Below are 57671 nucleotides of genomic sequence, written 5' to 3' on the forward strand. Positions count from 1 at the left end.
TGAAGCATGACCGTACCGAGACGGTGGACAACAACGAGACCATCACGGTGCACAACGACCGCACCGAGCGGGTGGACCACAACGAGAAGATCTCGATTGGCGACAACCGCACGGAGGATGTGGGCAAGAACGAGACCATCAGCATCGGTGAAAACCGTACCGAGGATGTGGGCAAGAACGAGACCATCACCATCGGTGGCAACCGTACAGAGAACGTGGGCAAGAACGAGACCGTCACCATAGGCCAGAGCCGCAGCCAGACCATAGGCAAGAACCACACGATACAGATTGGTGCATTCAAGCGCGAAACCATCAGCCTGGCCTTTATGGAGAATGTCGGCCTCGCCAAGATGGTCAACATCGGCGCGGCGTACAACATCAACGTCGGCGCGGCCATGGTCAGCAATGTGGTGCTGGGCCGCATGGACTCGGTGGGAGTCTCGTGGAAGGCCAATGTGGGCCAGACCTATCACCTGCAGGCTGGCAAGGGCATCACGCTGGAGGCCGGGGAGTCCATTACCCTCAAGACAGGCGCCTCCACGCTGACCATGCACCAGGACGGCAGCATTAGTCTGAACGGCAAGAAGGTCAATATCGTGGGCAGCGATATTGTGGATCTGGATGGCAAGCTGATTGACGTGAACTAAGCCATGAGTGTCGAAACCATCAACACCACGCCGTTCAGCGTATTCAGCTTTGAACACATGCTGTTCAATGGCCGCCGTTATCAGATCGTCGTGCTCAAGCAGTCGTACGGCTTGCGTGATACCGGTGCGGTGGTGCAGTTGCACCAGCAGCGGCCTGTGCGGTTGGGCGATGTCCATCTGGGCGAACGGGACCGCAGCAGCGTGCTGCTGCCCACTGATCTGATACCCTACAAGCCCAAATGTGAGGTCATCGTGACCGGCACGGCGCAGATAGCCCAGCCCAGCGACAGCTGGCTGGCGGGAATCGCCATCGGCGACTGGAAAAAAGCCCTGCGCCTGTATGGCCCGCGCCGCTGGCAGAAAACCCTGCTGGGCCGCTGGAAGCTGACCGATGCCGAACCCACCACCAGCACACCGCTGCTGTATGAGCACGCCTATGGTGGACACTTTGAACTGCTGAATGAGCAGGGTGAGATGACCGTGGCGGCCTATGGCCTGAACCCCGCTGGCACTGGCTGGCTGGGCGAGCAGCCCCACATCACGCTGACCAAGGCGCAGCGCAAGGCACTGGACGAGCGAGTAGCACAGCTCGACACCCTGCAGGCACCACGTATCGAGTATCCGCAGCAGGCCATCGGTACGCCAGGCGAGGATATCGCGCCAGCCGGCCTGGGTGCCTTCCCGGCCTGGTGGCGGGGCCGTACCCAATACCTGGATGGCATGGCGCCGATCAAGCCCGAGCAGCAAGGCTATCCCAGCGATTTCGACATGGCGCACTGGCAGCAGGCACCGGCCGATCAATGGCTGCCGTTTGCGCTCAAGGGCGGCGAAACCCTGGTTCTGGCCAATCTGCTGCCCGAAGGGCGGCAGGAGTATGTGCTGCCACGCAGCCGGCCATTCCTGTTCCTGCGCAGTCCCACGGACCTGAGCATGTCGCTCGATATGGACATCGACACCGTGCTGGTCGATCTGGATGCCCGCGTGCTGGAGCTGACCTGGCGCCGCATCGTCCAGCTGGACGAGCTGGGGCCGGAACTACAGATCGAAGTCATCAGTTGATCCGCTGCTGCGCCAGCGTCTCCGCCGAATAATCCGGGGCGCTGACAAAACCTTGTGTCGCAGTTCTGGCTGGGCGAACGCACCTAGACAACACCTGGGTACGACCCATTCGCACCATCAAGCCCGACCGGTTTTGTTAGCTGCCCTAAGTAGTGAACATAGGTAGTCAAACATGGGTAATGAATACATCGCCGAGAAACGCGTCGAGCACTCGGCCATCGCCTGCGAACCGGACATGATTGCGCCGGACCCCAGCAAGCCGATGATCCTGCTGCCGTTTGTGACCTACGCCACGTTTGATACGGCGGTGGATACGGCCAGCCACGGCAACGGCAACCAGTACCCGCTCTACATCAGTACCTCGCACGTGCCCCACTGCCTGGGCGGCCCACCCGGTGGCGTAGGCAAGACCTCCAAGACCTGGAACGGCAAGTTCAAGACCACCGAGAAAAGCAGCACGGTGAAGGTGGGGCCAGGTTGGCAGATACACCACCAGCATGCCGGCACCATCAACAATGGCAATGCCAAGGCCAAGGTCTACACCGCCGTCAACGCCGGCAGCCCCTCGCAGAAATGCCTGGCCATGCTGCGGGTACAGTTCGAGCGGCTGAAGCAGGGCTCCAAAAACCAACTGAGCGAACGGCCCGGCGGTTTCGTCAAGGATATCGGCACGGGTGCACTGGATACCGTCAAGGGCTATGGCGACATGGCGGCCGATGCGGGTAGCGCCGCCGCCAGCCTGTTCTCCTGGGAGGGGCTCAAGTCTGCCGGCAGGGCCATCAAGGGCGCGGTCAACTCGGTGGCAGATGCCATCACCGGCACCGTGCGCGAAGTCGCCGAGGTGGGCAGCGCCATCGTTAATGAAGAGCTGTCCATCGACGACATCGTCAACGGCATAGAAGACCTGGCCAGCGAGCTGGGCGAGGAAGCACTGTGCGCGCTGGCCGCCCAGATGCAGGATATCGCCGACAAACCCGAAGCCATGGGCGAGGCACTGGGCGGCCTGATGACCGAAGTGGCCATACAGGTGGCGGCTGCGCTGGTATCGGGTGGCGCCGCCAATGCCGCCGCAGCCGGCGCAAAAGCCGCCAAGGCAGCCAAAGCCGGCGGTAAGGTCATGGATCTGGGCGCAGGCCTGGCCAAGAAGCTCAAGGGCTTGGGCCTGAAGGACGGTGATTCCTTCAAGGATGTGATTAAGAAACTGAAAGAACGCCGCCAGAAGGGCCAGGACAAGACCCCAGAGAAAGGACCGGCCGCACCCAAGCAGGAAGGCGACGCCCCCAGCCCACCCGCCAACAAGGACTCCCACAACAAGGGCAAGGCCGATGGCGATGGCGAGGTCTGCCCGCTGTGCCCCACGACCGGCAGCCCGGTCAACCCGGTGCTGGGTTGCAAGGTACTGGCTGGCGAAAGCGAGCTGGACTTCAGCCTGCCCGGCCCCCTGCCATTGGTATGGCAGCGCAATTACGCCAGCAATAGCCGCGAAACCGGCTGGTTTGGCCAAGGCTGGGCCGTGATGTACGGCATGCGGCTGGAAGAGAGCGACGGCGGCGAAGTGATGGAACTGGTCGAAACCACCGGCCGCCGCATCCGCTTCCCCCGCGTGGCACCGGGCCGCAGCTTCTTCTCGCGTTATGAGCAGATCACCCTGGCACGCAGCGCCGCAGGCGAATACAGCCTGGTATCGGGCGATGGCTCGCGCCTGTTCTTTGGCCAACGCCACCCGCAAAGACTGGATCAGTGGCTGTGCAGCGGCCTGGCCGATGCCAACGACAACCGCATCGGACTGGAATACCAGCCCATCGCCGCCCGCCCCAAGGACCCCAAGCCCGCCCTGCAAGCCCAGCCCTGCTACCTGATGGACAGCACCGGCGAAGCCCTGCATCTGGATTACAGCCCGGCAGGCCGCCTGCTGCGCGTCAGCCTGCTATGCGGGCTGAGCCCCAACCAGGGCGCCAGCGGTAGCGCGATAGCTGCCGAACTCCGCAGCCAGCAGATCGCCGATAGCGTGATGGCACGGCTGGAGATCGCCCAACGCGACCAGATCGCCCTGCAGGCGCAGGTGCTGGTGGCCTACCAATACAGCCCGGAAGGCGACCTGATCAGCGTGGTGCGCGACGGCAGCGAGGCCCGGCGCTACCAATGGCGCGACCACATCATGGTCGGCCATACCATACCTGGCGCACTGCAGGCCTATTATGAATACGACCGCTACGACGCCGGTGGCAAGGTCATACGCCACTGGAGCAACGTCGGCCAGCAATGGGTCTTCGAATACAGCAGCGGCCACACCAAGGTGATCGAAGCCCAGGGCAGCGCCGACGAGCGGGCCACCCTTTACCACTTCGACGACAAACGCCGCTGGACCGGCCTGACCGACGCGCTGGGCGGCCGCACCGTCTTCGAGCTCAATCAATACGGCCACCTTGTGGCCACCATCGACCCGGACGGCACCACCACCCGCTACACCCTGGACGGCAAAGGCCGCCCCCTGGCAGTGACCGACGCCCTGGGCCACAGCACCCAGGTGCTCTGGCATAGCGAACTGGAACTCCCCACCCAGCTGATTGACGCCTTGGGCCATGCTACCAGCCTGGAATACGACGCACGTGGCAACCTGATCGGCGAGATCGACCCTGCCGGCAACGCCACCCGCTTCGAGCTGGACTCACGCGGTCTGCCCATACGCATCATCGACGCCAAGGGCGGCAACAAGCGGCTGGAATGGGACCAGCGCGCCCTGCTGACCGCCTATACCGACTGCTCGCAGCAAACCACCCGCTTCGCTTATGACGAGCGTGGCCGGCTCAGCAGCCAGACCGACGCCCTGGGCGCCACCACCACCTACCACTACGACATGGCCGGCCGGGTGCAGTCCATCGACTACCCCGATGGCGGTAGCGAACGCTTTGAGTACGACCCAGCCGGCCGCCTGATCGCCCACATCGACGCCCTGGGCCATCGCACCCGCTACGAGCTGGACGCCGACAACCGACCCACCGCCCGCATCGACGCCCTGGGTGGCCGGCTGGAATACCGCTACGACACCCACCGCCGCCTGGTGGGCCTGATCAACCAGAACGGCACCCCCTGGCAGTTCCAGTACGACGCCCTGGACAGGCTGGTGGCCGAAACCAACTTCGAAGGCAAGTTCAGCGCCTACGCCTACAGCGCCGCCGGCCAGCTCATGGCCCAGCGCGAACTGCCGGCCCACCACCCGGACAGCATCCTCACCCGGTTCGAGCGCGACGCCCTGGGCCAACTGCTGGCCCGCCATACCCAGGCCAGCGGCCAGGCACTGCAACGCACCCGCTACCAGTACGACCCCGCCGGGCAACTGCACCGCACCAGCAACACCGACGCCGCCATCGACTTCGCCTACGACCCGCTGGGCAACCTGCTGCAGGAAACCCACACCACCCACTGGCGTGACGAAGAAGGCAAGCGGCAACCCCGGGTACAGCAGTTGAGCCACCAGTACGACCCCCTGGGCAACCGCATCGCCACCACCCTGCCCGATGGCCGTACCCTCAACTGGCTGATGTATGGCAGCGGCCACCTGCACCAGATCAACCTCGACGGCGAGCTGATCGCCGATATCGAGCGCGACGCCCTGCACCGCGAAGTGAGCCGCAGCCAAGGCAGCCTGCACAGCCAGTTCCAGCTCGACGCCATGGGCCGGCTGCTGGACCACCGCGTCAGCGCCCGCAAGCTGGGCCAGCAGCCCCAGGTCGGCGTCGGCGCCCAGCACGGCAGCCGCATCGCCCGCCACTGGCGCTACGACCGTGCCGGCCAGGTGCTGGAGATCAACGACGCCCGCCGTGGCCGTACCGAATACCATTACGACGCCCTCTCCCGCATCCGCTTCACCACCGGGCCCAAGCTGGCCGAACAGTTTGAGTTCGACCCCGCCCACAACCTGCTGCCGGCCAACAGCCACAGCCCGCTCAAGGACAACCGTGTCACCGTCTTTGAAGACAAGCGCTACCGCTATGACAGCCACGGCCGCCTGGTAGAAAAGCGCAGCGGCAGCAGCCAGAACAGCACCGTGCTGCAACTGGAGTGGAACGCCGAACACCAGCTGGTGAAAGCCACCACCACCCGCAGCAAGGGTCCAGGCCAAGCCAACCGGATCACCGAAACCCACTACGGCTACGACGCCCTGGGCCGCCGCATGAGCCGGCAGAGCCGCGACTGGATAGCCCCTGCGGGCGCCCCCACCGACGCCCCCACCGACGCCCCCGCCCACACCCCTCCCGGCCACAGCGCCTGGTTTGTGTGGGACGGCAACCGGCTGCTGCAGGAAATCGTGGTCAACCCGCAGGCCGCCGACCCGGCCATGCGCAGCCAGACCCACACCACCGTCTACGAACCAGACAGCTTTATCCCGCTGGCCCGGCTAAGCTGGCGTACCGCTGCCCAGGACACCGCCCTGGCGCCACCCCAGCCGGCCGACTGGATGGCGCAACGGATCGCCTTCTTCGACCAGGCCCAGGCGACCTACAGCCAGCAACACGGCCTGGCACCGGACGATGCGGACTTCCTCCAGCAGACAGCCCAAGCCCAGGCAGGCCAGCCAGCAGCACCCCTTAACCCGGTAACCATCACCTGGTACCAGTGCGACCACCTGGGCACGCCGCAGGAACTGACGGCCGCCAACGGCGATATCGTCTGGCAGGCCAGCTACAAGACCTGGGGCAATACGGCCACGGTGGAGTGGGTTGCGGCGGACGGCGCGGCACAGGCACGACAGCTAGCCGACCCGGCTACCTTCGAGCACGCCCAGGTGCAGCCTTTGCGGTTCCAGGGCCAGTACTTCGACGCGGAGACGGGGCTGCATTACAATCGGTTCCGGTACTACGATCCGGATGTGGGGCGGTTTGTATCGAATGATCCGATTGGGTTGGCGGGTGGGGAGAACGTCTACCAATACAGCGTGAATCCTATTGATTGGATAGATCCACTGGGGCTCAGTAGCTCCGTGCTCAATGCCGCACTTGGCGGCCCTGTTGGAGATCACCATCAAGCGCACCACCTGATTCCGGAAGAGATATGGGGGCAAAAGAAATCATTCTTGGATAAAATCGGCTTGCAAGGACAGCGAGACAAGGCTGCAAACGGATTGTTGGTGCCTGACAGCCAAAGCCAAGCCGCCGCAAATGGGAAAAAAGTCTACCATTGTGGTAGCCATGATAATTATTCACGGATGGTGAGGCGCAAGCTTGACGCGATTGAAGTTAGATATAACTCCGGTGCAATTACGGCTGCTGAAGCAAAGCGACAGGTTTCTTCTTTGCAAACAAGCCTACGGAAAAAGATCAATACTGGACGAATCAGCACCAAGGCTCCATGTGGGCGCCTAAGGTAAAGGAGCGGCAATGTACTATGTTTTTGAAAGAAAAGAGGGAGTCGGCTGCCCTGTTTTTGTTAATGGCATGCTGCATGAACAGTTCATGGAGAAGGGTGCAAATGTTGCCATGGAATACGACTGGGTCTTTGCCGCACCGCCCGACCTTCCGGCAAAACTCCCAGAAAAACTGGTTTTAATATCAAAAGACAGGAAATATGCTTTCGATCTTGCAAGCGCCTTCAATGGACAATTAATTTCGGCACGACTATTGTCCCTAATGACGCCCTTTGGGCTGGAAGACTGGGAAATATCAAGTCTTACGGTAGTAAATCAAAAGGGAGTATCCATCGTTGATCAAGATTACTTCTTTATTCGACTACCCAGGACGAAACGCCAGAAGGACATTGTTGACATAGAAAAATCCAAGCTGGATGTGCGAAAAAATGGCGAAATAAAGAAGATCTGGGATTTGGCCATTCAAAGCAGATCACTCCCCAGCATATTCATGTCCAATGAAGTATCATTGCGAGATGTCATCTTTATTGACGCCGAGGTTGCAGAGAAGCTGCAGACAGTGCCACTTCGCGGGTTAAATATCGTGCCTGCTTCTAAGGCAGGGGTAATCGACCCGGCCTAGTTAAATAGCCCTCGCAAAGCTTAGAAACCTTGCGGGGGGCTTGCTTTTTGCATGGCCTATAGAGCTACGTTGATACCTAGCCGCAGCGAGTCGGAGGGTACACAATTGCTAGCGTTGGCCAGGCCACCCGCTACGAGCTGGACGCCGACAACAGTTCGACCCCGCCCACAACCTGCTGTCGGCCAACAGCCACAGCCCGCTCAAGGACAACCGTGTCACCGTCTTTGAGGACAAGCGCTACCGCTATGACAGCCACGGCCGACTGGTAGAAAAGCGCAGTGGCAGCAGCCAGAACAGCACCGTGCTGCAACTGGAGTGGAACGCCGAACACCAGCTGGTAAAAGCCACCACCACCCGCAGCAAGGGTCCAGGCCAAGCCAACCGGATCACCGAAACCCACTACGGCTACGATGCCCTGGGCCGCCGCATGAGCCGGCAGAGCCGCGACTGGATAGCCCCTGCGGGCGCCCCCACCGACGCCCCTGCCCCTGCCCCTACCCCGCCAGGCCACAGCGCCTGGTTTGTGTGGGACGGCAACCGGCTGCTGCAGGAAATCGTGGTCAACCCGCAGGCCGCCGACCCGGCCCAGCGCAGCCAGACCCACACCACCGTCTACGAGCCAGACAGCTTTATCCCCCTGGCTCGGCTAAGCTGGCGTACGGCTGCCCAGGACACCGCCCTGGCGCCACCCCAACCGGCCGACTGGATGGCGCAACGGATCGCCTTCTTCGACCATGCCCAGGCGACCTACAGCCAGCAACACGGCCTGGCACCGGACGATGCAGACTTCCTCCAGCAGACAGCGCAGGCCCAGGCTGGCCCCAGCAAAGCACCGCTGAATCCGGTAACCATCACCTGGTACCAGTGTGACCACCTGGGCACGCCGCAGGAGCTGACGGCCGCCAACGGCGATATCGTCTGGCAGGCCAGCTACAAGACCTGGGGCAATACCGCCACGGTGGAGTGGGTTGCGGCGGACGGCGCGGCACAGACACGACAGCTAGCCGACCCGGCTACCTTCGAGCACGCCCAGGTGCAGCCTTTGCGGTTCCAGGGCCAGTACTTCGACGCGGAGACGGGGCTGCATTACAATCGGTTCCGGTACTACGATCCGGATGTGGGGCGGTTTGTATCGAATGATCCGATTGGGTTGGCGGGTGGGGATAATATTTATCAGTACGCGCCAAACCCTATTGCCTGGGTTGATCCGCTTGGTTTAAATAGATTTAAAAAGACGACATGGGGGCCATGTTCCAAAGGAACTGGTCTTGCATATACAGTCTATCAGCAGGATATAGATTGGGACTTGGTACACAAAGGGAAGACCAACCTACAAAGAGCACTAGAAGGTGGTGCGCCATATCTTATGAAGAACGGGGTGCCTCAGCAAATACAATTGCATCATTCCAGACAGCAATCTGTTGGACCATTGTTCGAGGTTACTACTAGCACACACAGGGCGGCGAGTGGTAAGGGTAGAGAGGCAATGCACCCTTATGGAAATCAGAAAAATCCTGACTTTCCGGTTGATCGCCAACAATTTGATAAAGACAGAGAGCAGTACTGGAAAGATCGCTCTGGTGCTGAGCAAAGAAAACGAAATGGAGTTTGTCAATGATCCCAGTGGAAGTAAAGAATTATTTGGCCAAGGACACTGGCGATGTGATTCGCTATGATCGGAACTCTGCCATGCAGAGTTTGATGCTCCTTGGCGTTAGTCCGGGAACACAATTTGGTGAATTTTATTTGGAATATCAAGGTAGCTTTATTAGTCCCAGACCTGTGGCTGAGCTGCTAGATATTGAGGGGCCAGCTATTCCTGCAATACCAGATCAAACTGAGTACGTGCGAGATAGATACCAAATTTCTGAGAAGTTTCTAGCCTTGACGTCAGATGAGAGCGAGGGGATGTATTTATATAACAAGGAAGATGCCAAGGTATATGATCTAGATCTCGTAGTCTATGAAGAATTCATGGCCGGATTAATTCCAGCAAGGTGGGAGTCTTTTAACGAATTCCTTGTGTGGTACTTTGATGAGAGTGGCGCCCACGAGGAGGTGGAGTGATTTTTTAGTGGCGGTGAGTTTGATTTTGGCGGCCGCTGTTGTAGGCCGTACTTTGCCCACAACCTGCTGCCGGCCAACATCCACAGCCCGCTCAAGGACAACCGCGTCACCGTCTTTGAGGACAAGCTCTACCGCTATGACAGCCACGGCCGACTGGTAGAAAAGCGCAGCGGCAGCAGCCAGAACAGCACCACGCTGCAAATAGAGTGGAACACCGAACACCAGCTGGTGAAAGCCACCACCACCCGCAGAAAGGGGAAAAATCTAACTGCAATTGCAAATACAGGTGATCTATGATTTCGCATAAATTAGTTGCTTATTTTAAGAGCAAAAACTGGTGGTTCGATGAGGAGACGGATGCGTACAAAGTTGCCTTGCTGGAGCTGGGTATTTCATTGGAGTCAGATATTGCCGCCTTTTTTCTCCACGCTGAAGATGGGCCTAATTTTATTGGAAGCAAGGGTGAAATCCTTCAGCTTTGCTGGCACATTATTAATACAGATTATTTGGAAAACTCCGAGTCTCTGAAAAAATCTTTAGGGCTGCCTACCTGCCTGATCCTACTTACATCTTCCGAAGGGGGCGGGGGATATTTCTATAATAAAGACACATGCGGTGTTTTATTAATTGAATTGGGCAAGCCTCCCTAATAACACAGAATGGGCTTGGGTCGTTGTATTGGGATAACTTCAATGATTTTTTGGAATTCTTCTTTGGGACAAACACCCCTGACTAGGTTTTCTTAGCTATATCGCCTTAAATGCGGGATTCGATTTTCAAGAAGGATAACTGGAAAAAATGCACCAAAGACATTCTAACAAAGAGATACAGGATTCCCTAATAAACAGGAGCAATCATGAACATCTGTGAAATTGAACTACGGCTAGGCCATTCACTTCCAAACAGCTATAAAAATCTATTGGACTCGATAGAGGATTATGCGTACATTTCATTTAATGAATACCCGCTTGACTTCCCCAATGACGAAGGGGCCTCGTGGTTTATGTGGGGCGTGGAGAGGTTGGGCAAAGCGGTTGAAATGGACTGTGCTGGAAAAGAGTTGGCTTACGCCCAATTAAAATTGCATACCGCATTGGATCGTAGGCTTAGAAATAGAGATTATGTGAAAAGCCCGCAAGGGGAAATAGCATTGGATAGAGTTGCAAGTGGTTTTGTTATCGCAGAAGACAACGGCGATCTACTTTATCTGGATTTTCAGGATGAAGGGTCGGTCTGGAGATACATGCATGACTCTGGGGATGTAAGGCGATTAGATTTAAATTTTAACGAATGGATGTCAAGGGCGACATTGTGATTGCACTAGGTGATTCTGCCTGAATTTTGGAGGGTTGCAATATACAAAATTTAGGCCAGTTGGGCACCAGCGCCTTGCTTGTGTGGGACGAAAACCAGCTGCTGTATCGAATGATCCGATTGGGTTGGCGGTGGACGTCCACTTCTACAAGTACGCGACAAAGCCATAAAACAACAACAATGCCCGGTCCAAGCCGGGCATTGGATTCCACACAAGCCCTAACAGCTACTTGAAGCTGCTGACAGCCTTCTTGTATTCCGGTGACTCGCGTGCCGCCGCCACAGCGTTCCAGAGTTCCTTGGCGAAGTCGGCGTTCTTGCCCACAAACTGCTTGGACAGCATCAGGTAATAGGGCTTCTCCACCAGCGGTGTGCTGACTTTCTCTACCTTGCCGGCGAACTCCGCCTGCTGGATGGAGTTGTCGCCTTCCAGTGTCTGTAGCGCCACTGCCTGCAAACGCCCGGCTAGCAGTTTGCGCAGGGTGTCATCAGCGCTACGGGTACCATCATCCACCCGCACGCCCATGCCCTTGAGCTGATCCACAATGGAATAGCCTTGCTGGGCACCTACCGCACTGGTCAGGTTGGCAATGGTCTTGCCATCAAAATTGATATTACTGCCCTTGGCCTTATACAGCGAATAGCCGTCCATCATCATGTATTTGGTGGCATCGGCCTTGTCGCTGGCACCGGGGTAAAAGCCTACTGCCAGGCGGTCGGTCTTGAAGCTAGCAGCAAAGGCGCCATCCATATTGCCTTTGCCCAAGTCATCCAAACAGCGTGCCCAGGGCGTACGTACAAACTCAATCTTTACACCCACCTTTTGCGCCGCTATCTTCAGCTGGACAATATTGAGCCCATCCCGCCCTTCAACTACCCAGGGATAAACCTCTACGTTGTCAAAACAGAGTTTTATCGAGGCAGGTTTGTCAGCGCCTTGTACCGCCAAGCCGGCCATCGCCAAAAACCCAGCCAGAATCAGCTTCTTGCCCATTGCTCACTCCTTATAGCTAAGCACTAGGCCACTTTTGGCCCAGCGCATTGGTGGTTATGTATTGGCTATCAGCCACCCAGGCGCTTGGCCATAATAGCGTTTACATCTATCTTCTTCAGGCCCTCGTTGAATATCTTGGCAATACGCTGGCCCTCTGCGTCTTTCTTGAAGCAGATGAACAGTCTTTTGTCCTCCAGCACTTTGGGATTCATGGCCAATTTGCCTACAAAAGGCTTGAGTTCAGGATCGGTCTTCATCAGGTAGTTAAAGACATTGCCATCCACCACAGCCAGATCCAAGCGACCGGCGCCTAGCTTGACCAGGTTCTTGCCATCGTCGATAGCCACGTCGACCTTCTGCTGCTTGGAGGCCACGCGCGCATCAAACTCCGTGGTGTTTACATAGTCCTGCACCACGCCTATTTTCTTGGCAGACAGATCGTTGACGCTGTTCCAGCTGAATGGTGCATCCACGCGCTGCGCCAAGCCCAATGGGCCGTTGCCCATGGGGTCAGACAGCGTGAATTCCTTGCGCAGGTCGGCCGAGTCGTACTCGGGAAAATACCCTGCATAACCAGGATCACTCTTGCCCAGCTGCACCGCACGGCTCCACGGAAAGAACTGTACCTTCAGCTCGTATCCCATTGCCTTGAAAGCGGCCTTGGCTACCGCCACACTGGCGCCCTGTTCAGTCAGCTTGGCGCCGGTGTACGGTGGCCATTCCAGCGATGCCAAGGTAATGGTCTTATTGTCTGCCTGCGCGGGCAACAAGGCGGCGGCGGCGAGCAATGCGCCCAGTGCCAGGGTGAACTTGCGACGTATCATGGATGTATCCCTCATTGGTCTAAACCTTGAACTGCTCCACCGTGGCCTGCAAACGCACGGCCAGGCGGGCTACCTCCTCACTGGCAATCGTTGTCTGGCGCGAGCCATTAGCAGCCTCGCTGACAACCTTCTGTATTTCGCGGATGCTATCGGTCACGCCCACCACCACCACCTCCTGCTGGCTGGAGGCCGCAGCGATTTCCTCGTTCAATTCGGCAATCTTGCGGGCGGACTCGGCCAGGTGTTGGATCACGCCCCCCGCCTCACGGGCACGTTTTAGGCCCATATCAGCCTTTTCCTTGCTGATGGACATCACGGCAACGGCACGGCTGGTACCGTTCTGCAGTTCGGTAATGACTTGTTGTATCTCCGTCGTAGAGTCGTGGGTACGGTTGGCAAGGGTACGCACCTCGTCCGCCACCACGGCAAAGCCACGGCCGGCTTCGCCTGCGCGGGCAGCCTCGATCGCGGCATTCAGCGCCAGCAGGTTGGTCTGCTTGGCAATCTCGTTGATCACTGACAGCACGCTGCCGATCTTCTCGCTATTGGTCGCCAGCTCGGCAATCACATGGGCGGCGTTCTCGACCTCATTGGTTGCTTCACTGATGGTACTGATGGCGGCGCTTACCACCGATTGGCCCTTTTCAGCCTCGATATCGGCATAGTTGGCTGCATCGGATGCCGCACTGGTGTTGACCGATATCTCATGTACCTGTCTGCTCAGCTCACCCGCAGCCACCACCACAGCCTCGCTCTCTTCCTGCTGAAGCTGTATACCTGCGCTGCTCTGCTCCATGATGCGGCTGGTTTGCTCTGCCGCTGCCGCCAACTGCGGCGCCGTATCGGACACCTGCCGCATCACCCCCTGAAGGCGCTCCACGAATACATTGAACGATTGCGAAACATCGGCAAACTCATTCTTGCCTATGATAGCCAGGCGGCGTGTCAGGTCAGCCTCGCCAGAGGCGATCTCCTTCAGTGCGTTGTTGAGCCGCTTGAGCGGGCGCAGCACCACAGCAGACAGCGCGGCAGAAAGGGCAAACAGGAGTACAAGGTCGGCAATCACGATTTGTACTGCCAGCACGATCATGCTCTGCCTCAGTGCGGCATCCACCGACCCCTGGTCTACATAGATCTTGGCCGTCGCGACGTTCTTCTTTTGGCCATTGTCGTCAAACTGCAGTTGCACCTCGCGCAGCACACCGCTGATCTTGGCATCGGCAGTCGCATTGGTGGCTTTACCGTCCGCGCCCCGGGTAAGGCCGCTAAGGTAATCCTTGCCATTCACCAGTTGTATGCCGTTAAAGGTAGGCGAAACCATCTCCGCCTCCAGCACCTGGCCTATCTGGGTCTTGTCGAAATTCCAGATGGCCGCAGGCAGGCTCAATTGAAGCCGCACCGCCAACGCATCGGCCTGTTCCTGTAGCCCTCGCTCCAGGCGTGCCTTGCTGGTGTAGTGGTTGTAAGCCCCCATCGTTACCAGAACGAGAGTCACGATCAGCACAAAGAGAGTATTCAGCGTGGCGCTGATGCTGCGGGTAGATATCATTGCCTGCTCCCAGTCATCTCGTCCCCCAGGAAAAGTGAATTGTGTGATAACCGTTCTTAATGGCGGCTACGCGCTGATAGCACTGGCCTACTGAGCTTAGTCAGCCATGGGAAAAAACCAAGGGCAATCGCATTCCAGAGAGCAGATTGACAGCCGCATCAACTCGCTTGCAGCAAGCTTAGCACGCAAATAAGCATATTCTTATTTTTGAATAGAAACAGACTAGCCAGCTGTGCGTTTTATGACTCAGCGCCCACGGTGAATTGAAAGCCGAAGCCCAGTCAATATGATGGCGAACGGCGGCTAAGTCGGGGATACCGCCAGGGATAGCCTTCCGGATCAGGCCGCGCCGAGTCCTAACACCAGGGCGGCCCTGTCCGCGATCACCGAACCACCTGCACTCATAGCGGGCTCTCCGTGCGCTGACTACGTCCGCGGAAACTACCCGGACCTTCGCCCTGCCAGCCTTTGAAGGCGTGATGGAAGGCCGCAGGATCGCGATATCCCAGCAGGTAGGCGATTTCACCTATTGGCATGGCAGAGCTGGCCAGATAGTGCCGAGCCAGCTCATGCCGGGTGGTATCGAGCAGATCCTGGAAAGCCATGCCCGCCTCAGTCAGCCGGCGTTGCAGGGTACGGGTGGAGAGATGCAGTGCCTGCGCCACATCAGCCAGCTTGAGACCGCCCTCCCCCAGGTTGTTCAGCACCACCTGACGTACCTGCCCCACGATGGCAGGCTCGGTTTGGTGGCGCTCACGCAAGAGCGCCTCTGCGTGGCCCTGCAGCAGTGGCAGCAAGCCATTGTTGGCCTGCGGTATAGGCAAGGCCAGCAGCTCAGCCGGGAACAGCACCCGGTTGATCGGGCAGCCATACGCTACCTCCACCCCAGCCAGGCTTGCCAGGCTGCTGCCACGCGGTGCGGCATGGGTAAACTCCAGGGCTATCGGCATTACCGGACGGCCCGCCAGCCACTCGGCGCACGTCTTGATGCCAGAGAACACCGACTCGGCCAAGGCGCCTGCCACCGCATGCGAGGCCATGTCATTGCGCCAGCTGTAAACCGCCACACCCTCTTGTTGCAACAGGCTAGACCGCCCCAGGTCATGCACCAGCGCCTCGAATCGCAATACCTGCTCCAGTGCCAAACCCAGGGTGGGACAGGCAAGCAGCAGGATGCCGTTGACGCCATAGGTAGTGGGTTTCACCTGCTGCCCCAGCCGCCATCCAAACAAGGGATCCGTGGCGATCAGTGCCGCCTCGAACATCGCCAGGTAATCGGCCAGTGGCATATCGGCCTCACCCTGTGGCATCGGCGCCGCAGCCAGCAAAAGCGACTCTGCCACCCCCTCATTGCGCGCAGCGTCCCACAGCGTGCGGGCATAGGGCGCCACAACGCGAGGGTTTGGCGCGATAGCACAAGCGATTGGCGGAATAGCGAAATGGCTGGGCGGCATCACTGAACTAGAGTACTGACAGATAAACAATCCGCATCGTGCGGGAGATCGGGAGCATAAGCCATGCGACGCTGGAACGGTTGGGGAGAAACCACCACCACCATGAACCTGAGCGACAAGGCCACCACCATGTTGCTGGAAAAGCTGGGCCCAGGCCGACCACAACAGGATGTCGAGCAGCAGGCCTTGCTGGCGGCCATCCCGCCCTCCCGCCTGCCAGCACATCCCTTGATCCGTACCGACCCGGTCGTACGGCTTAGTGTGGCGCTGGGCGAGAGCTATCCGGACTGGCTGCGCAAGCGCTGCGGCACCACCCCTACCGTGCCCGATGGGGTGTCCTACCCTGAGACCAGCGAGCAGGTACAGGAACTGCTGGCAATGGCACAGCTTGCAGATTGGATCGTGATCCCCTTTGCCGGCGGCACCAGTGTTGCCGGCCACCTCGATTGCCCGGTGTCGCCACGCCCGGTGTTGTCGCTAAACCTGACACGGATGAATCGGCTGCTACATCTCGATACCGTCAGCCAGCTGGCCACGTTTGGTGCCGGCACGGCCGGTCCCGTACTCGAAGCTCAGTTGCGCGCCCAAGGCTATACCCTGGGTCACTTCCCGCAATCGTTTGAATATTCCACTGTCGGTGGTTGGGTCGTCACCCGATCATCGGGGCAGCAGTCGCTTCGTTATGGGCGCATCGAACAGTTGTTTGCCGGCGGCCGCATGGAAACCCCTATCGGCACGCTCAATATGCCCACCCTGCCCGCCTCCAGCGCCGGCCCGGACCTGCGTGAGCTGGTATTGGGTTCGGAGGGCCGCTTTGGGGTGCTGACCGAGGCGGTCATGCGGGTCACACCGCTCGCCGGCCACGAGAGCTTCCATGGCCTGTTCTTCCCCGATTGGGATGCGGCAGAAGCAGCCGTACGGCAGTTGGTGCAGATGAAACTGCCGCTATCCATGCTGCGGCTCTCCAATGCCATCGAAACCGAAACCAACCTTGCCCTGGCCGGGCACGCCAACCTGATCGCCTGGCTGGAGCGCTACCTTGGCTGGCGCGGCTGCCGTAACGAAAAATGCCTGCTGATGCTGGGCCTGACCGCCACACCCGCTACCGCCAGGCACGCATTGTCCGAGGCCAGGCGGGTTACCCGCCAGCATGGCGGTGTCTACATCGGCCGCAGCCTGGGCGACCGCTGGGCGCAGAACCGCTTCAAGGGCCCGTATCTGCGCAATACCTTGTGGGAACACGGCTACAGCGCCGACACCATAGAAACCGCCGTGGACTGGCCGCGCGTCAAACCCCTGATGCTGGCCATGGAGCAAGCCGCCCGCGACGCCTTTGCTGAGGACGGCGAGCGGGTGCATGCCTTTACCCACCTCTCCCATCTCTACGCGCAGGGCAGCAGTATCTACTCCACCTTTGTCTGGCCCACGGCAGCGGGCGGCTACGACGCCAACATGGCCCGCTGGAAGCGCTACAAGGCCAAGGTCTCGGAAGCGATCGTGGCACACGGTGGCACCATCAGCCATCAGCACGGCGTGGGGCGCGATCATGCCCCTTACCTCGCCGCCGAGAAAGGCCCGCTGGGTATGGCTACGCTGGCCGAACTGTGCCGCCATTTCGACCCTAAGGGCATCATGAATCCAGGCAAGCTGTTGCAGGATGGCGGACCGTGGAACGTCTGAGCCGCCAGGACAAGCTGAGCCGGCTGGGCATCACAGACTGGGACCTGCTAGTCATCGGCGGCGGCATCAGCGGTGCCGGTGTACTGCGCGAGGCCGCCCGGCTGGGCTGGAAAGTACTGCTGATCGAGCAGCGGGACTTCGCCTGGGGCACCTCCAGCCGTTCCTCCAAGCTGGTGCATGGCGGCCTGCGCTACCTCAAGGAAGGGCAGTTCCGCACCACCTTGCATTCGGTACACGAGCGGCAACGCCTGATGCGTGAAGCACCAGAACTGATCGAGCCGCAAAGCTTTCTGTTTGCCGACTGCACTGGGCGGCAGCCGGGTCGCTGGCTGTTCCAGCTAGGCCTGACCATCTACGACCACATGGCGGGAGAAAACAGCCACGCCTATTGCAGCAGCCAGGCCGTCGCCCAACTGGCCCCAGGGCTGGCACCCGACAAGCTGCGAGGCGGCATGGTCTACCGCGACGCCAAGACCGACGATGCCAGGTTGGTCTGGCGGGTGCTGGAAGAAGCCGAGCACGATGGTGGCATCGCCATCAACTACTTGGCCGCCCGCACCCCCATCATTGCGCACGGCCAGTTGGCAGGCATGGTATTGGAAGACATCGAAACCGGGCAGCAGATCGCCGTGCAGGCCCGCACCGTGATCAATGCCACCGGTGCCTGGGCCGACCGCTTGCGCGCCACCTTAGGCCGCAAGCCCATGCTGCGCCCCTTGCGCGGCAGCCATCTTATCGTCCCGTTCTGGCGTCTGCCGGTCGCTCAGGCAGTCAGCCTGATGCATCCGCGTGATGGTCGACCGGTGTTCTTCTACCCTTGGGAAGGCGCCACCCTGATCGGCACCACCGATCTGGACCATGCCGGCGATCTCGATATCGAAGCCAGCATTACCGATGCCGAAGTGGACTACCTGCTGGAAGCAGTCAACGACCAATTCCCCGCCACCCAGCTAGGCAGGGCCGATGTCTCAGCCTGCTATGCCGGCGTGCGCCCGGTGGTGGATGAAGGCGGCAGCAGCCCATCCAGCGCCGGCCGCGACCATGTAGTGCTGGATGAGCAAGGACTGATCACCCTGACAGGTGGCAAACTCACCACCTTCCGCCTGATGGCGCAAGATGCGCTGGCACTGGCCGCCAAGCGCATGGGGCAGGCCTACCAGCCCAGCACAGCCCCGGTTTTCAGTGCTGCCAGCAGCCTGTCGCCGCAGTTGTCGGGCGCCACGATCCAGCGCTTGCGCGCGCGCTATGGCCCGCATGCTGCAGAGGTCGCCAACACCGCCACAGCCGATACCCTGGCTTTTGTGCCCGGCACCCATACCCTGTGGCAGGAACTCCAGCGCGCCGCCAGGGTGGAGTCCGTGGTCCACCTTGATGATCTGTTGCTACGGCGCACTCGGCTGGGCATCCTGCTACCCCGTGGGGGGCTGGATCACCTGGTCCGCATACGCGCCCTGTGCCAACCCGAACTGGGCTGGACCGATGCACACTGGGAGGCAGAACTGCTGCGCTATCAGCAGTTGATCGCCCGCCACTACAGCCTGCCACCTACCAGAACCGAAAGCGCACCATGAGCAACGATTACCTGCTCGCCATCGATAACGGCACACAAAGCGTACGGGCCCTGTTGTTCGACCTGCACGGCAACCTGGTCGACAAAGCCCAGGTCAGCATTGATACCTATCAATCGCCCCAACCAGGCTGGGTGGAGAACGATCCTGAAGACTTCTGGCACGCCCTTAGCCGCGCCTGCCAGCACCTGTGGGCCAATACCAGCGTGCCCAAATCCGCCATTAAGGGTGTGGTCATCACCACCCAGCGTGGCACGGTGGTCAACCTGGATGCCGACGGCAAGCCCCTGCGACCCGCTATCCTGTGGCTGGATCAGCGCCGTGCCGACAAACTGCCCAAGCTTTCCTGGTGGTGGCGGCTGCTGTTCCGCGCCATTGGCATGCACAACACCCTGCAGCACTTCCTGCACGAGGCCGAGGCCAACTGGATAGCCCAGCATCAGCCCGATATCTGGGCCCGCACCCACAAGTTCCTGTTGCTGTCGGGCTACCTCAACTACCGCTTTACTGGCCGCTATGTCGATGCGATCGGCAGCCAGGTCGGCTATGTGCCCTTCGACTACAAAAAAGGCTGCTGGGCCCCCAGGCATGACTGGAAATGGCAGGCCATGCCCATCACGCCCAGCATGCTGCCCGAGCTTGCCGCCAGTGGCACCATCATAGGCAAGGTCACGGCGCAGACCGCCGCCGATACCGGCATACCCGAGGGCCTGCCCGTCATCGCCGGGGCAGCCGACAAAGCCTGCGAAGTCCTGGGCGCCGGCTGCATCAGCCCAGAGACAGCCTGCCTCTCGTTCGGCACCGCCGCCACCATCAATACCACTACCGAGCGCTACGTCGAGGCCACGCCCTTTGTGCCCCCCTACCCTGCTGCACTGCCCGGCCACTACAACACCGAAGTACAAATTACCCGTGGCTTCTGGATGGTGAGCTGGTTCAAGGAGCAATTCGGCCTGCAGGAGCGCCTGACTGCCGAAAGCAGCGGTGTCGCCGTCGAAAGCCTGTTTGATGATCTGGTCAACGCCGTACCACCCGGCGCCCAGGGGCTGATGCTGCAACCCTTCTGGAACCCTGGCATCAAGGTGCCCGGCCCCGAGGCCAAAGGCGCCATTATCGGTTTTGGCGATGTCCACACCCGAGCCCACCTCTACCGCGCCATCCTGGAAGGCCTGGCCTACGCCCTACGTGAAGCCGGCGAGCGCATCGCCACGCGCAGCGGCGTCGCCATCAAACGTGTACGTATCTCCGGCGGCGGCTCACAAAGTGACGCCGCCATGCAGATCACCGCCGACGTCTTCAACCTGCCGTGCGAGCGCCCACATCTGTACGAAACCAGCGGCCTGGGTGCCGCCATCCTCGGTGCCGTTGCACTCGGCCTGCACCCTGATTTCGATAGCGCCATCCGCAACATGACCCGGGTAGGCAAGGTATTCGAACCCGTGGCCGAGCACGCCGCCATCTACCAGCAGCTCTACCCCAGGGTGTACAAACGCATGTACGAACGCCTGCAGCCGCTCTACCACGCCATACGCGAGATAACGGGGTATCCGCGCCGGGCTTAAGCGGCATTTTACGGTGTGTCCATCATCCAGAAAGTCGCTAGACTAACAGTCCAGGTTCGTCGCAGAGTGCAGGCCAACTGCACCCAAAGAGAGAACTCACCACTTCCACACCCATGTATACTCAGAACATTCCTTCCTCATTTATCAAGCCTGTGCGCACCCTCATTCCCATCCTTTCCTTGACGCTGACCGCATGCGCAACAGCTCCAGGAGGAGCAGGTCAATTGCAGCCAGTCGACCGTCAAGAATGTCTCGTTATTGCGGAGAAGATCTCATACAAAGACGTACACGGCCTGTTAAATGTCTCCTGGGAACAAGGCCTGTTACCAGGCACTTATCGGGCAGTGCAGGAAAATGCCGTGGGTACCTTCTATCGTGGTGAAGGACGGTCTTTTTTTCAGGCAAATGAATGGATGCGGCAAAATTCCCAGTACATGCTTCGAAAAGGTGGGGCATGGCTACCAAAGGCCTCAAGAGCAAAGCCGCGCTTGTATTGGTATTTTGAACCGGAAACATATTTGGCTTCGGGTACTGACATAGACTCACAGGTCAGTCAGCAAGCTAGTAATGCTGTTTCGGCAGGCTATCCGGCAGGGGCAAGTGTTGTAGGTAGCGCAATTGGAATCGGCATCGTGAACGCTTTCATTGAGTCAAGTCGAGGAGAAATCACCATGTGGCATGAGATTTCTGATGAGAAGTTCGCTCAGATACTGCTGCAGTCCTTGAAAACTGGACCAGAGGCAAGCATTTGCCCAACCAAGCCCTAACATCTAGCCAAGGAAGGATGGCAAGCATACTTAGAGTCTCGGGCAATCTCGGCGAGCGTCTGGCCGCAGCGGACGTAAGCTTCGATCTGGTATCGTTCTTCTTCGGTGAGGCGTTGGTGCGATGGCATCGGCTCTCTGATTTGGCGGTCGAAAGTCGGTGAAGTGCCTTCATCTCGTCCCACTTTCAACCCTTGCTTTGTCAGTTGCACTGGCGCCTTGAAACCGCCCATGGATATCCTGCCGGGCCTGGCGGCTCGTCAGTACGAATTGGTCATGGCCATAGATATCCTTGAGCATTTCGACATGCCCACCGGAGAGCGCTTCTTAGCCGAACTCAAGCGTGTGGCGTCCGGCCATGTGCTGGTCAGCACACCTAAATCCTTCATCCATCAAGAAGTCGAAGCCAATCCGCTGGAAAACCATCGATCCCTGTGGACAGCAGACGACTTGGCAAGAAATGGCTTCACCCACTTGATCCCCGATGCGGAGAGCTGGATCGCGGTCTGCAACATTTGATGCCTCGCCCAAGCTGGTGCGTTAGATCGCCCAGCTTGGCGGCGCTCAGCGCCTGCCCCGAACTTAAGTCGGTGATATGAACGAAGCCCGTCCAGAATGATGACGAGCTGCGGCGAGGGGGAATGATAGACGCTAACAGAGGAGAGCCTACAGGTTCGGCCCACGCTAACCTCTGCCGGCAGGGTTGCCCTGGTGCCAGCTCAGTCCGCCCCCCGCCAGCTACGACTTGATTTCATAACAGGCTCATATAATACGGCCACCCCTTCCACCCCTGAGGCAACCGCCATGAAGATGATCAAAACCCGCGCCGCCGTTGCCTGGGCCCCCAATCAGCCCCTGAGCATCGAAGAGGTCGATCTGATGCCGCCACAGAAAGGCGAGGTGCTGGTGCGCATCGTGGCCAGCGGTGTCTGCCACACCGATGCCTATACGCTTGAAGGCAAGGATTCTGAAGGCGTCTTTCCCGCCATCCTCGGGCACGAAGGCGCAGGCATCGTCGAGGCACTGGGCGAAGGCGTAAGTAGCGTGGCCGTGGGTGACCATGTGATTCCGCTCTACACCCCGGAGTGCCGTGAATGTAAGTTCTGCAAATCAGGCAAGACGAACCTCTGCCAGGCTATCCGAGCCACCCAGGGCAAAGGCTTGATGCCAGACGGCACCACAAGGTTCTATAAGGATGGCAAGCCCATCTACCACTACATGGGCACCTCCACTTTCTCCGAATACACCGTGGTTCCCGAGATTGCCCTCGCCAAGGTCAACCCCGAAGCACCACTGGAAGAAATCTGCCTGCTGGGTTGTGGTGTCACTACCGGCATGGGGGCTGTCATCAATACCGCCAAGGTCAAGCAAGGCGATACCGTGGCCATCTTCGGCCTGGGTGGCATCGGCCTCTCTGCCGTGATCGGCGCCCGCATGGCGGGCGCCAGCCGCATCATCGGCATAGACATCAATACCGATAAATTTGCCCTGGCCACACAGTTGGGCGCGACCGACCTGATCAACCCCAAGGATTTCGACAAGCCCATACAGGATGTCATTGTCGAGATGACCAGTGGTGGCGTCGATTTTTCGTTCGAATGCATAGGTAACGTCAACGTCATGCGCTCGGCCCTGGAGTGCTGCCACAAGGGCTGGGGAGAGTCCGTCATCATCGGCGTGGCCGAGGCAGGCGCCGAGATTGCCACCCGCCCCTTCCAGTTGGTGACCGGACGCGTCTGGCGAGGCTCCGCCTTTGGTGGCGTGCGTGGTCGCACCGAATTGCCGCAGTATGTGGAGCGCTACCTGGCCGGCGAATTCCGGCTGGACGATTTCATTACCCACACCATGCCGCTGGAGGAAATCAACTCCGCCTTCGAGCTTATGCACGCAGGCAAGTCCATCCGCTCTGTCATCCATTACGCCAAGTAAGCCCCACATGAGCCAAGCCCTGGAACAGATCGCCAGCTTTCGCGCCTTTGGCGGCTGGCACAAGCGCTTTCGCCACCACAGCGCCAGCACTGGTACCAGCATGACCTTTGCCATCTACCTGCCACCCCAGTGTGATCAGGGCACCAAGGTAGATGTGCTGTACTGGCTATCCGGCCTGACCTGCACCGACGACAACTTTGCCACCAAAGCCGGTGCGCAACGTGTGGCCGCCGAATTAGGCATGGCCATCGTGATGCCGGACACCAGCCCGCGTGGTGCCGAGGTGGCAGACGACGACAGCTACGATCTGGGCCAGGGTGCCGGTTTCTACCTGAACGCCACCCAAGCGCCCTGGGCTGCCCACTACCGCATGTACGACTACGTGGCTGAGGAATTGCCAGCCCTGATAGAACGTGAGTTCCCGGTTACGCTACGGCGCAGCATCAGCGGCCACTCCATGGGTGGCCACGGCGCCCTGATGATTGCCCTGCGCAACCCAGGCCGCTATGCCGCAGCCTCTGCCTTTGCCCCAATCTGCCAGCCGACTGCCAGCCCATGGGGGCAAAAGGCATTCACCGCCTACCTGGGCGACGATAGCGCGACCTGGCAAAACTACGACAGCTGCCACCTGCTGCAACATGCCCAGCAAGCCCTGCCACTCTTGATAGACCAGGGCGAGCAAGACAACTTCCAGCCCACCCAACTTAACCCACAGGCGCTGGCCGACATCGCCCAAGCGCGCGGCTGGCCTATCACCCTGCGGGTGCAGCCCGGCTACGACCATAGTTATTACTTTGTTGCTAGCTTTATCGAAGACCATCTGCGATTTCATGCGCACTGGCTCAGGCAGACTGCTGGGGGGTAGTTCCAGACAGTGCATTGGCCTTCCGCAGGCCCGGAGTAATCATAAAGGGCGGAACTGCTGAATTACGCGCCTCAACGTCTATTACCGAAAATTCGCTGATGCAGGCGATTTCCGATAACCCGGTAAGTATGGCTTCTTACGCTAGCATGCAAAGGGCCGGTGGCGATCTTCAGTTCAACTTTAATCTTGGGGTTCGTTTTGATGCTATCGGACAAACTAATCCTGCGGCTCGATTGATTCAGTTGTACCCCGCTGCAATTTCGGCTGAAGCGAAGCGGCTTGGTTATGCTCCATTGACATATGCAGCACGTGTGTTTACTCATGAAGTAGATCATCTAATGGACATGCATCGAGGCGTCTGGCAGAACACCCGGTATGCTGAATTTCAAGCGTACAAGATGGAATCTCTGTTCCAGAACTGGACAAGACCATCGCTTGATGCTCGCCGCATGATTTGGCATGAAGTCGGTGAAGACTATCCGCACTTGCCGGTTGGAAAGAATCCATTTGGTGGGTTGCGTGCTCAACGTTCAGCAGGTACTTTGTGCCTGCTGAACAATGACCAGCATTGAACAGAGGTAAAAATATGACTGATCAAGAAAAAACAATAACTCTAAAGAGTAACGACGATGACTTGTTGGCTCTGGTGGAGTTGGCTGCTGCTGGCTATAAGCTTCTGTGCCCAATTTGCAAAGAGGAAGTTTGGGTAATCGATACTCCCGAGAAGATGGCTAAATACCATAGCACCAGAGGGGCGAAGTGTAGCCGCAATCCGGACCACTACGGTTTCTACTTGGTAGAAAAAAGGAAGGGGGATTTCTTGAGAGATTTGCCAAAAAATAAAAATTAGCAGTCCCAAACAAATCATTCTCTATTACCCAAAGAGATGGAAATTTTAGCCGAGATGTTAGTTAGATTAATCTGGATGAAGTTATTGCGGATATGTCAAGCTCTCAAATAGGTAGCACTGTTCTAAAAGCCGACACAAACAATACAATGCGTTTGCAATTCTCTCGCAGCTATATCGCGATGGGCTACTAGGCCCAGAGCGGCCAGATATCTTTGGGATGGCAATTCTCTCCGCGAGTCTTGCAAAACTCTGACGTAGAATCCAAGGTTTTCCTGCCTGCGGCTAAGAGCAATACGATGGCGGCAGAAACTGCCATTCACGAAGGTTTTCATGCACAAGGGGTTGCTGGCTCTAAACGTGCCGAAGTTTTAGCCAGGGTGGCATCAATGCAACACAGAACAGGTGTTGATAAAATACTGTTATCCTCACCGAAAGATATGTATCGTGAAGTGTATTCACTCCCGGACTATGCGGCTCTCCCAAACAGCCTTGGCACGCAGAATCCGCAATTTCCAAACGTGAAATTCTAAAGTACGGGAAGGATTTTTTATGAATCACACCAACGAGTCTCAATCCAAGGCCGGCAGCGACGCAGCTTTGGCTGCATGGGAGATTGAAAAAGCCTACAGACTCTTTTATGGGAGTATTAATTCATCGTCTCCGACCATCGATGGGAACGGATTTTATCTTGTTATGTCTTACGAAGGCGAGAGTTATGTTAGAGCATACAATGCTGCCATAAAGGAGATGCTAGAAAAGTATGGCTTACCTGCATGGGCACCAAAGAGCAGAGCCGTGGCAGCTGATCTTTTACCTGAATTTCGCGCGCAAGCAACAAATGGAATTGAGCTGGACTTGCCTGTAAAGCAGCATCGAATTGTTGCAAGAAGATGCATTAGAATGTTGGAAGGCAAAAACGGAGTCATTCCAATTGCTTATTTACACATTCCCGAGAGAGAAGTAGTTTTAATTTTTTCTGAAATGAAAGATAGTACACGTCGATGTGACGTGGTTGATCTACATTACCAATGCTGGATGCAATCGCTTTCATTCTAAAGCATCCATGAGGACGTTAAGTTCCAAACACTAGCGTTGCGGATGAGATTGTGGCCCTCCAGCGTATTGGTGCGGGATCTATTCTGGATGAGGAATTTACAAAGATCACTTCTAGTGGCAGCGGGCTCGACTATTTTCTTACAAAAAATATGCGTACAGTATTCAGGAGTGGCCTTGTTTATACTCAGTTCCCCACTTTGAGGTGATGCAGATGAAGACGGTTAATCCATATCTCGTTGGTGCAGTTTTGGAGCCATTCCTTCTTCTTGAAGAAGATAAGGCGGCGTCATTCGCATCAATTTGTTCCAATGATGAGGCCGAGGTTCGTGCTTGCATTAACGACTTGCTGGTCCCGTACTTCTTAAAGTTCGATGAGAGAAGCAAGTCCAATATCAAGGATGCGCTTGGGTATATGCTATTACACGGTAGTGATAAATGGGAGGCATTGCTCGCAATGAATCAATGCCCTATTCCATTCCCTGAGCCACCCGTTAAATTTTTTGAAATGTTGTGGGACGAAATTTTTCATCAGGAAGTTTTCCTTGATGGCGATTTAAAAGATTATGTGATCAAGGAGGACATACATGCGCCGAATTTTATCAGTAGGGGCGGATAACTTGTTCCAAACAACGCGTCCGCAACAACGGGTGTTCTTGCAAAAACTCACCATGGAGCGCGCTCCGCGGAAGATCAGCTGAATGTCAATGGTCGGTACACAGCCAGTGCTATCGACGAAGTTGCGGGGTATCTTGCTGAGGACGATCGTCGAGAATTCTGGTGCAGCCAGGACAAGTGTGCAAACGGTTCAACTGGTAGAATCAGACCTATTAAGCATGGATACGCTTCAGAGAAACCAACGTAGCGCTTCCGTTGCGACGTCCCTTACTGTCAAACCGCCCCTAGCGCACCATACCGCGCCGCGATCATGCTGGCCTGTATGTAATTCCCCGCCCCGATTTTCTCGGTGGCAGCCTGTAGCAATTGCCGTGCTGCAAGGTGCGAGATATTCAATTTCTCTGCAATCTCAATCGCAGAATAACCAAAACCAAACACCCATTTAAGCGCTTCCAATTCGGTCTTGCTTAGATCGGCTTCGATCTGGTCTTGCGTATCGAACAGAGTAATGACAGCGCCTGCCAGCATGTCAGTAAAATAAGCCAGCTGTTTGGCCTGGGTGATCTGCTGTTCCAGCGTACCATCGAAAGCCGCATCGCGATCCATGCTCAGCATCATGCGCCGCCGGCCACCGGGGCGTGCGGCATGCACCACGCCATTGTGTATACCTATCGAGTTACCCAACTCCCATAAATCCGCCGCGCCCGCCGAAGCATAGGTCTCCGCTGTCCAGATAATGGTTTTAGGTGCCGTGGTGGCTACAACTTCAGTCGACACCGGATCCCTTGCCACTACAGTACCGGCATCCCAGGTACGGCTTGGCATGCGGTCTATCCAGAACGGCGCATTGGACAGTGTCGGGTTGACGTAACCCAACATGAAATTACGAAAGCCCAGCGCGTTCGCCATGGCAGAAATCTGGTCAGCGAGTTCATCCGCCAGCCTCACATGCCCCAACGAGTCGCGCAGTACTCCCATGACCAAGCTTTATACGGCTGGGTTGATGATAGGCTGCGGTGTATCACTCTGTGGCTTCACGAGCCCAGCTGGTGCTTGATCCTTAGGCTGCTCAGTGGCGGGGCTAGGTGTGGTGACGCCGAGCACGTTGATGAGCAGCAGGATAAAGAGTTCAATCACGACTATTTCCTTTATATAGGGGGTTAAACCAGTCTACGTATCATACCGAGCACATCGGCCAACTGGATGGAGCAAAAATAGTGGCCTTCAATTAGGCGGGGCTGCATAGGTTCCGCGCACAACACGAGCGCAGGCACGTAGCGGCCACAGGCTGCACGAACAGCTTGAACAAACACCGGCCAATCCGACAGTGACTCATGCACGATCAGTAGGTTGGGTGCCTGCTTGAACTGCTCCGCCACCTGCGAGTCACCCTCCACATGCCAGATATCAAACTGGCGTAGCAAAGCTCGCGTCGCTTCATAGCGGGCATAGCTGGGGTTGCTGTCCAGGTCTGCCATCGCACGGGCAGCAGACTGGGCTATCATCTGCAGAGGCGAGCGCTGCATGGCGTCGAGCAGCGCCGCACCAGTAGCATATTCTACCGTCTGGCAATGATACTGCTGCAATTTCACCGCAAGTTCATTTGAGAGTGACGTGCGGCCAGGCAAGCACACTGCGATACGCGGTTCTGTCTTGCGGGTCTCGCACAGCGAATCCACATAGTAGGCCACGTGCGCTGTTTCACGCGGGCCGCTACCACAGGCCTCCAGCCGCCAGAAACGCCCCTCCCCTGGCCTGCACACCATGGCACTGGCCTTATCTGTGGGCAGGGGCTGCAAGGATATCCAGGCTCGCCCCTGGCACTCCGTACCGTTCACCGAGATCAGGCAATCCACCATCTGTGTTCCCTGGATCACCGGTGCCAGCAAGATCGAAGGCGGTACCGCGAATGCCTGGCAGATGGCCATCATGTCTTCGACATTGCGAACACCATCACTACTCCAACGATTCACCGTCTTTTTGTCTACGTTCAGTGCATTCGCCAGCGTGCTGGCATGTCGACGGGGGTTGGGCTCTTCGCGGTAGAGCAGTGAGGTAATCCGCTGATAGATGAGCGCAGGCTCTGGCAGCTCGGTGAGCCCAGATAGCGCGGCGCTTGGCTGTGGTAGGACGGGGCTATTCATGACTAGGGATGTTACATCGCTCATGGGCACTCCATAGGGCTCAGTAAGGGGCAAGGCACTTTCAAGCCCCCTGCTGTTGCTTTTACGCTAGCAAGCCGCACACCGATACCCAGGCGGGGTAGTCGGCAACAAAAAAGGCGTATCCGCAGACACGCCTTTTGCTTATCCGCTGCGCGGATTGATCTCTATTTTTTATCACTGCCACCTGGGGGAAAGCCAAATCCAGTCCACATGTTCTTGGTGCGGTCCTGCAGCTGTTGCTGCATCTCCACAAACATATTGGTGCTTTGCTCCAGGTAGCTGGTCATCATGTTCTGCATGGCCGGGGCTTGGAATTTCATGAAATCCCCCCAGAGATTGGCATTGCCTGCCAAGGGGTTCTCGCCTTGACCGTAAACCGTCTTCGATTGCTCCTGCAGGCGCTGCTGCATCTGGCTGAACAGCTGCAGGTTCTTTTCCAGGTAGTTGCCCATCAGCCCCTGCATGGCATGGCCGTAGAAGCGGATGATCTGGGTCAGTACGTCGTAAGTAAACATCGGCGCCCCGCCGCTCTCTTCTTCGAGAATGATCTGCAGCAACACGCTACGGGTGATGTCTTCGTGAGTCTTGGCATCCTCCACCACGATCTCGACGTTTTCAAGCACCAGTTGTTTGACATCCTCAAGGGTGATGTAGCAGCTGGTGGCAGTATCGTAGAGGCGTCGATTGGGGTACTTCTTGATCACGCGCTTTGGGGTATCGGCCAAGTTTGTCTCCGTATTTTTCTGTGAATCAATCACTTAGCGAGCAGATAAACTTTGCTGCATTGCAGCATATTGTTCTTGACGCCACAGAACCCTCTTCCTAGAATGGGTTGTGTTGTGCGAAGCAGCATAACTATAACGCAAGCCTAAGCGTACAGCACTCTTCCCCCGCGCCTGCGTACTGCCAACAACAACCGGCAGCACCTGCAGGCCATGCTAAAGCGTGCCATGCAGCATGGGTGGCCCACCCAGCTCCACGGTCTTGGACTTGCACACAGCCCCTACAGGCAAACAGTACAGACACATAACAAACCTGGAGAATGACATGGCACCATCCCCCCAAGCAGAACTCACCCAGCAGCAACTGGAGATCGCACTAAAGCTTGCCCGCATTAGCATAGACAGCGCAGAGCGCATGCTGCAGTTGCAGCTGACTGCCGCAAAAGACGCACTGGAGGACTCCGCCAAGGTGGCCAACAAACTGGCAGAAGTCAAAGACCCACAATCCGCCCTGGCTGTACGCGCCGCCCTGACCGAGCAGGCCATGGGCTCGATGCTGGGCCTGTCGCGCAATATCTACGAACTGGCCGCCCAGACCCAGGCTGAACTGGCCAAGGTAAGCGAAGCCCGCCTGGGCAATCTGCAGCAAGAGTTCCTGGCCGGCTTCGATAAGCTCGGTCAGTCTGCACCGGCCGGCTCCGATCTGTTTTCTGCGGGCTTCAAATCCAGCATTGCAGCCAGCCAGGCCGCTTTTGACAGTCTCACCAAGGCCAGCCGGCAGGTAGCTGAATTTGCCGACGCCAGCATCAAGGCCGCCAGCACCGCCACCGCCGATGCCGTCAAGAGCAGTAGCCGCAAGTAAGGCGCTACGCCAAGCTGTGCTCCGTATCAAGGCCACGCAAGTGGCCTTTTCTCATACAGTCGCCCAGGTCGTATTGCCGCAGGCAAAAGAAAAGCCGCTATATCAGCGGCTTTCAAGTCATCACAAGGCTACCCGGCGCCCCTTTTCTCCCCCGTGGCTCAACCACTGCCTGCTCTTGGCAGGTTTCAGCGACGGCGCCACGCTTTCACCGGGAGCGATATGCCCCCCTATGGGCATATCGCGCCTTGCGCCCGGTCAGCGACCGGGAATCGCGGCCAGCAATTTCTGCGTGTAAGCGTGCTTGGGCTCGCGGTAAAGCTCATCAGAATTGGCGTATTCCACCATCTCTCCGTGGTGCATCACCAGCACCTCGTCCGAAATGTATTTGACCACGCTGAGATCGTGCGAAATGAACAGGTAGCTCATACCGTATTCATCCTGCAATTCCTGCAACAGGTTCAGCACCTGCGCCTGCACCGACACATCCAGCGCAGACACCGATTCGTCACAGACCAGAATCTCCGGCTTCATCGACAGGCAGCGGGCAATGCTGATTCGTTGGCGTTGGCCGCCTGAAAACTCGTGCGGATACTTGTGGAAGGCTTTCTCATCCAGCCCCACCCGGCGCAGCAACTGGATCGCATGATCAGCGCGGTCCTTGTCGGTGTCGTGAATGCCATGCACACGCATGGGTTCCAGCAGGATGTCACCCACGGTAAAGCGCGGATTCAGGCTGGCATAGGGGTTCTGGAAGATGATCTGCAACTGCCGCTTGTAGGGCTGGAACTCGCGGTCGGACAGACCCATCAGGTTCTTGTTGTTGTAGATGACCTCACCGCCTTCGCAGCTATTGAGGCGCAAGATGGTCTTGCCCAGTGTGGTCTTGCCAGAGCCCGACTCACCCACGATACCCAAGGTCTTGCCACGCGCCAGCTTGAAGCTGACATCCTTCACCGCAGCCACTTCCTTATGGCCGAACAAGCCTTGCTTGACGCGGAAAGTCTTCTTCAGGTTATTGACCTGCAAGATGATGGGATCGGCCGGGCTGACACCACGGCTGCGCTCACCCTGGGGCAATTCATGCTCACGGCCTTGCAGGAAGTCCTCGACGATAGGCAGGCGGATAGGACGCTTGTCTATGGTTGGACGGCAAGCCAGCAAAGCACGGGTGTAAGGATCCTTGGGGGCGGTAAACACGCTCTCGGCCGGCCCCTGCTCCTTGATCACGCCTCGGTGCATCACCACCACATGGTCGGCGATCTCACGCACCAGCTCCAGATCATGGGTAATGAACAATACGCTCATACCATGGCTCTGCTTAAGCTTCATCAGCAGTTCAATGATCTGCTTCTGTATCGTCACGTCCAGCGCTGTGGTCGGTTCATCCGCAATCAGCAGCTTGGGTTCGCAGGCAATCGCCATGGCGATCATCACACGCTGCTGCTGACCACCCGACATTTCATGCGGATAGCTATTAACCCGAGTTTCCGGATCTGGGATACCCACCTCGCGCAGCAATTCGACTGCACGTTTTTTTGCCTCGTTCTTGCTCAGGGGCTTATGCAGGCGCAGCACTTCGACGATCTGGTCGCCCACCCGGTATACCGGGTTCAGCGAGGTCATCGGATCCTGGAAGATCATCGAAATATGCTTGCCGCACAGGTCACGGCGCTGTTTCTCGGTCTGCTTCAGCAGATCGGTGCCTTCGAACACCATGGCACTATCGGCGGGTATCTCGGTATTGGCACGCGGCAACAGATCCATGATGGCCATGGCCGATACCGATTTGCCCGAGCCCGATTCACCAACCAGCGCAACCACGCTGTTCTTGGGAATCACATAGTTGACGCCCTGCAGCGCCTCAAAACGCTCGTTCTTGCCGAGCCTGAAGGTAACGCGCAGATTCTTGATTTCAAGCAGGTTTTCAGTGGTCATCGTGCATTCCTTAGCGGCGGCTGGCCTTGGGGTCGAGCGCATCGCGCAACAAGTCGGTAAACAGGCCAAACGAGACCACGAAGGTCGACATGACCACAGCTACCGTCGCCAATTGCCACCACTTGCCCAGCACGAGTTCAGGCATGACTTCATTGATCATGATGCCCCAGGACACCGAGTCCGTCGGCACGCCGAGACCCAGGAAGGACAGGATGACTTCTGCCTTGATGAAATCCACCACCAGCTGCGAAAGCTGAACCAGTATCAGGTGTGAGACGTTAGGCAGGATATGTACGAACATCTTGCGGCCATGCGAAGCGCCAATGGCATTCGCTGCCATGACATAGTCACGGCCACGCTGCTTGATGTATTCGGCACGGATAAGGCGGTAAGTACCGGTCCAGCCCACAAAACCCAGAACCAGGATCACGGTACTCACACCCTTGCCAAAAACAGCGGCAAACGCGAGAACCAGCAGGATGTAGGGGACCGATGTGAAGATGTTGTAGAACCATTCCAGCAAATCACCGAGCTTGCCACCGAAGTAACCACCCAGCGCGCCCAGCACGGTACCGATGAACACGGCTAGCAACGCGGATGCCAGACCAATGCTGATGGATACCTGCCCCGCCTTGATCACTTTGTCGAAGACGTCACGGCCCCACTTGTCACCTCCCAGTGGCAGCGTCCAGCTTGGTTTGACCTCAGCCTTTTCATACGCTGCGGCGTTCTTCTCTATCTCTTCATAGTAAGGCGCCAAGGGATCGACTGCCTTTTGCTTCTCATCAATCACCAGTACATCTTGGCTGATGATGCTGTTCTTGCCTTGTGGGTTCGGGTAGTCGTCACCCAAGAAAGATGGGTTGGCGTATGACACACCAACTTCCTCGTTCCAGTCTTTCGCCACCCAACCCATACCCGCCGCGCCGGCGACCAGGAAGTACACAACCAGAACGGCCATGCAGAATCGCGCCAGCTTGTCCGCCCACAGGCGTTTTCCGGCGGCGCGCCAGAATCCATACGATGCTTGTTGCTGAGTCATTGTCGCCGCCTCACTTCAGTTCGACACGCGGATCGAGTCTCTTATAGAGGACATCGACCAGCAAATTGACAGCCATGGCAAACATGGCCAGGTAGACAGTGATCGCCTTGATCACCGGGAAATCGCTGCGTTGCACCGCATTGACGATTTCCTTACCCAAACCCGGGATGGAGAAAACCATCTCGATGAGGAAGGAACCCACGAACAGCCCTGGCAACGCCAGTGCCAGGTTGGTCACGATGGGTACGGCAGCATTGCGCAGTACATGGACAAACATCACTCGGTGCTCGGAAGCACCTTTGGCGCGGGCGGTCCGGGCGTAATCCTGGCCGGTTTCTTCCACCACAAAGGAGCGATACAAGCGCAAGCTCGGCGCGATGGAAACGAACAACAGCAGAAGAATCGGCAGCGGTGCGTAAGTGCTGACGTTGGTCCAGAAATCATCACTCCAGCCCAGCACCGGAAACCACTCCAGCTTATAGGCCAGCAGCCACTGGCCCACCACCACATACAGCAATAGCGAGATGGACATGGCTGCAGTACAGATGCCCATTACGGCGCGATCGGTAAACGAACCGCGCTTGTAGGCGACGGCTACTGCCAGCGTCACGGCAACAATGGCGTCCAGCAACCAGACCTGCAGCATCACGGTCAGCGAGACCGGTGCTTTCTGCAGGATGATTGCCGAAACAGCCTCGTTAGTACTCCAGCTGGCGCCAAAATCAAAGGTGAAGACCTGTTTGACGAAGATCCACAGTTGCACCCAGATCGGTGCATTCAAGCCCAACTGCTCGCGGATGGCATCAATTTTTTCCTTGCTGGCCACCTTGCCGGCAAGGATGGCGGCAGGATCGCCGCCAAACACGTTGAACAGGAAGAAGACCAGCAGCATGACCCCGGCCAGGGTCGGGATCATTTGCCAAATACGGCGTAACAGGTAGGTGCTCATTATTTAGCCTCTGCAGCCTTCTGGCCGGTGATTTCGCGGAAGAAAGCATCGGAACTGGGTTCGCGGCCCAGGAACTGGCGAACCAGGTCCATCTCGGGCACTTGCGAGCCGTTCTCCAGAATGCTCTTGCGGAAACGCATACCCACTGCCGGATCCATGACATTGCTACCGAAGGCCGAGCGCATATCCAGCGCCAGTACCTCGGACCACATATAGCCGTAGTAGCCGGCCGCATAGCCACCGACGATATGGCCAAATGCACCCGGGAATTCCGTACCCTTCACATAGCCCAGCGGTGTTGCTGCTTCCATCTTCTGCCACAGTTTGAGCGGATCCTGCGGCACTGGGCCCGCCAAGGCCATGTCATAGGCGGCGTATAGCCATTGGCGGGCGTACTTGGTACCCGCGCCAAACAGCCGGGATTCATTCATCTTGGCCACCAGTTGCATATCGATAGGCTTGCAGCTGGCACAGACCTCGTTCCACAGCGCCAGCGAAGCGGGATTACGCGCCCACTCCTCAAACATCTGCGACGGTGCCTCGACAAAATCACGCTTGGTATTGGTACCTGCATTCAGGGTGTAGCGGGTGCGGCTGAGCACACCGTGCATGATGTGGCCAAACTCGTGGTACAGCGTTTCCAGCTCGTCCTGATCAAAGCCCTTGCGGTTGAAGTTGGTCACCAGCGCCGAAACCGGCGTCTGACCTGTCAGCGTACTGGACTGGCGTACCGTAAAGGCCGCGGCATGCTTGTACTTGCCATCGCGAGGGAACAGGTCCAGGTAGAAGGACGACAGATACTCACCCGATGCCTTGTCGAATACATCGTAGCCCTTCACATCCTCGTGCCAGACTGGCAGCTTGGCATTCTGGCGGAACTCCACGCCATACAGACGGCTGGTCACAGCCATCATCCAGGCTATCGTCGGCTCGGTAGGGAACTGGGCGCGCACAGCCTCCTGATCAATCTGGAAGCGCGCCTTTTGCACCCGGCGCTCATAGAAGGCCTGATCCCAACGCTGCATCACAGCCTTGGGGTCCTTGGTGTAAGTAGCCTTCTCCTTGGCCAGTTCAGCCAGTTCGCGCTTCTCCACCTCGGTCACGGTGTTGCGGACCTTACCCAGGAAATCCAGCACAACTTCCGGCTTGCCCACCATATTGTTACGCGTAGCCCAAGCAGCATACGAGGGGTAACCCATCAGCGTCGCCAGCTGCTTACGGATATTGGCCACTTCATGGAGGATGGCGAGATTCTTTGCACCGCCGCGGCGTGCGTAGGCGTACTGCATCTGCCGGCGGGTTTCGCCACTCTCGGCCGTTTCCATCACAGGCAGATATTCAGGGTAGTCGAAGCCAACCAGGTAGTTTCCCTTGGCATCACGCTTCAAGCCCTGCAGTACATCGTCAGACAAACCCTTGAGCTGCTCCGCAGTGAAAGCCAACTTCTGCTTGTTCTCGCGAACGTTGCGGGCAAAGTCCTGCTGCAGTTTATCCAAGCGGGTAAACAGCTTGCCAGCCTGAGCACGCTTGGCAGCCGGCAGGTTCACGCCCTTGTCTTCAAATTCTGCCAGGATGCCCTTGAGCGTTTCGGCATCAATGGCGTCCGCCGGCTTCACGGCCTTGAAGCGCTGATATAACGCCTCTTGCTGCATCAGCTTGTTCATGGCGTCCGAAATCTTGAGGTCGCAAGTTTCTTCAGCCTGGCGCAGCTTCTCGTCCGGGTGCACGTTGGCGACCAGGCCACCGCCCCACCAGAACTCGACCAAGCCACCCATGGTCTTGCTCCAGGGTACCAGCACAGTTTGAACATTGGCCTCGGCCAAGGGCAGCTTCTGCAGCTGGGCGGCAGCGCCATTCAGGTCGGCAATTGCTTGGCTGCATAGCGCCGGCACTGCCTCAGCCTTGGAAATACGGATCTCGCCACGCTCGGCGGCAAAGGCTGCCGGCAGGCAAAGCGCGAGTACGAGTGGTGTAAGTTTACGCATGCGGGTTTCTCCCGTTTCGGTCCACGTCTTTTGAACGATTCGATGTATTACTTGCTGGTGGCAGCGCGCTGTTTCTCGACATCCACATCGAGGTAGTACCAGTGCGGCATATTGTCCGGGTGCGGCTTATAGCCACTGACCCAGGGATGAGCGATGTGGGTGCGGATACGGTTGACGTTGTATATCCAGGGCACATAAGCCGCCACGATACGGCTCATCTGACGTAGCCGCTCGTTACGCGCTTCCGATTGGGGTTCCGCTGCAATCTGCTCGTACAGCTTGTCGAAGTCCTTATTACGGAAACGTGATTCGTTCACGGGACCAGCATTGGGGCCATATAACAGTTGCATGAAGTTTTCAGCATCTGGGTAGTCTTGTCCCCAGGCGCCGCCAGCGAACTGGTATGTGCCACTCTGACGATTCTTCAAGAGATCGGAGAAGTTCATCTTGACGATTTCGAGCTTGATACCGATAGCGCCAAAGCCCTTGAGCAGCAACTCTTCTTGGTCACGGCCATCAGCACCGGTACTGGCCATATAGGTGATCGTCAAAGGCTTGCAGCCCGGTTGCTCACGCAAGCCATCGCCATCGCAATCCTTGTAGCCAAACTTGTCCAGCAGCGCATTACCGCGCGACGGGCTATAGCGGCCCAGCACATTCTTGAAATTCGGATCGTAGCCGTTGATCTGCGGAGCCAACGGTGATTGTGCCGGTAGGCCCTGACCATTGCGGATAATGGACAGTTCCTTGGCCTGGTTATATGACAAGGCAATTGCACGGCGCAGGGCTATACGCTCAAGCGAGTTCCCCCCCACAACCTTGTCGTCCATATTGAACATGTAATAGGTAATATCCGCTTCCGCTTCGCGGAAATAGCGCCAACCCATCTCCTTGTACTTGGGAGAGAGCTCGTTGCCCGGCGCCACAATCTTGGAGTAGTTGTTACCCAACCGTGGGTGGATATCCAGTTGTGCACTCTGGAACGACAGCCAGGAAGCCTGTGGCGTTTCAATCACGCGGATATCAATCGTGCCAATACGCGGAAAGGTCTTGCCTTCCAACTGCTTGGCGATAGCCTGATCTACTTCGATACCAGGGCCACTGACAGGCTTGTACTGGAAGCCGCGATAGTTAGGGTTCGCCACCAGGATGATGCGGTTGCGCCGCTGCCAGGACTTCAGCATGTATGGGCCGGTACCTACCGGATGTGCTTCCGAATTCTCGCCATAAGCCTCGATAGCTTCGCGTGCTACAACACCGGTAGCCGGCGCCGCCATGATGTAAGGCAGGTTGTAGTCAGTGCGCTTGAGCTTGATCTGTACTGTGTACTTGTCCAGAGCCTTCAGTCCCTCGATCGGCTTGTCAAAGTCGAAAGGCTTGTTCTTGGCCGCCTCGATCTTTTCGTCCAGGCCTATCACTTTTCCCTTGAACATGAAGTCCCAGGGTGCGCCGCGGCTGTTGGGGTCAACAATGCGCTGTATGGTATAGATCACATCCGTGGCAACCACTTCACGCTTCTTGCCCTTGAACACAGGATCATCAGCAAAGTAAATGCCGGGGCGGATCTTGAAGATGAAAGTCTTGCCGTCATCCAGCACTTGTGGGAGGTCGGACAGCCTGGGGACCAGGGTTTGCGGGCGAGCCAGGTAGTCATAAGCCAGCAGGGATTCGAAGATGCTGCTGTTGACTTCGCCAGAGTAATGGTCGGAATACTTGGCGGGGTCAAAACCGGATTCAGGCGCTTCGAAATAGGTATGGAGCGTCTTGTTCATGTCGGCCGGCTGCGCGGCAACGGGGCCCGCCAGGCCGGCGACAAACAAGCTCAGGCCTGCAATGGAAGCAAGTTTCATGGTGTGGTGTCGCTTTGGAAAACTGCAACTGGGAAATCGCATACAGCACGGTCATATCCGCCGCTGTCATGCCCGGATGGTTATGCCATCAGGCATAGCAACGGGCAAGACCGGTAGGCCTTGCCCGTTGCATACTGCCGTAATCAGTGCTGCTGGGCGTGGAGCGTCCAGAGACGGGCAACGTCTGCCGTACCGTCTTTACCCTGCACGGTCTTCAGCATCTGCACGGCCTTGGGCTTCTGGCCGGCCATCAGATACGCAATACCGAGACGCAGCTTGGAGTCTTCCGGACGCTTGAGGCCGCCTTTCTGTATGCCCTGCTCCATCATGGCAATGCCCTTGGCGGATTGACCGGCGCCCACCAGGCTCATGCCCAGATTCACCAGCAGGCTGCCATCAGCCGAGGCGTTCGCCTCTTTTTCCAGTTGTGCAAACGTGGCCGCCTCAGTGGCTACACGTTTGTTTGCAAGATCCAGCAAACGCTTCTGCCGCTCAGCCTGTGGGCCCTGACCCAGGACATTGGCAGCGAAGCCTTTTTCAACCACCTTCTTGCCCTCGGCATTAAAGCCTTCCTGCATGGCAAGCTGGGCCATCTGCATATAGTCCTCAACCGAGACCATATTGTTGGTGGCAAACTTCAGTCGATACACTTCCAAAGCCAGACGATCGGCAAAGCCGGTCTTGCGCGATACGCGCGAGATCACATCAGTCCAGTAGGATGGTTTGGGATAATAGGTAACCAGCTTCTCCAGCGTCGCCAGATAGCCATCAGTATTCTTCTGGTTCAAATAGGCGTTGGCCAGTAACTGCAGCTTTTCCTCAGACGGCTTGCGGCCTGCCTTGATGTCGCTGGTCACCTGAGCATTCAGCTCGCGCGCAGCACCAGCGGAATCACCGCTCATATAGCGCAACTGGGCGGAGAGGCCGGTAATTTGGGCGTTGGTGCCGCCGGCACGGGTGTAACGATCAGCCCATGCAGCAGCGCCCTTGAAATCTTTGGCGCGATAGTAAGCGCTGACCAGCGCTTCCATCGCTGTCAGTTTTTCAGAGCCGGACATCTTGCCCGAATCCATGGCGGACTGAAGCGCCTTGGCGGCTGTTTGCGCATCGCCCGCGCTGGCGGCGGCAAAGCCCATCATGCGATCAACCACAAACGACTCATAAGCCGATTTACCACCGACAGCATCGGCCTCTCGGGTCTTGGCTAGCGCTTCCCTATGCTTGCCTGAACGCATCAGGTTGCTTGCTGCGGCCAATGGCTTGCCCACCTCGGGGCGCACGGCTTCCTGGGCCATGGCAGCGGCAGGGCTGCTATGCAAACTAACAAGGGCGGGGGAGCCAATGGCTGCCCAGATAAGCAGTCCAAGGCAAAGAGGACGAGCGCGCATTTTTGTTCCGAATTGGTTGGTGGCTTCTAAAAAGCAAAGCGCGGCGACACCGTCTAGACGATGTCGCCGCAACCCGTTTTGTTACATGAACTGTTCGTTACCGATCATACCGATCTTGGTCACGCCCAGACGCTGCGCGGCAGCCATCACGCCTGCAACCGTCTTGTACGGCGCCAGCTTGTTGGGGCGCAGGTGCACCTCAGGCTGTTCAGGCTGAGCGGCATATTCACGCAGCTTGGCCTCAAGCGTAGCGCGATCCGTAACGATGCCATCCACATAGATGGTTTCGTCGAAATCGATATCAATGCGATGCACGATAGGCTCGGTTGTCTGCGGCGGGGGATTACCCGCAGGCATATCAAGCTTCACTGCGTGCAGTTGCACCGGGATAGTAATGATCAGCATGATCAGCAGCACGAGCATCACGTCGATCAACGGCGTGGTGTTCATGTCCACCATGACTTCCGGATCACCGGAATCACTACCTGAGCCTACATTCATGCCCATGGCTTATCCTTCGCAATTATTTCAACTTAGCCGCGCGGCGGAGGCTCGGTGATAAAACCGACCTTGACGATACCGGCACGCTGGCAAGCCACGATTACCCTACCCACGAACTCATAACGAGCGGTCTGGTCACCACGAATTTGCACTTCAGGCTGAGGTACCTTCACCGCCTCTTCCTTCAGCTTGGTAACCAGCGTTTCGTTATCAGGGATCAAAGCCATGTTCCAGAACACATCGCCATCCTTGTTCACGGCGATATTGATGTTTTCCGGCTTGGTTTCGTTCGCCTGGTTGGTCTCAGTAGGCAGCTTGACCGGGACGGTGTGTGTCGCGACGGGGATGGTGATCAGGAAGATGATCAACAGCACCAGCATGACATCCACGAGCGGGGTAGTGTTGATTGCCGACACTACCTCGTCATCGCCGCCGGATTCTCCGACGTTCATCCCCATGGCTTAGCCCTTTTTCGCCTGGCTGTTGCTCATCAGCACATTGTGCAGATCGGCACCGAAGGCACGGACTTGTTCCATACCAGACTTGTTGCGGCGAACCAGCCAGTTGTAACCGAGCACGGCAGGCACGGCGACAGCCAGACCGATGGCGGTCATGATCAGCGACTCACCCACGGGGCCAGCCACCTTGTCGATGGAAGCCTGACCGGACATACCGATCTTCACCAGGGCGTGGTAGATACCCCAAACGGTACCGAACAAGCCGATAAACGGTGCAGTGGAGCCCACGGTAGCCAGGAAGGCCAGGCCATCCTGCAGGCGGTTCTGCACGTTCTCGATGGAACGCTGGATGGACATGGTCACCCAGGTATTGCGGTCAATCTGCTCCAGCAGGGCACCTTCGTGGTGCTCGTTGGCATTCACACCGCTCTCTGCGATGAAGCGGAAGGCGCTACCTTCTTCCAGGGTGCCTACGCCGGCCTTGACCGAACCTGCACTCCAGAAGGACTCACGCGCGGCCTTGGCTTGGCGCATCAGCTTGAACTGCTCGAACAGCTTGGTCACCATGACATACCAGGTACCCATGGACATGATCAGCATGATCACCAGGGTGCCCTTGGCCACCATATCACTCTGGGTCCACAGCGCCTTCAGGCCGTATGGGTTGTCAGCAGGCACGCCAGCGTCTGCTGCAGGGGGTGCAACAGGTGCTTCGGCAGCGGCATCAGCCGGGGCTGCGGCAGCGTCTGCCGGGGCAGCAGCGGCGTCAGCAGCAGGGGCGGCAGCATCAGTCGCGGCGGGCGCTGCAGGTGCTGTCGCTGCGGGCTCTTCGGCATAGGCAGCGGGAGCAACAAAAACGGTCACCGTCGGAGCGGCAACGAGGGTAAATGCCGCGAAGAGTGCGGACAGACGGTTTGCAACGGACATAATTCTTCCAGCTCCTTAGCTAGGCTGACCCGATCAAGAGTCGACACAGAAATCAACTGACAGCGAACAAGTACGCCACCAGAACAAACTTAAAAACCAAGCAACAACCGCTTAATCGTTCAACGAGAAAGGCACGTCGTAACCAAATACCTGCTCTGCGGGCACACTACACTTAAGACGACGCATCACCGACTTGACCAGATTGGCCAGCGCAGGGTGAGAGGACGACTTGATGCTAACAACAGGTGCCTCACCCGGCTTGACCGAGATACGTGCCTCAACCCTGCCCTCAGTCAATCCTTCTGCATCTGCAATCGCAGGCCACTTATCGCTCATCTGCTCTTTGAGGTCATTCACATTCGAGCAACTGCCGGACAAGGACGGTGCAGGCGCAGCAACCACTGGGCCAGGCGTCGGCGGCGTAATGGACGGCGTCGGGGTGGTAGGCTGCACACTTGTCGTAGCCGTAATGGTCTGCACCGGCGTAGGCGGAGGCGTAACAGCAACCTCAGGCGGCGGAATAAACGAAGGGGGCGGAGGCGGCGCCTTGAAATCAGGCGGGGGCGGGGGCGGTGTTTCAGGCGGAGGTGGCGGCGCTACCTCCTCGATGATCTTGGTCTCAAGAGGATCCTGGATGACCTTGATGATATCCCGATGAAGGCCAATCATCAGACCGTAGGCAATACCAACGTGCAGAAGGACGACAAAGCCGATACCAGCGAGGTGCTTGGTCGGATTCCTCTGCTGCTGTGCAAAATCCATGTATCTACCCTCTAGGCCTGCCACTTGGGTAACGGCAGGGTTAAGCTAAATTAACAAGCCCAAACGGATCACGACGAGCTTGCCACTACAACCAAGCATTAACGCCCAACCCATGTGGAACTAACACCACTCTAACACCACACAGGGCGCGACGTAAATTACTCAAGCCCGCAGCAAGCTGTTATTCACCGGCCGAACCAAGCCCAGCAACAACAAGGTACCAACATCAATCCAAGACCACTCCGGCATAGCCAGCAAGTACACCCAAATCTTGAAGGAACCCTAGTCAGCACTTAACACCACTTTAACACCACAAAAGAGACAACGTAAATCTGCAGTGCAACATAAATGGCAGTCTGCCAACCAACTCACCTGCGACGTTCAACCTTACAATCGCCGCAAGCTCAAACCCAAGACAATACCAAGAAAATTAGCCATCAAGAATATGGCAAAGAAGACAAGTCCGCTTTGTTGTTAAAAAGTCACAAACGCACTCAAAATTAGGCGCAAGGGAAAACCCCAAAACCCGCTCCAGGCAAGGCACTCAAGGCATCCAAACGCCCGCATGCGGGTAGCAAGCGATTGTCGCAATTTGATTTTGGCCTTAGCAGACCCCCGCCGTTTTACCACACCCAAATTGCAATGCACGATAATCACAACAAAGCAAGCGGTAGATAGTTGCTATTTACGCAAGTCGACCCACAACAGAACGCACCCAGCAAAGCGCAGCAGTACGCATCACACGGACGCGCAAAAACGACAAAGGCCACTAAGTGGCCTTTGTCGTTTCAATACTGGCGCGCCCGAAGAGATTCGAACTCCTGACCCCTTGGTTCGTAGCCAAGTACTCTATCCAGCTGAGCTACGGGCGCATTATCTTGATTCACTGAAGTGCTGCTATTTGCTGGCGCGCCCGAAGAGATTCGAACTCCTGACCCCTTGGTTCGTAGCCAAGTACTCTATCCAGCTGAGCTACGGGCGCACTGCACAACAACAATTCAAACTTGGCGGAGAAGGAGGGATTCGAACCCTCGATACAGGTTTATGCCCGTATGCTCCCTTAGCAGGGGAGTGCCTTCGACCACTCGGCCACTTCTCCGTCTCGCTCAAGAGGGCGCCACTATAGCGGCGCCCCTAAGGCTCGTCAAGCGTTCATGGCTCCTGATCGAGAGAAAAAGCTTTGTGAAGCACCCGAACAGCCAATTCCAGGTACTTTTCGTCCAGCACTACCGAGATTTTGATCTCGGAAGTAGAAATCATCTGGATGTTGATTCCCTCCTCGGCCAAGGTACGGAACATGGTGGAAGCGATACCCACATGGGAGCGCATGCCTACACCCACCACCGATACCTTGCAGATCTTGTCGTCGCCAGAGATGGACTTGGCGCCAATATGGCCTTGAACGCCCTCCAAGATAGCCAAGGCCTTCTGGTAGTCATTACGTGGCACGGTAAACGAGAAGTCGGTATGCCCTTCAATGCCGACGTTCTGAATGATCATGTCGACATCGATATTGGCGTCGGCCACTGGCCCCAGTATCTGATAGGCGATACCAGGCTTGTCGGGCACGCCGGTCACATTGATGCGCGCCTCGTCACGGTTGAATGCGATGCCCGAGATGATGGCCTTTTCCATATTGTCTTCTTCCTCGAATGTGATCAGCGTCCCCTCCCCTTCCTCCTGGAAGCTGGAGAGCACGCGCAGCTTGACCTTGTACTTACCGGCGAACTCCACCGAGCGGATCTGCAGTACCTTGGAGCCCAGGCTGGCCATTTCGAGCATTTCCTCGAAAGTCACCGTCTTCAGCCTGCGAGCCTCCGGCACCACCCGTGGGTCCGTGGTATAGACGCCATCCACATCGGTGTATATCTGGCACTCATCGGCCTTGAGCGCAGCAGCCAGCGCCACGCCTGTAGTGTCTGAGCCCCCTCGCCCCAGCGTGGTGATATTGCCCTCAGCATCCACCCCCTGGAACCCCGCCACCACCACCACGCGCCCTGCCTTCAGATCAGTCCGCATGGCGGACTCATCAATGTGCTGGATACGGGCCTTGGTATGCGAACTATCAGTCAGTATCTTGACCTGAGTGCCGGTATAACTTCGGGCATCCAGCCCGATATCCTTCAAAGCCATAGACAGCAAGCCGATAGTGACCTGCTCACCCGTGGAAATGATGACATCAAGCTCACGTGGATCAGGTTGGGCCTGGATTTCCTTGGCCAATGCAATCAGCCGATTGGTTTCGCCACTCATGGCCGATACCACTACCACGACCTCATGCCCCTGTGCCCGGTAACGGGCAACGCGGCGAGCCACACTCTTGATTCGCTCAGGCGAACCCATGGATGTGCCGCCGTACTTCTGGACGATTAGCGCCATTCCTTCCCTCAGGTATTGCGTAAAAAAGAAATCGAATCTAATGAAAGCCTTGTGCGAAGACAAGGCGGGTTTGACTACATGAATTAGAATATTTCGAACAAGCCTACAGACCGCAGGGCTATATGTCTCCCCTGGTATGGCAAGCAGATACCGGTCTTGTCTAGTCAGCCTTGCCACCAGCAAGCGCCCCTGCGTACCTGGTTTTTTGCCATCTTCTCAAGGTCGCAAAGTCCCTCCTTGCATCCCGGTATCAGACCTGCCCCATTCCTGAACGTTATTGCGCCTTTAGGTAAGCTGGCTAGTGGCTACTGCCTCCCCCCCCTGCTTTAGCAGGCAGCCACAGCCATCAGCGGGCCGCCACGGCCTGAGCAACTGCAACCCGGGCAATACATCGCGCAACTTAGGCCGTGTGGTATAAAGCCGCTTCCTTCATACTGCGCCTTTGCCCAAGCAAGCGACGCCTTCTGATGAATCGCGGTTTCTACACCATACTCGCAGCCCAGTTCCTGTCCGCACTGGCCGACAACGCCCTATTCATCGCCGCCCTGGCCTTGCTCAAAATGCAGGAAGCACCCGCCTGGCATCAATCCATGCTGCTTTGGTGCTTCACCGTCTCTTATGTGGTATTGGCCCCGTTCGCCGGTTCGTTTGCCGATTCCATGCATAAAGGCCGGGCCATGATGCTGTGCAATGGCATCAAGCTGTTTGGCTGCATAGGTATGCTGGTAGGCCTGCCGCCGCTGCTGGCCTATGCCATCGTTGGCTTCGGTGCCGCCGCCTACTCGCCGGCCAAGTACGGAATCATCACCGAGTACCTGCCACATGAGAAGCTGGTGGCTGCCAATGGCTGGCTAGAGGGCGCCACCGTCAGTGCCATCATCTTTGGCACCGTGCTGGGCGGCCAACTGGCAGGCCCCAATGTCGGTGCCTGGCTGGCCACGACGCCGCTGTCCTTCCTGTCTGCCCCCATATTCGCCATAGTCGTGCTCTGCCTCATCTATCTGGCAGCTGGCTGGGTGAATATGTATATCCCCAAGCTCAATGTCGAACTCAAGCCCATACACTTTGATCCGAGTTACCTGATCCGGGAGTTCTGGGATTGTGTCGTCAAGCTCTGGCGCGATCCGCAGGGCCAGCTCTCACTGGGTGTAACCACCCTGTTCTGGGGCGCTGGTGCCACCATGCGGCTGGTCGTCATCAACTGGGCCATCCTGTGGCTGGGCTTCAGTCTGGAGCAAGCCACACTGATGATCGCTGTCGTTGCAGTGGGCACAGCGCTGGGCTCTGTCATTGCCGGCAAGTTCATCCCCCTCAATCAAGCTTTCCGGGTATTGCCTGCCGGCGTCGCCATGGGCTTCATGGTCATCAGCATGTTGTTCATCTACGATGTCAAACTGGCTGCATTCCAGATGTTGGTCGTTGGCGCCCTGGCGGGCTTCTTCGTGGTCCCGCTCAATGCCATGCTGCAGCACCGCGGGCATATGCTGATGGGTGCCGGCCATTCCATCGCCGTTCAGAACTTCAATGAAAACCTGGGTATCCTGGTCATGGTTGGGGCCCACGCCATGCTGGTGAAATACTTCAGTACCCCGTTGACCGACAATATGCACGGTCAAGCGCTCGCCTACTTCCAGAATCTCGGCGGCATCCCCCCCATGTACGGCATCATCATCGGCTTTGGCCTGCTACTCAGCGTCCTGATGCTGATCATCATGCACCGCTACAAGCGTGGCGTGGCTGCCGGCCTGATGCACGACTAGGCATCTTCCCGTGATTACCGTAACCGACCTTGCCTTACTGGGCCGCTCCCTGGCCGTCGACACCGACCACCTTCTGACCCGCCTGCAGGATGGCGCCGCCTTGCTGATCCATCTGGCACCACCTGCCGACTACCCCTATGAATCGCACAAGGTCGAAGAGCGCATCGTCTGCATCCAGGGCAAACTCAATCTTGAGACCGAGGCCGGTACCTGCCACGCCCTGCTAGCAGGCCAAATGGCACTCGTGCCTCCCGGCTTGCGCCATCGCTTCGCCGCAGATAGTGATGGTGTCATCCTCACCTTGTTCGGCGGCGCATAAGCCCCCCTGCCGCACGCGACTCCTGCAAAAAAGACGCCGCATTTAATGCGGCGTCTTTTTTTGTTGGTCAACAGTGCTCCTGCTTCAACCCGTGTTTAGACCAGCGCCCAGTCTATGGGGGCCCTGCCCTGCGCCAGCAAATAGCGGTTGGCCGCCGAAAAATGGCCATTCCCTATAAATCCTCTATGGGCAGAGAGCGGCGAAGGGTGGGGTGACGTCAAGACGCAGTGGCGTGCAGTATCGATCAATCCCGCCTTGGCCTCAGCATAAGCCCCCCACAGCATGAACACGATACCGGAATGCTCCTGCGACAACCGCGCCACCAGCGCGTCGGTAAACCTCTCCCAGCCGCGCTTGCGGTGCGAGCCGGCCTTCTCGGCCTCCACCGTCAGTACGCTGTTAAGCAGCAACACACCTTGGCTGGCCCAGGCCTGAAGATGGCCATGCTGTGGGGGATTGTGTCCAAGGTCCCGTGCGATTTCCTTGAAGATATTCTGCAGCGAGGGCGGTGGCCTGACGCCATGGGGCACCGAGAAACTCAGCCCATGCGCCTGGCCAGGTCCGTGATAGGGATCCTGCCCCAGGATCACCACCTTGACGTCTGCCGGCGCCATAGTCGCCAATGCTGCATAGCGTTGCTCACGGGGTGGATACACCGCCTTGCCCGCATCGGCTTCGGCCCCCAGGAAAGCATGGAGCGACTGCCAGTAGGGCTGGCTGGTCTCATCGCCCAACCATTGCCCCCATGGGGCTGGCAGTTCATTCATCATGGGAATGCTTTCGCTCAAAGATTTCACGCCTATGTCGCCGGAAAATGGTCTTGTCCAGCCAGTCCTGCAGTTCAGGCTCCAGCCGGTTGAATGTCACGGTCACACGCGCCCCATCCGCCATTGGCTCCACCGCAGTGACCGTGGCAGGTAGTTGCAGCGGCTGCGGAATGCGGCTGGAAAGATAAAGTGCCAGCGTTCCCACCTCACCCAAAGGCGGTGGTGCCAGCATGGACCAACTGGCTGTCTCGCCACTCAGCTGGAAGCTGCACACAGGTGGCCTTGGCACACCGCGGGCCAACAATTGCCCCAGCAGTTGCAAAGTCAGATCCACCCTGGCTTCCAGCGCTTGCCAGCGCAATGCGTCCGGGCCATCCTCATCATCCAGATGTGGCGGTGCCGCCTCCATCAGCGCCAGCACGCGCAGCAGCAGCACGCCATCGCTGGCCGCATCGGGCTCACCAGCCTGCCACGCCCCGGCGGCGCTCAGTTGTATGCATATAGTGGTCGGCATATCGTCTCCTGTTGCCAATTATACGCTGACGCACTCCCGACTCCGGCTCGCCGCATATCTTTGCGCCAGCGCAATGCCATAGCCGCAGCGGTGAGAGTAGAATCCGCCCTTCAGCAACGTCGCCTCCCGGTGACGCCGTCATCGTCGGAAGCAGTAAATGCACACCCATTCCTTCTCCCCCGCAGAACTCGACCGTTTTCATGAGCAAGGCTTCATCGTCATAAAGGGCCTGGCCGACGCCAGTTTGCGTGCCGATATCCTGGCGGCCGGCAAGGATCACCTCGGCCGAGCCATCGAGCCGATAGAGTACGAAGCCGATACCCAATACCCCGGCGCACCCAGCTCGCGCGAGGCTGCCGGAGGCCGTACCGCACGTCGATTGCTGCAGGTCTACGCCCGCCACCCTGCCTTTCAGCGTTGGGCTACGAGCCCCCAGGTGGCGGAGCGCGTCAAACAACTCTTGGGCAGCCCTGCCGTTGCACTGACACAGGCTCACCACAACAGCCTGATGACCAAGCAGCCAGCGTTCTCCAGCGTCACCCATTGGCACCGCGACATACGCTACTGGAGCTTCGAGCACAGCAACCTGGTATCTGTATGGCTGGCCCTGGGGCAGGAAGTTCGGGAGAACGGCTGCCTGGGCTTTCTGCCAGGCACGCACACCATGGAGCTGGACACAGAACGCTTTGAGAATCGGGCATTCTTGCGCACCGATCTACCGGAAAACAAGGCATTGATCGACAATGCCGTGTTTCCTGAACTGGAAGCCGGCGATGTGGTGTTCTTTCATGCCATGACCTTCCATGCGGCAGGCTGGAACCGCACGGAGGCAACCAAGTATTCCCTGGTATTTGGCTACCATCGCCAGGACAACCTACCATTGCCAGGCAGCCGCAGCGCCAGCCTGCCCTCCATCCCACTGGACTGATGCACAGCATGGCCGCGCCAGGGGCTAGTGGTACAGACCCTGGCGACAGCCCATCTAGCCCTACGGATCCTGATATCGCGCATGATGGGGGCGAAAAGATCGTGAACAGGCTCTTACCCACGACTTCGCTGATCCACAGTGCGTCCAGAGTCCAAGCCTAAGCAATTGGCTACGCCGCGCGCAGAAAACCCCCAAGGAGTTTTCCGGTCTGACGTGGACGATATCTACTGCCCCTTGCCTGCCTTGCGTTCGCGGACTATCAGTTCGTCGATAAAGGCGAACATGCGCTGCTCGTTGCCGGCCTGGTGTGGCGAGGTAACAAACTTGCCATTGATGATGAAGGTCGGTACGCCCTCGATTCGGTAGGTTTTAGTCAATTGCTTGGCGCGACCCAGCTGTGCACCGATGCCAAATGACTTGTAGTTGGCCTCGAATTGGGCGCGATTGACACCTCGCTTGGCAATCCAGTCGAACAACACCTGCTCGTCCCGCAACTCCACCTTGGCGCTATGTACCGCCTCGAATACCGCGCGATTGTGTTTGGGCAACAGGCCCATCATGCGCAAGGTAATGAAGAGCTTGGCATGGCCTTCCATATCACTGCGGCCATCCCACAATACATGCTCACGGCGAAATACCACGTCCTTGGGCAGCGTCTTCTCCCATGCTTCTACGGTGGGCTCGACCTTGTTGCAATGTGGGCAGCCATACCAGAAGAATTCGATCACTTCGATCTTGCCAGGGGTCTCTACCGGTTGCGGATTGGCCAGCGGCATGACGGGGCTCTCATTGCTATGATCGCCGCCTGCCAGCGCCTGAACGCCGGTAATCGCCAAGCCCAGAGCAAGCAGGGCACGGCCAAACAATCGCTTGGTATTCATATAAGGTATTCCTCAAAGGTTGGGTTAGGTAAAGCGAATCAGCTTTGCTGCAACAGCATGGCCTTGCCTCATGACGCTACTTTCTGGGCACGGGATGCGGTGCGGCGAGCGGGAAGTTGAACCAGGCAATCGAGTGCAATCTGGTCCATATAGCGGCGTAATTCAGCACGCAGTCTTAGCCCCTGGCTTAGCTCCAACAGCTCTATGATCTGTCCATGATTGATACGCAGCGCCTCGGCATAACGATCCGGCTCCTTGGCCGACGGCGCTGGATAATTCCTGGCCGATTCAATGCCATACCAGCGACGCAATCGTTCACGTAGCTGCGTCGCCTGTAAGCGCCGTAGCCGCAGTTCCGTCTGCGCAAGCGCTCGCAGGTGCTTGTCGCTCCCTTCTGCCAGAAATGCCTTTGACAGCTGCGCAGCCTGCTCAAGACGCCCAGCCAGTGTATCCAGCAGCACCTCTTCAGAATCAAGGTTCACAGGCTGGCCAACGGCACCCACGGGTAGCGCCCCAAAGGCCAGCAAGGCGATCGCCAACAAAAGCAACCGCCTCATGGCAAGGTAAGCGTTGCCGATTGCGGCGTATAGCAAAGTCCTCGGGTTTCAAAGCAGCCCTGGTAGTGGGTCAGCAGAGTGATCGGCCCCGTGCCGTCCCCCGCCAACTCCACCTTGATGCTAAAGGGCTTGGTATAGACCTGCGTGTCGCCGAAGGTGAGGTCGCTCTTGGTCACGGCAGGCGGGAAATCAATCCCGCCTATGCGCCTGCCTGTCGTGTTCTTCAACACAATCACCAGCTTATCCTTGTACAGGTAATAAGCCGGCGTCACCGCAAAGTCGACCATGACGGTCTTGATATCAACACGCCGGGCCTTTACCGAGAACGCCAACTCGGGCGGCAGTGGCTCGCTGGAAGACTTGTTAACCAGCTTCCCCAGCCAATCGTCAGAGCTGGCATAGGCTGGCAGTGAAAGGCCCAGGACAAGGCATAGCAATGGGTAAGAAAAATGTTTCAAGTTGAAGCTCCTGGCGCGGGAGTAACACCACTACGCCCTTGGCGTGCACTGGCGAGCACCAATAAGACAGCACCGCCTATCACGAAAACATCGGCCAGGTTGAAGGCAGGCCAGTGCCAGCCCTGCCAATGCAGATCCAGATAATCCACCACGGCGCCAATGCGGATGCGATCCAGCACATTGCCCATCGCACCGCCGATCAGCCCGATATAAGCAAGCGTTTCTATCCTGCTACTTACCCCTCGCCATAGCCAGAACAGCAGCAAGCCACAGACGCCCAAGCCCAGGAGCGTAAAGAAATAGCGCTGCCACCCGCCTGCTTGGGCCAGAAAAGAGAAAGCCGCGCCGGGGTTAAGCACATGCACGAGACTGAACCAAGGCGTCACTTCGACGCTGCCATGTAGCGGCAGCCAGGCGCTCACGCCGTATTTGACAGCCTGGTCGCAGGCGATCAGCAGCAGGGCCAGCAGCAGCCAGTGCAGAAAGTGTGTACGGGAGCTGTAAGCCATATTCTTTAGCTCAAATGATCGCGCGTTGGCCCAGGCTGTTTGGCCTGATCTTCATCGGCTTGCATGATGGCGCGCAGCTCCACCGATATCTCCATCGGTGCGAAAGCGCTGACATTGGCGCCGCCGGTATTCCCCAGCGGTAGCCGTCCGGTCAGATGACCAAAGGGGGTAAGGAACAAGCGCCAAAGCTGGCCGATGGCCTCGCGCGCATCACTACGCACAAAGGCCACCCTAAGCATCCAGACATGCACGGCCCAATGCGGCCAGAACTGGCGCTGTCCCAGCACATGTGCGCGCTCCAGAAGCGCGAAGGCTGCCGCCGTATCACCGACTTTCAGTCTATCCTTGGCGTCTTTCATGGCTTGCTGATAAGCCAGCGTGGCAGACTTGGCGCGGTTCATGATTGTCCCTTTACGGCAGACATTGCTACAGCCGGTGTCGCGCATCGCACCCGGTCAGGTTGCGTCGCGTACGTCAGATCATCTGCTTGCATGGTCACTCCAGACACAGCGCTACTTGCGCAACAGCCGCAGGCCGTTGCCCACAACCAGCAAGGCGGCGCCCATATCGGCAAACACAGCCATCCACATTGTGCCCAGCCCCATAAGGGTAAGCGTCAGGAATACTGCCTTGATGCCCAGCGCCAGGCTAATGTTCTGGACCAGTACAGCGTGGGTGCTGTGTGACAGCTGCACAAAGCGCGCGATCTTGCGCAGATCGTCATCCATCAAGGCTACATCGGCTGTTTCGATAGCGGTGTCGGTACCTGCCGCGCCCATGGCAAATCCAATGTCTGCCCGTGCCAGCGCTGGCGCATCATTGATGCCATCGCCCACCATGCCGACCCTGCCCATCTGGGCAAAGGATTCAATTGCCTTGAGCTTGTCCTCGGGGAGCTGATTGCCGCGCGCCTCATCCATGCCTACCTGCCTGGCGATCGCAGCAGCGGTATGTGAATTGTCCCCGGTCAGCATCGCTGTCCTGATACCCAGCGCATGCAATGCCTTGACTGCTTCCCGGCTGCTGTCCTTCACCGTATCTGCCACTGCAAACAAGGCCAGTACCTTCCGCTCGGTGGCGAGCAGAATGACGGTCTTGCCCGCTTCTTCCAGCGCAAACAGGCGTTGTTCCAACTCCGGCGAGCACACCCCAAGTTCTTCAATCAGGCGATGGTTACCCAGGTGGAGAAGCTCACCTGCCACCTGGCCGCGTACACCTCGCCCCAGCAAGGCGCTGAAATCTGCAACTGGCAGTACGGCCACATTCGATTGCTTACCAGCACGGGCGATGGCGAGTGAAACGGGATGGTCGGATCGGACAGCCAGGCTGGTCGCCAGTTGCATGGCATCGACGGATGCATCCAGGATGACGCTATCGACCAGTTCCGGCTTGCCATGCGTGATGGTGCCGGTCTTGTCCAATGCCAGCCAACTCAGTCGGCGGCCTTCTTCCAGATACACCCCGCCTTTGACGAGGATGCCATGCCGCGCAGCAGCAGCAAGGCCGCTGACTATGGTCACAGGCGTGGAGATCACCAGGGCGCAGGGGCAGGCAATAACCAGAAGCACCAGTGCCTTGTATATCCACGCATACCAATCGCCCCCCATCAGCAAGGGCGGTAGCAAGGCGACAGCCAGGGCAAGGGCAAATACCAGCGGGGTATAGATCCTGGCAAAGCGATCGACGAAGCGCTGGGTCGGCGCGCGTGCGCCTTGGGCCTCCTCAATCGCGTGGATGATACGGGCCAGGGTGCTGTTGCTGGCTGCGGCGGTCACGCGGTACTCGAACGAGCCCGCGATATTGATGGAGCCGGCAAAGATCGTGTCGCCTACTACTTTATCTACAGGGATGCTCTCGCCTGTAATGGGTGCCTGATTGACCGTCGAGCCCCCACCTACCAGCACGCCGTCCAGCCCGATACGTTCACCCGGCTTGACCCGCACCACGGCGCCTATGGGCACGGCCTTGGCCTCCACCTCAAGCCACTGACCATCAGCCTGCAGCATGGTGGCTCGCTCCGGTGCCAGTTGCATCAAGCCACGGATGGCATTGCGGGCGCGATCCAGGGACTTGGCCTCGATAAGCTCGGCAATGGTGAACAGGAACATCACCATGGCAGCCTCTGGCCACTGGCGTATCAAGACCGCACCGGTAACGGCGATGGTCATCAAGGCATTGATGTTGAGCTCGCCGTTCTTGAGGGCAATCCAGCCTTTCTTGTAAGTGCCTATGCCGCAGAGTGCAATGGCCGCCAGCGCCATCACTGCGCTCAGCCACTCCGGCCCTTGCAGCCAATGGACAATCTCCGCACCCAGAGCGAGGCCGCCGGATACAGCCAGCGGCCACCAGGGTTTGCTGGGCGCCGGGGCTGCAACAGCTGCCGCGTGCGCGGTCACCCCTTCCGCCGTCATGCTCAAGCTACGGATCGCCGCCTCGATAGCGGGTAGTGCATCGGGGGTATGCACCACCGTCAGTACCCGCTGTATCAGGTTGAACTCCAGCCCTTGCACCGCAGCCATGCCACCCAGCTTCTTGCGGATCAGCGCCTCTTCAACGGGACAATCCATCTGCGCGATGCGTAGCTGGCTGCGCACACAGCCTGCAGGAACCATCGTGGATACCTGGCTCGGTTCCATGATGTGCACCAGCGACGCCTTGGCACTCCCGCCACAGCAAGACGGCGTACAGGCGCCCACGCCCTCGGTCTCAGCAATGACTATGGCGGCTGCATCGTGATCGTGATCGTGATCGTGATCGTGATCGTGATCGTGATCGGCAGCATGATCATGGTGATGGTGGGCATGATTACCCTCGGCATGCTGGATTCCATGATCACAGCAAGCTTTTCCGGCCGATTTTTCATGCACATGGGCGGAAGACATGAGCGGGCTTTCCATATTGTGATGGCACCATCTCACACCCTGAAGCTACTATAGAGTCAAGTAATGCATCGGATTATTTGGAGCACACATGAAAATCGGTGAATTAGGACAGATCGCGCAGTGCACCGTCGAAACGGTTCGCTACTACGAAAAGGAAGGACTGCTGCCGCAACCCGAGCGCACCGCCGGCAACTTCCGTAGCTACGGCCCCCAGCATCTGGAGCGCCTGCGATTCATCCGCAATTGCCGGGCCCTCGACATGACGCATGGTGAAATTCGCACCTTGCTGGAGGTGATGGATGCACCCGCCGCAGGATGTGGCCGAGTCAATGCCTTACTGGATGAGCACATTGGTCACGTTGATGCACGCATCGCAGAATTGATGCAGCTGAAACAGCAGCTTGGTGAGTTACGGCACCAATGCCAGGCAGAACAGCCCGTAGCAGCCTGCGGCATATTGCAGGGGCTGGTCAGCATGGAGAGTGAGGCACGGCAGGAGCGCCACACCCATTTGGGCTGAGCGTCCGTTCAAACTGCCGGCGCGTCACCTCAGCATCACGCTTGACCCGGCGTTACAGGCCGGGTCGCCTGCCCGGACGCCAGCGCCTGCTCAAAGCGGCAAAGTGTCCTGCCATGGCCACCGTCACAGTCAGCTTCCGCAGGCACACGCCGTGCCTGCCGCCTTGTACCCAGAATGACTACGCTAGGACATACCTCTCTTAACTTGGTATGAACCTAAACCATTGAAATACTGAGTCACATCAAGCATGAGGATGGATGGGGGATGCAATCAGGGTAGTCCGCTGATTGAGGCTGCGCAGCAGCCCCGTCAGCACCCATCAATGAATTGAGCCTATATTGTGCTCCCAGGAATGCTGCCATGCCCAACGCCCTACTCTATGCCATTGCCACACTGATCTGGGGGTCAACCTGGCTGGCCATCACGTTTCAATACGGCAGTGTACCCGCCAGCGCCTCGGTGGCTTATCGCTTCCTGCTGGCCGGCCTGTTGTTGCTGGGCTGGTGCAAGTTACGCGGCGAGCGCCTGCAGCTGAGTCGCAGCGAAATGGCCTGGTCAGCGTTGCAGGGCGTGCTGATGTTCGGGGTCAGCTATATGCTGGTCTACGAGGCCGAAAAACACATTGCCTCAGGCCTGATGGCCGTATTGAACTCCAGCATGGTGGTCATCAATCTGGTTGGCATGAGCCTGGTGTTTGGCCGTCGGATGGATCAGAAGTCCATCCTGGGCGCGGCCTTGGGCATACTGGGTATCGCCCTGGTGTTCTGGCCGGAATTGACCGATGTCCGCACCGCCTCAGCCTGGCTGGGTGTTGCTTGTGGCCTGGGGGCAGCCTTACTGGCCTCCCTGGGCAACCTGGTGGCCCAGCACAACCGCAATCAGCAAATACCATTACTACCGTCCATAGGCTACGGCATGCTGGTGGGTGGCGGCATCGCACTGATCTTCACACTCATTCGTAACCAAGGCCTGATATTCGATACCCGCCCCAGCTACCTTGCGTCCTTGCTTTATCTGTCTATCTTCGGCTCGGTCTTGGCATTTGCCGCCTATCTTACGCTGCTGGGGCGCATAGGTGCCGCCAAGTCCGGCTATATCGCCGTTGCCGTCCCCATCGTAGCCCTACTGCTGTCTGGCTGGTTCGAGGGTTTCCAATGGCGCATCTGGACGGTAGCCGGTATAGCCTGCGCCGTTGCTGGCAATGTCATCATGCTGCTGGACATCGCACCGCTATTGCGAAAGTTGGGCCTGACCAGGCTGGCGGCAAGGCTGGCCTGAGAGCCTGTTCAATGTCTTTTCGTCGTGTCGCTGAGCTGGAAAATGGCCAGGCACAAGGCGTGGTGCGCAGGCAATAACAAGTTATTGCCAAGCGCCACAACGCAGTGAATGGCCGTTTTCCAGCTCAGCCCTTCGGGTTCGCCGCCTTGCCGGCGAACGGCGGCGTTGCAAGCCGCTTACGGTACCCGTACCGCTGCGCGTCTTGCGCCTTGCCCTTCATCCGGCAAGGCTGCGAACGACACGGCGAAAAGACATTGAACAGGCTCTGAGAACGCCCCCCTTCATGCCGAGATCGTCTGGCGCAGCCGCTCATACAGGCAGATGGCCGCCGCAGCGCCGACATTGAGCGATTCCAGCCCAGCCCTCATCGGTATGGCCAGACGCAAATCGGCCAGTGCCAGCACCTCGCGACTGACGCCCTGCCCTTCGCTGCCCATCACCAGCACAAGATCGCCCCGCAGATCGGCCTGGTAGAGCGAAATGCTGCCATCCAGCACAGTCACTGCCTTGCGTCCGGCAAAGTTGGTCAGCAAAGCAGACAAGTCTGCCCGCTCCACCACAGGCAGCAGAAAATGCGCACCCATACCGGCGCGCAGCACCTTGGGCGACCAGACATCCGCGCAACTGGGGCTCAGCCATACCTGCGCCACGCCTGCTGCTGCTGCAGTGCGCAGCATGGCACCCACATTGCCAGGATCCTGCACACCGTCCAATGCCAGTACCAGGCCACGCTGCAACGGTACGGGTGCCGGCGGCTGCGCCCACAGCGCCATTACGCCGGATGCCGACTCCAGCTCGGTCAATTCGGCAAACAGGGCATCGGCCACCACCGATACCGGCCCTTCGAATCGTGCCGCCAGCGCAGCCACCTCGGCGCGCTGGGGTGCGCTCTGAGATAGCAGCAGGCGTTCCGGTGCCTGCCCCGCATCAAGGGCCGCAGCAAGCAGATGGGGGCCATCCAGCAAGGTATGGCCGGTTTTCAAGCGCTCCCGGCGATTTTCCATCAGCTTGATGCAGGCCTTGATCAAGGGGTTCTGGCGAGACTGTATGACATCCATAAGGGGCGATCACAAAAGCAAACCAGGCCGGCAAAGCGGCCTGGTGGATAATTAGACAAGATGGTAGCTTACCAACGGCTATGGCCTCGGATTCAACCCAATTCCAGCCGCTTGGCCTGGCGGGTAAGGCACTGTCCGGTCATCAGGCAAACCTGCTTGAAGCCATTGTACTGCGCCTCTGTCAGCGCACCACCCTGATTGTCGGCGTAGAACAGACCCACGGGCTTCTCCTCCACAAACAGCGACATGGCAACAAACTCACCCTCGCCCACTGCCTGCCGCAGCCCGCGTGGCAGCAAGGAGTCGTATTGAGCACGGTTGCCCGCATTCAGCCAGACGGACTGCGGCTTGAGCATCAACCGGGTAAAGATATGCGGTGCAGAGAGATCGACCTGGAAGGTCCGCAGCGGATCATTATCGGTAGCGCCCACAATGTAGCGCGTCTTCAGTAGGTTGTGCCCCGCCATCAGCAGGCCGAACATGATGCGCTTCATGCCCAGTGCCTCGGACTGCGCCCGTATGGCCAGACCC

55 protein-coding genes and 3 tRNA genes (1 of these 58 running past the window's edge) are annotated in these 57671 nt (G+C 58.0%); 27 read left to right on the forward strand and 31 right to left on the reverse strand.

Going from position 1 to position 57671, the window contains the following annotated elements:
* From QQK16_RS15065 to QQK16_RS15100, 8 genes are all read left to right on the forward strand, one after another.
* On the forward strand, positions 1-647 hold a 647-nt coding region (locus QQK16_RS15065), incomplete at its 5' end, for a bacteriophage T4 gp5 trimerisation domain-containing protein (RefSeq protein ID WP_439954239.1).
* A 3-nt stretch (positions 648-650) separates the two neighbouring features.
* A complete protein-coding gene (locus tag QQK16_RS15070) occupies positions 651-1706 on the forward strand; it encodes a DUF2169 family type VI secretion system accessory protein (RefSeq protein WP_284197308.1) in 1056 nt (351 codons plus the stop codon).
* Positions 1707-1878: 172 nt separating this feature from the next.
* Positions 1879-7074 (forward strand): RHS repeat-associated core domain-containing protein, encoded by a 5196-nt coding sequence (locus QQK16_RS15075; RefSeq protein ID WP_284197309.1) that lies wholly within the window; start codon positions 1879-1881, stop codon positions 7072-7074.
* Positions 7075-7084: 10 nt separating this feature from the next.
* Complete coding sequence (locus tag QQK16_RS15080; RefSeq protein WP_284197310.1) at positions 7085-7693, forward strand: Imm43 family immunity protein; 609 nt, start codon at positions 7085-7087, stop codon at positions 7691-7693.
* Between the two features lie 301 nt (positions 7694-7994).
* The gene (locus QQK16_RS15085) at positions 7995-9311 is read left to right on the forward strand and encodes an RHS repeat-associated core domain-containing protein (protein ID WP_284197311.1); all 1317 of its coding nucleotides are present in this window, start codon (positions 7995-7997) and stop codon (positions 9309-9311) included.
* Positions 9308-9760, forward strand: coding sequence for a hypothetical protein (locus QQK16_RS15090; RefSeq protein WP_284197312.1), 453 nt, complete (start codon positions 9308-9310; stop codon positions 9758-9760). Before QQK16_RS15085 ends, QQK16_RS15090 begins: the two co-directional genes overlap by 4 nt.
* Positions 9761-10053: 293 nt before the next feature.
* Positions 10054-10410: a hypothetical protein gene (locus QQK16_RS15095; protein WP_284197313.1), complete on the forward strand. Its 357-nt coding sequence runs from the start codon at positions 10054-10056 to the stop codon at positions 10408-10410.
* A gap of 206 nt (positions 10411-10616) precedes the next feature.
* Positions 10617-11075 carry an SMI1/KNR4 family protein gene (locus QQK16_RS15100; RefSeq protein ID WP_284197314.1) on the forward strand — a complete coding sequence of 153 codons (459 nt, stop codon included), beginning with the start codon at positions 10617-10619 and terminating at the stop codon, positions 11073-11075.
* A 225-nt stretch (positions 11076-11300) separates the two neighbouring features.
* Here QQK16_RS15100 and QQK16_RS15105 read toward each other — a convergent pair whose 3' ends face one another.
* From QQK16_RS15105 to QQK16_RS15120, 4 genes are all read right to left on the reverse strand, one after another.
* Positions 11301-12068, reverse strand: coding sequence for a substrate-binding periplasmic protein (locus tag QQK16_RS15105; protein ID WP_284197315.1), 768 nt, complete (start codon positions 12066-12068; stop codon positions 11301-11303).
* A 68-nt stretch (positions 12069-12136) separates the two neighbouring features.
* Positions 12137-12892 (reverse strand): substrate-binding periplasmic protein, encoded by a 756-nt coding sequence (locus QQK16_RS15110; protein WP_284197316.1) that lies wholly within the window; start codon positions 12890-12892, stop codon positions 12137-12139.
* 19 nt (positions 12893-12911) lie between these two features.
* Positions 12912-14441, reverse strand: coding sequence for a methyl-accepting chemotaxis protein (locus QQK16_RS15115; RefSeq protein ID WP_284197317.1), 1530 nt, complete (start codon positions 14439-14441; stop codon positions 12912-12914).
* Positions 14442-14842: 401 nt separating this feature from the next.
* Positions 14843-15784 (reverse strand): AraC family transcriptional regulator, encoded by a 942-nt coding sequence (locus QQK16_RS15120; protein WP_284197318.1) that lies wholly within the window; start codon positions 15782-15784, stop codon positions 14843-14845.
* Positions 15785-15958: 174 nt separating this feature from the next.
* On the opposite strand from QQK16_RS15120, the gene QQK16_RS15125 reads away from it, so the two are divergent.
* From QQK16_RS15125 to QQK16_RS15180, 12 genes are all read left to right on the forward strand, one after another.
* Positions 15959-17575, forward strand: a complete 1617-nt coding sequence (locus QQK16_RS15125; protein ID WP_284197319.1) for an FAD-binding oxidoreductase — start codon at positions 15959-15961, stop codon at positions 17573-17575.
* Positions 17563-19146: a glycerol-3-phosphate dehydrogenase/oxidase gene (locus QQK16_RS15130; RefSeq protein WP_284197320.1), complete on the forward strand. Its 1584-nt coding sequence runs from the start codon at positions 17563-17565 to the stop codon at positions 19144-19146. Before QQK16_RS15125 ends, QQK16_RS15130 begins: the two co-directional genes overlap by 13 nt.
* The gene (locus QQK16_RS15135; RefSeq protein ID WP_284197321.1) at positions 19143-20705 is read left to right on the forward strand and encodes an FGGY-family carbohydrate kinase; all 1563 of its coding nucleotides are present in this window, start codon (positions 19143-19145) and stop codon (positions 20703-20705) included. Before QQK16_RS15130 ends, QQK16_RS15135 begins: the two co-directional genes overlap by 4 nt.
* Before the next feature lie 113 nt (positions 20706-20818).
* Positions 20819-21472, forward strand: coding sequence for a hypothetical protein (locus QQK16_RS15140; protein ID WP_284197322.1), 654 nt, complete (start codon positions 20819-20821; stop codon positions 21470-21472).
* A gap of 228 nt (positions 21473-21700) precedes the next feature.
* Positions 21701-21988: a hypothetical protein gene (locus QQK16_RS15145; RefSeq protein ID WP_284197323.1), complete on the forward strand. Its 288-nt coding sequence runs from the start codon at positions 21701-21703 to the stop codon at positions 21986-21988.
* A 285-nt stretch (positions 21989-22273) separates the two neighbouring features.
* Positions 22274-23398, forward strand: a complete 1125-nt coding sequence (locus QQK16_RS15150; RefSeq protein WP_439954240.1) for an S-(hydroxymethyl)glutathione dehydrogenase/class III alcohol dehydrogenase — start codon at positions 22274-22276, stop codon at positions 23396-23398.
* Positions 23399-23417: 19 nt separating this feature from the next.
* A complete protein-coding gene (gene fghA / locus QQK16_RS15155; RefSeq protein ID WP_284197643.1) occupies positions 23418-24263 on the forward strand; it encodes an S-formylglutathione hydrolase in 846 nt (281 codons plus the stop codon).
* Between the two features lie 98 nt (positions 24264-24361).
* A complete protein-coding gene (locus tag QQK16_RS15160) occupies positions 24362-24835 on the forward strand; it encodes a hypothetical protein (protein WP_284197324.1) in 474 nt (157 codons plus the stop codon).
* A 14-nt stretch (positions 24836-24849) separates the two neighbouring features.
* Complete coding sequence (locus tag QQK16_RS15165) at positions 24850-25113, forward strand: hypothetical protein (RefSeq protein WP_284197325.1); 264 nt, start codon at positions 24850-24852, stop codon at positions 25111-25113.
* Between the two features lie 296 nt (positions 25114-25409).
* Entirely contained in the window at positions 25410-25643 is a 234-nt protein-coding gene (locus QQK16_RS15170) for a hypothetical protein (RefSeq protein WP_284197326.1), read from the forward strand.
* A gap of 19 nt (positions 25644-25662) precedes the next feature.
* On the forward strand, positions 25663-26169 hold the full coding sequence (locus QQK16_RS15175; protein WP_284197327.1) for a hypothetical protein: 507 nt from the start codon (positions 25663-25665) through the stop codon (positions 26167-26169).
* A gap of 211 nt (positions 26170-26380) precedes the next feature.
* Positions 26381-26785, forward strand: coding sequence for a hypothetical protein (locus QQK16_RS15180; protein WP_284197328.1), 405 nt, complete (start codon positions 26381-26383; stop codon positions 26783-26785).
* A 272-nt stretch (positions 26786-27057) separates the two neighbouring features.
* Here the strand turns inward: QQK16_RS15180 and QQK16_RS15185 are convergent, their stop codons facing one another.
* From QQK16_RS15185 to phaR, 3 genes are all read right to left on the reverse strand, one after another.
* A complete protein-coding gene (locus QQK16_RS15185; protein ID WP_284197329.1) occupies positions 27058-27762 on the reverse strand; it encodes a helix-turn-helix transcriptional regulator in 705 nt (234 codons plus the stop codon).
* A 182-nt stretch (positions 27763-27944) separates the two neighbouring features.
* A complete protein-coding gene (locus QQK16_RS15190; RefSeq protein ID WP_284197330.1) occupies positions 27945-28928 on the reverse strand; it encodes a helix-turn-helix domain-containing protein in 984 nt (327 codons plus the stop codon).
* Between the two features lie 185 nt (positions 28929-29113).
* A complete protein-coding gene (gene phaR / locus QQK16_RS15195) occupies positions 29114-29674 on the reverse strand; it encodes a polyhydroxyalkanoate synthesis repressor PhaR (RefSeq protein WP_284197331.1) in 561 nt (186 codons plus the stop codon).
* A 322-nt stretch (positions 29675-29996) separates the two neighbouring features.
* Between phaR and QQK16_RS15200 the strand changes: the two genes are divergently transcribed.
* On the forward strand, positions 29997-30533 hold the full coding sequence (locus QQK16_RS15200) for a phasin family protein (protein ID WP_284197332.1): 537 nt from the start codon (positions 29997-29999) through the stop codon (positions 30531-30533).
* A 255-nt stretch (positions 30534-30788) separates the two neighbouring features.
* Here the strand turns inward: QQK16_RS15200 and QQK16_RS15205 are convergent, their stop codons facing one another.
* The 14 genes from QQK16_RS15205 to QQK16_RS15270 all read right to left on the reverse strand — a co-directional run bounded on the left by QQK16_RS15205 (position 30789) and on the right by QQK16_RS15270 (position 44709).
* The gene (locus tag QQK16_RS15205) at positions 30789-32468 is read right to left on the reverse strand and encodes an ABC transporter ATP-binding protein (protein WP_284197333.1); all 1680 of its coding nucleotides are present in this window, start codon (positions 32466-32468) and stop codon (positions 30789-30791) included.
* A 10-nt stretch (positions 32469-32478) separates the two neighbouring features.
* The gene (locus tag QQK16_RS15210; protein ID WP_284197334.1) at positions 32479-33510 is read right to left on the reverse strand and encodes an ABC transporter permease; all 1032 of its coding nucleotides are present in this window, start codon (positions 33508-33510) and stop codon (positions 32479-32481) included.
* Between the two features lie 10 nt (positions 33511-33520).
* Positions 33521-34459, reverse strand: a complete 939-nt coding sequence (locus tag QQK16_RS15215; RefSeq protein ID WP_284197335.1) for an ABC transporter permease — start codon at positions 34457-34459, stop codon at positions 33521-33523.
* Positions 34459-36444 (reverse strand): M3 family metallopeptidase, encoded by a 1986-nt coding sequence (locus QQK16_RS15220; RefSeq protein ID WP_284197336.1) that lies wholly within the window; start codon positions 36442-36444, stop codon positions 34459-34461. Before QQK16_RS15220 ends, QQK16_RS15215 begins: the two co-directional genes overlap by 1 nt.
* A 47-nt stretch (positions 36445-36491) precedes the next feature.
* A complete protein-coding gene (locus QQK16_RS15225) occupies positions 36492-38294 on the reverse strand; it encodes an ABC transporter substrate-binding protein (protein WP_284197337.1) in 1803 nt (600 codons plus the stop codon).
* A gap of 143 nt (positions 38295-38437) precedes the next feature.
* Positions 38438-39589 carry a tetratricopeptide repeat protein gene (locus QQK16_RS15230; RefSeq protein WP_284197338.1) on the reverse strand — a complete coding sequence of 384 codons (1152 nt, stop codon included), beginning with the start codon at positions 39587-39589 and terminating at the stop codon, positions 38438-38440.
* 174 nt (positions 39590-39763) lie between these two features.
* Positions 39764-40189 (reverse strand): ExbD/TolR family protein, encoded by a 426-nt coding sequence (locus QQK16_RS15235; protein ID WP_284197339.1) that lies wholly within the window; start codon positions 40187-40189, stop codon positions 39764-39766.
* A gap of 26 nt (positions 40190-40215) precedes the next feature.
* Positions 40216-40635, reverse strand: a complete 420-nt coding sequence (locus QQK16_RS15240; RefSeq protein ID WP_308447054.1) for an ExbD/TolR family protein — start codon at positions 40633-40635, stop codon at positions 40216-40218.
* Positions 40636-40644: 9 nt separating this feature from the next.
* Positions 40645-41568, reverse strand: a complete 924-nt coding sequence (locus tag QQK16_RS15245) for a MotA/TolQ/ExbB proton channel family protein (RefSeq protein WP_284197341.1) — start codon at positions 41566-41568, stop codon at positions 40645-40647.
* Positions 41569-41679: 111 nt separating this feature from the next.
* The gene (locus QQK16_RS15250; protein ID WP_284197342.1) at positions 41680-42330 is read right to left on the reverse strand and encodes an energy transducer TonB; all 651 of its coding nucleotides are present in this window, start codon (positions 42328-42330) and stop codon (positions 41680-41682) included.
* 795 nt (positions 42331-43125) lie between these two features.
* Positions 43126-43202 (reverse strand) — tRNA-Arg (locus tag QQK16_RS15255).
* Positions 43203-43235: 33 nt separating this feature from the next.
* Positions 43236-43312 (reverse strand) — tRNA-Arg (locus tag QQK16_RS15260).
* Between the two features lie 23 nt (positions 43313-43335).
* Positions 43336-43429, reverse strand: a tRNA-Ser gene (locus tag QQK16_RS15265).
* A gap of 53 nt (positions 43430-43482) precedes the next feature.
* A complete protein-coding gene (locus tag QQK16_RS15270) occupies positions 43483-44709 on the reverse strand; it encodes an aspartate kinase (RefSeq protein WP_284197343.1) in 1227 nt (408 codons plus the stop codon).
* Between the two features lie 467 nt (positions 44710-45176).
* On the opposite strand from QQK16_RS15270, the gene lplT reads away from it, so the two are divergent.
* Both lplT and QQK16_RS15280 read left to right on the forward strand, forming a co-directional pair.
* Entirely contained in the window at positions 45177-46469 is a 1293-nt protein-coding gene (gene lplT / locus QQK16_RS15275) for a lysophospholipid transporter LplT (protein ID WP_284197344.1), read from the forward strand.
* Between the two features lie 10 nt (positions 46470-46479).
* The gene (locus tag QQK16_RS15280; RefSeq protein WP_284197345.1) at positions 46480-46788 is read left to right on the forward strand and encodes a cupin domain-containing protein; all 309 of its coding nucleotides are present in this window, start codon (positions 46480-46482) and stop codon (positions 46786-46788) included.
* Positions 46789-46883: 95 nt separating this feature from the next.
* Here the strand turns inward: QQK16_RS15280 and ung are convergent, their stop codons facing one another.
* Together ung and QQK16_RS15290 are read right to left on the reverse strand one after the other, a co-directional pair.
* A complete protein-coding gene (gene ung, locus QQK16_RS15285; RefSeq protein WP_284197346.1) occupies positions 46884-47558 on the reverse strand; it encodes a uracil-DNA glycosylase in 675 nt (224 codons plus the stop codon).
* Positions 47548-48069: a PilZ domain-containing protein gene (locus tag QQK16_RS15290; RefSeq protein WP_284197347.1), complete on the reverse strand. Its 522-nt coding sequence runs from the start codon at positions 48067-48069 to the stop codon at positions 47548-47550. Before QQK16_RS15290 ends, ung begins: the two co-directional genes overlap by 11 nt.
* 157 nt (positions 48070-48226) lie before the next feature.
* On the opposite strand from QQK16_RS15290, the gene QQK16_RS15295 reads away from it, so the two are divergent.
* Complete coding sequence (locus QQK16_RS15295) at positions 48227-48997, forward strand: phytanoyl-CoA dioxygenase family protein (protein WP_284197348.1); 771 nt, start codon at positions 48227-48229, stop codon at positions 48995-48997.
* Positions 48998-49221: 224 nt separating this feature from the next.
* Here the strand turns inward: QQK16_RS15295 and QQK16_RS15300 are convergent, their stop codons facing one another.
* The 6 genes from QQK16_RS15300 to QQK16_RS15325 all read right to left on the reverse strand — a co-directional run bounded on the left by QQK16_RS15300 (position 49222) and on the right by QQK16_RS15325 (position 54038).
* Positions 49222-49878, reverse strand: coding sequence for a thiol:disulfide interchange protein DsbA/DsbL (locus tag QQK16_RS15300; RefSeq protein ID WP_284197349.1), 657 nt, complete (start codon positions 49876-49878; stop codon positions 49222-49224).
* A gap of 68 nt (positions 49879-49946) precedes the next feature.
* Entirely contained in the window at positions 49947-50435 is a 489-nt protein-coding gene (locus tag QQK16_RS15305) for a hypothetical protein (protein ID WP_284197350.1), read from the reverse strand.
* The gene (locus tag QQK16_RS15310) at positions 50432-50893 is read right to left on the reverse strand and encodes a protein-disulfide reductase DsbD N-terminal domain-containing protein (protein ID WP_284197351.1); all 462 of its coding nucleotides are present in this window, start codon (positions 50891-50893) and stop codon (positions 50432-50434) included. The genes QQK16_RS15305 and QQK16_RS15310 overlap by 4 nt, the downstream gene beginning before the upstream one ends.
* Positions 50890-51402 carry a signal peptidase II gene (gene lspA, locus QQK16_RS15315; RefSeq protein ID WP_284197352.1) on the reverse strand — a complete coding sequence of 171 codons (513 nt, stop codon included), beginning with the start codon at positions 51400-51402 and terminating at the stop codon, positions 50890-50892. The genes QQK16_RS15310 and lspA overlap by 4 nt, the downstream gene beginning before the upstream one ends.
* 5 nt (positions 51403-51407) lie before the next feature.
* Positions 51408-51803 (reverse strand): DUF3703 domain-containing protein, encoded by a 396-nt coding sequence (locus QQK16_RS15320; RefSeq protein WP_284197353.1) that lies wholly within the window; start codon positions 51801-51803, stop codon positions 51408-51410.
* Positions 51804-51914: 111 nt separating this feature from the next.
* Entirely contained in the window at positions 51915-54038 is a 2124-nt protein-coding gene (locus tag QQK16_RS15325; protein ID WP_308447055.1) for a heavy metal translocating P-type ATPase, read from the reverse strand.
* Between the two features lie 3 nt (positions 54039-54041).
* Between QQK16_RS15325 and QQK16_RS15330 the strand changes: the two genes are divergently transcribed.
* From QQK16_RS15330 to QQK16_RS15340, 3 genes are all read left to right on the forward strand, one after another.
* A complete protein-coding gene (locus tag QQK16_RS15330) occupies positions 54042-54338 on the forward strand; it encodes a hypothetical protein (RefSeq protein ID WP_284197652.1) in 297 nt (98 codons plus the stop codon).
* Positions 54339-54372: 34 nt separating this feature from the next.
* A complete protein-coding gene (cadR, locus tag QQK16_RS15335) occupies positions 54373-54804 on the forward strand; it encodes a Cd(II)/Pb(II)-responsive transcriptional regulator (protein WP_284197354.1) in 432 nt (143 codons plus the stop codon).
* A gap of 360 nt (positions 54805-55164) precedes the next feature.
* Positions 55165-56082 carry a DMT family transporter gene (locus QQK16_RS15340; RefSeq protein ID WP_284197355.1) on the forward strand — a complete coding sequence of 306 codons (918 nt, stop codon included), beginning with the start codon at positions 55165-55167 and terminating at the stop codon, positions 56080-56082.
* 281 nt (positions 56083-56363) lie between these two features.
* Here QQK16_RS15340 and QQK16_RS15345 read toward each other — a convergent pair whose 3' ends face one another.
* Entirely contained in the window at positions 56364-57140 is a 777-nt protein-coding gene (locus QQK16_RS15345; protein WP_284197356.1) for a TrmH family RNA methyltransferase, read from the reverse strand.
* Positions 57141-57232: 92 nt separating this feature from the next.
* Positions 57233-57671: the end of a hypothetical protein gene (locus QQK16_RS15350; RefSeq protein WP_284197357.1), read on the reverse strand. The gene runs 998 nt beyond the window's last position; 439 of the gene's 1437 nt are visible here — the last part of the coding sequence; its start codon lies off the right edge, out of view; the stop codon is at positions 57233-57235.

The organism is Chitinimonas prasina (genome assembly GCF_030160395.1).
Classification (GTDB): Bacteria; Pseudomonadota; Gammaproteobacteria; order Burkholderiales; family Chitinimonadaceae; genus Chitinimonas; species Chitinimonas prasina.

What these genes read in the sequence shown, in the direction of transcription:
- QQK16_RS15135 (WP_284197321.1), top strand. Translation starts at nt 19,143, where the DNA reads ATGAGCAACGATTACCTGCTCGCCATCGATAACGGCACACAAAGCGTA.
- QQK16_RS15145 (WP_284197323.1), top strand. Translation starts at nt 21,701, where the DNA reads ATGGATATCCTGCCGGGCCTGGCGGCTCGTCAGTACGAATTGGTCATG.
- QQK16_RS15150 (WP_439954240.1), top strand. Translation starts at nt 22,274, where the DNA reads ATGAAGATGATCAAAACCCGCGCCGCCGTTGCCTGGGCCCCCAATCAG.
- QQK16_RS15300 (WP_284197349.1), bottom strand. Translation starts at nt 49,878, where the DNA reads ATGAATACCAAGCGATTGTTTGGCCGTGCCCTGCTTGCTCTGGGCTTG.
- QQK16_RS15115 (WP_284197317.1), bottom strand. Translation starts at nt 14,441, where the DNA reads ATGATATCTACCCGCAGCATCAGCGCCACGCTGAATACTCTCTTTGTG.
- QQK16_RS15185 (WP_284197329.1), bottom strand. Translation starts at nt 27,762, where the DNA reads ATGGGAGTACTGCGCGACTCGTTGGGGCATGTGAGGCTGGCGGATGAA.
- QQK16_RS15245 (WP_284197341.1), bottom strand. Translation starts at nt 41,568, where the DNA reads ATGTCCGTTGCAAACCGTCTGTCCGCACTCTTCGCGGCATTTACCCTC.
- QQK16_RS15210 (WP_284197334.1), bottom strand. Translation starts at nt 33,510, where the DNA reads ATGACTCAGCAACAAGCATCGTATGGATTCTGGCGCGCCGCCGGAAAA.
- QQK16_RS15175 (WP_284197327.1), top strand. Translation starts at nt 25,663, where the DNA reads ATGAATCACACCAACGAGTCTCAATCCAAGGCCGGCAGCGACGCAGCT.
- QQK16_RS15190 (WP_284197330.1), bottom strand. Translation starts at nt 28,928, where the DNA reads ATGAATAGCCCCGTCCTACCACAGCCAAGCGCCGCGCTATCTGGGCTC.
- QQK16_RS15200 (WP_284197332.1), top strand. Translation starts at nt 29,997, where the DNA reads ATGGCACCATCCCCCCAAGCAGAACTCACCCAGCAGCAACTGGAGATC.
- QQK16_RS15250 (WP_284197342.1), bottom strand. Translation starts at nt 42,330, where the DNA reads ATGGATTTTGCACAGCAGCAGAGGAATCCGACCAAGCACCTCGCTGGT.
- QQK16_RS15305 (WP_284197350.1), bottom strand. Translation starts at nt 50,435, where the DNA reads ATGAGGCGGTTGCTTTTGTTGGCGATCGCCTTGCTGGCCTTTGGGGCG.
- QQK16_RS15235 (WP_284197339.1), bottom strand. Translation starts at nt 40,189, where the DNA reads ATGGGCATGAATGTAGGCTCAGGTAGTGATTCCGGTGATCCGGAAGTC.
- QQK16_RS15160 (WP_284197324.1), top strand. Translation starts at nt 24,362, where the DNA reads ATGCAGGCGATTTCCGATAACCCGGTAAGTATGGCTTCTTACGCTAGC.
- QQK16_RS15230 (WP_284197338.1), bottom strand. Translation starts at nt 39,589, where the DNA reads ATGGCCCAGGAAGCCGTGCGCCCCGAGGTGGGCAAGCCATTGGCCGCA.
- lplT (WP_284197344.1), top strand. Translation starts at nt 45,177, where the DNA reads ATGAATCGCGGTTTCTACACCATACTCGCAGCCCAGTTCCTGTCCGCA.
- QQK16_RS15340 (WP_284197355.1), top strand. Translation starts at nt 55,165, where the DNA reads ATGCCCAACGCCCTACTCTATGCCATTGCCACACTGATCTGGGGGTCA.
- QQK16_RS15295 (WP_284197348.1), top strand. Translation starts at nt 48,227, where the DNA reads ATGCACACCCATTCCTTCTCCCCCGCAGAACTCGACCGTTTTCATGAG.
- QQK16_RS15100 (WP_284197314.1), top strand. Translation starts at nt 10,617, where the DNA reads ATGAACATCTGTGAAATTGAACTACGGCTAGGCCATTCACTTCCAAAC.
- QQK16_RS15205 (WP_284197333.1), bottom strand. Translation starts at nt 32,468, where the DNA reads ATGACCACTGAAAACCTGCTTGAAATCAAGAATCTGCGCGTTACCTTC.
- QQK16_RS15240 (WP_308447054.1), bottom strand. Translation starts at nt 40,635, where the DNA reads ATGAACGTCGGAGAATCCGGCGGCGATGACGAGGTAGTGTCGGCAATC.
- QQK16_RS15325 (WP_308447055.1), bottom strand. Translation starts at nt 54,038, where the DNA reads ATGGAACCGAGCCAGGTATCCACGATGGTTCCTGCAGGCTGTGTGCGC.
- cadR (WP_284197354.1), top strand. Translation starts at nt 54,373, where the DNA reads ATGAAAATCGGTGAATTAGGACAGATCGCGCAGTGCACCGTCGAAACG.
- ung (WP_284197346.1), bottom strand. Translation starts at nt 47,558, where the DNA reads ATGATGAATGAACTGCCAGCCCCATGGGGGCAATGGTTGGGCGATGAG.
- QQK16_RS15225 (WP_284197337.1), bottom strand. Translation starts at nt 38,294, where the DNA reads ATGAAACTTGCTTCCATTGCAGGCCTGAGCTTGTTTGTCGCCGGCCTG.
- QQK16_RS15215 (WP_284197335.1), bottom strand. Translation starts at nt 34,459, where the DNA reads ATGAGCACCTACCTGTTACGCCGTATTTGGCAAATGATCCCGACCCTG.
- QQK16_RS15165 (WP_284197325.1), top strand. Translation starts at nt 24,850, where the DNA reads ATGACTGATCAAGAAAAAACAATAACTCTAAAGAGTAACGACGATGAC.
- QQK16_RS15270 (WP_284197343.1), bottom strand. Translation starts at nt 44,709, where the DNA reads ATGGCGCTAATCGTCCAGAAGTACGGCGGCACATCCATGGGTTCGCCT.
- QQK16_RS15180 (WP_284197328.1), top strand. Translation starts at nt 26,381, where the DNA reads ATGAAGACGGTTAATCCATATCTCGTTGGTGCAGTTTTGGAGCCATTC.
- QQK16_RS15125 (WP_284197319.1), top strand. Translation starts at nt 15,959, where the DNA reads ATGCGACGCTGGAACGGTTGGGGAGAAACCACCACCACCATGAACCTG.
- QQK16_RS15110 (WP_284197316.1), bottom strand. Translation starts at nt 12,892, where the DNA reads ATGATACGTCGCAAGTTCACCCTGGCACTGGGCGCATTGCTCGCCGCC.
- lspA (WP_284197352.1), bottom strand. Translation starts at nt 51,402, where the DNA reads ATGGCTTACAGCTCCCGTACACACTTTCTGCACTGGCTGCTGCTGGCC.
- QQK16_RS15170 (WP_284197326.1), top strand. Translation starts at nt 25,410, where the DNA reads ATGGCGGCAGAAACTGCCATTCACGAAGGTTTTCATGCACAAGGGGTT.
- QQK16_RS15105 (WP_284197315.1), bottom strand. Translation starts at nt 12,068, where the DNA reads ATGGGCAAGAAGCTGATTCTGGCTGGGTTTTTGGCGATGGCCGGCTTG.
- QQK16_RS15075 (WP_284197309.1), top strand. Translation starts at nt 1,879, where the DNA reads ATGGGTAATGAATACATCGCCGAGAAACGCGTCGAGCACTCGGCCATC.
- QQK16_RS15080 (WP_284197310.1), top strand. Translation starts at nt 7,085, where the DNA reads ATGTACTATGTTTTTGAAAGAAAAGAGGGAGTCGGCTGCCCTGTTTTT.
- QQK16_RS15220 (WP_284197336.1), bottom strand. Translation starts at nt 36,444, where the DNA reads ATGCGTAAACTTACACCACTCGTACTCGCGCTTTGCCTGCCGGCAGCC.
- QQK16_RS15290 (WP_284197347.1), bottom strand. Translation starts at nt 48,069, where the DNA reads ATGCCGACCACTATATGCATACAACTGAGCGCCGCCGGGGCGTGGCAG.
- QQK16_RS15090 (WP_284197312.1), top strand. Translation starts at nt 9,308, where the DNA reads ATGATCCCAGTGGAAGTAAAGAATTATTTGGCCAAGGACACTGGCGAT.
- QQK16_RS15140 (WP_284197322.1), top strand. Translation starts at nt 20,819, where the DNA reads ATGTATACTCAGAACATTCCTTCCTCATTTATCAAGCCTGTGCGCACC.
- QQK16_RS15095 (WP_284197313.1), top strand. Translation starts at nt 10,054, where the DNA reads ATGATTTCGCATAAATTAGTTGCTTATTTTAAGAGCAAAAACTGGTGG.
- QQK16_RS15070 (WP_284197308.1), top strand. Translation starts at nt 651, where the DNA reads ATGAGTGTCGAAACCATCAACACCACGCCGTTCAGCGTATTCAGCTTT.
- QQK16_RS15320 (WP_284197353.1), bottom strand. Translation starts at nt 51,803, where the DNA reads ATGAACCGCGCCAAGTCTGCCACGCTGGCTTATCAGCAAGCCATGAAA.
- QQK16_RS15345 (WP_284197356.1), bottom strand. Translation starts at nt 57,140, where the DNA reads ATGGATGTCATACAGTCTCGCCAGAACCCCTTGATCAAGGCCTGCATC.